48 protein-coding genes and 1 pseudogene are annotated in these 41,835 nt (G+C 63.3%); 29 read left to right on the top strand and 20 right to left on the bottom strand.

Features of this window, described 5'->3' with window-relative positions; translation table 11 throughout:
- Positions 1-161: 161 nt before the first annotated feature.
- The 5 genes from NKJ06_RS20770 (at position 162) to NKJ06_RS20750 (ending at position 3,818) form a co-directional block, all read left to right on the top strand.
- On the top strand, positions 162-872 hold the full coding sequence (locus tag NKJ06_RS20770) for a hypothetical protein (protein ID WP_352633121.1): 711 nt from the start codon (positions 162-164) through the stop codon (positions 870-872).
- A 137-nt stretch (positions 873-1,009) separates the two neighbouring features.
- The gene (locus NKJ06_RS20765) at positions 1,010-1,333 is read left to right on the top strand and encodes a hypothetical protein (protein WP_352633122.1); all 324 of its coding nucleotides are present in this window, start codon (positions 1,010-1,012) and stop codon (positions 1,331-1,333) included.
- A 37-nt stretch (positions 1,334-1,370) separates the two neighbouring features.
- On the top strand, positions 1,371-2,036 hold the full coding sequence (gene msrA / locus NKJ06_RS20760; protein WP_352810477.1) for a peptide-methionine (S)-S-oxide reductase MsrA: 666 nt from the start codon (positions 1,371-1,373) through the stop codon (positions 2,034-2,036).
- 211 nt (positions 2,037-2,247) lie between these two features.
- Positions 2,248-3,237, top strand: a complete 990-nt coding sequence (locus tag NKJ06_RS20755) for a BMP family lipoprotein (RefSeq protein WP_352633124.1) — start codon at positions 2,248-2,250, stop codon at positions 3,235-3,237.
- Positions 3,238-3,377: 140 nt separating this feature from the next.
- Positions 3,378-3,818, top strand: coding sequence for a GNAT family N-acetyltransferase (locus NKJ06_RS20750; protein ID WP_352633125.1), 441 nt, complete (start codon positions 3,378-3,380; stop codon positions 3,816-3,818).
- On the opposite strand, the gene NKJ06_RS20745 is transcribed toward NKJ06_RS20750, so the two are convergent.
- Both NKJ06_RS20745 and NKJ06_RS20740 read right to left on the bottom strand, forming a co-directional pair.
- Positions 3,813-4,205: a hypothetical protein gene (locus NKJ06_RS20745; RefSeq protein ID WP_352633126.1), complete on the bottom strand. Its 393-nt coding sequence runs from the start codon at positions 4,203-4,205 to the stop codon at positions 3,813-3,815. The genes NKJ06_RS20750 and NKJ06_RS20745 overlap by 6 nt on opposite strands.
- Positions 4,206-4,226: 21 nt before the next feature.
- Positions 4,227-4,436, bottom strand: coding sequence for a SlyX family protein (locus NKJ06_RS20740; RefSeq protein WP_056595051.1), 210 nt, complete (start codon positions 4,434-4,436; stop codon positions 4,227-4,229).
- A 224-nt stretch (positions 4,437-4,660) separates the two neighbouring features.
- Between NKJ06_RS20740 and NKJ06_RS20735 the strand changes: the two genes are divergently transcribed.
- The 6 genes from NKJ06_RS20735 to deoA are packed head-to-tail and all read left to right on the top strand — an operon-like array spanning position 4,661 to position 10,924.
- Positions 4,661-6,193: an ABC transporter ATP-binding protein gene (locus NKJ06_RS20735; RefSeq protein WP_352810476.1), complete on the top strand. Its 1,533-nt coding sequence runs from the start codon at positions 4,661-4,663 to the stop codon at positions 6,191-6,193.
- Positions 6,190-7,329: an ABC transporter permease gene (locus NKJ06_RS20730; protein ID WP_352633128.1), complete on the top strand. Its 1,140-nt coding sequence runs from the start codon at positions 6,190-6,192 to the stop codon at positions 7,327-7,329. The genes NKJ06_RS20735 and NKJ06_RS20730 overlap by 4 nt, the downstream gene beginning before the upstream one ends.
- Position 7,330: 1 nt before the next feature.
- A complete protein-coding gene (locus NKJ06_RS20725) occupies positions 7,331-8,302 on the top strand; it encodes an ABC transporter permease (protein ID WP_352633129.1) in 972 nt (323 codons plus the stop codon).
- Positions 8,303-8,355: 53 nt separating this feature from the next.
- Positions 8,356-8,748 carry a cytidine deaminase gene (gene cdd, locus NKJ06_RS20720; RefSeq protein ID WP_013529630.1) on the top strand — a complete coding sequence of 131 codons (393 nt, stop codon included), beginning with the start codon at positions 8,356-8,358 and terminating at the stop codon, positions 8,746-8,748.
- A gap of 47 nt (positions 8,749-8,795) precedes the next feature.
- Positions 8,796-9,605, top strand: coding sequence for a purine-nucleoside phosphorylase (locus NKJ06_RS20715; protein ID WP_352810475.1), 810 nt, complete (start codon positions 8,796-8,798; stop codon positions 9,603-9,605).
- Positions 9,605-10,924, top strand: coding sequence for a thymidine phosphorylase (gene deoA / locus NKJ06_RS20710; protein WP_352633131.1), 1,320 nt, complete (start codon positions 9,605-9,607; stop codon positions 10,922-10,924). Before NKJ06_RS20715 ends, deoA begins: the two co-directional genes overlap by 1 nt.
- Before the next feature lie 85 nt (positions 10,925-11,009).
- Here the strand turns inward: deoA and NKJ06_RS20705 are convergent, their stop codons facing one another.
- The 3 genes from NKJ06_RS20705 to NKJ06_RS20695 all read right to left on the bottom strand — a co-directional run bounded on the left by NKJ06_RS20705 (position 11,010) and on the right by NKJ06_RS20695 (position 13,539).
- A complete protein-coding gene (locus NKJ06_RS20705) occupies positions 11,010-11,573 on the bottom strand; it encodes a TIGR02281 family clan AA aspartic protease (protein ID WP_352633132.1) in 564 nt (187 codons plus the stop codon).
- Positions 11,574-11,794: 221 nt separating this feature from the next.
- Positions 11,795-12,424 carry a uracil phosphoribosyltransferase gene (gene upp, locus NKJ06_RS20700; RefSeq protein ID WP_352633133.1) on the bottom strand — a complete coding sequence of 210 codons (630 nt, stop codon included), beginning with the start codon at positions 12,422-12,424 and terminating at the stop codon, positions 11,795-11,797.
- A gap of 143 nt (positions 12,425-12,567) precedes the next feature.
- Positions 12,568-13,539: an adenosine deaminase gene (locus NKJ06_RS20695; RefSeq protein ID WP_352633134.1), complete on the bottom strand. Its 972-nt coding sequence runs from the start codon at positions 13,537-13,539 to the stop codon at positions 12,568-12,570.
- A gap of 134 nt (positions 13,540-13,673) precedes the next feature.
- Between NKJ06_RS20695 and ubiE the strand changes: the two genes are divergently transcribed.
- The 3 genes from ubiE (at position 13,674) to coaBC (ending at position 17,658) form a co-directional block, all read left to right on the top strand.
- The gene (gene ubiE, locus NKJ06_RS20690) at positions 13,674-14,450 is read left to right on the top strand and encodes a bifunctional demethylmenaquinone methyltransferase/2-methoxy-6-polyprenyl-1,4-benzoquinol methylase UbiE (RefSeq protein ID WP_352633135.1); all 777 of its coding nucleotides are present in this window, start codon (positions 13,674-13,676) and stop codon (positions 14,448-14,450) included.
- A 70-nt stretch (positions 14,451-14,520) separates the two neighbouring features.
- Positions 14,521-16,095, top strand: a complete 1,575-nt coding sequence (ubiB, locus tag NKJ06_RS20685; protein WP_352633136.1) for a 2-polyprenylphenol 6-hydroxylase — start codon at positions 14,521-14,523, stop codon at positions 16,093-16,095.
- 93 nt (positions 16,096-16,188) lie between these two features.
- Positions 16,189-17,658 carry a bifunctional phosphopantothenoylcysteine decarboxylase/phosphopantothenate--cysteine ligase CoaBC gene (coaBC, locus tag NKJ06_RS20680; protein WP_352633137.1) on the top strand — a complete coding sequence of 490 codons (1,470 nt, stop codon included), beginning with the start codon at positions 16,189-16,191 and terminating at the stop codon, positions 17,656-17,658.
- A 113-nt stretch (positions 17,659-17,771) separates the two neighbouring features.
- Here the strand turns inward: coaBC and NKJ06_RS20675 are convergent, their stop codons facing one another.
- Positions 17,772-18,347, bottom strand: coding sequence for an invasion associated locus B family protein (locus NKJ06_RS20675; RefSeq protein WP_352633138.1), 576 nt, complete (start codon positions 18,345-18,347; stop codon positions 17,772-17,774).
- 330 nt (positions 18,348-18,677) lie between these two features.
- Between NKJ06_RS20675 and NKJ06_RS20670 the strand changes: the two genes are divergently transcribed.
- Together NKJ06_RS20670 and NKJ06_RS20665 are read left to right on the top strand one after the other, a co-directional pair.
- The gene (locus NKJ06_RS20670) at positions 18,678-18,989 is read left to right on the top strand and encodes a hypothetical protein (protein ID WP_352633139.1); all 312 of its coding nucleotides are present in this window, start codon (positions 18,678-18,680) and stop codon (positions 18,987-18,989) included.
- Positions 18,990-19,116: 127 nt separating this feature from the next.
- Entirely contained in the window at positions 19,117-19,587 is a 471-nt protein-coding gene (locus NKJ06_RS20665; RefSeq protein ID WP_352633140.1) for an NUDIX hydrolase, read from the top strand.
- A gap of 4 nt (positions 19,588-19,591) precedes the next feature.
- Here NKJ06_RS20665 and NKJ06_RS20660 read toward each other — a convergent pair whose 3' ends face one another.
- The 5 genes from NKJ06_RS20660 to NKJ06_RS20640 all read right to left on the bottom strand — a co-directional run bounded on the left by NKJ06_RS20660 (position 19,592) and on the right by NKJ06_RS20640 (position 24,821).
- Positions 19,592-20,443: a citryl-CoA lyase gene (locus tag NKJ06_RS20660; protein WP_352633141.1), complete on the bottom strand. Its 852-nt coding sequence runs from the start codon at positions 20,441-20,443 to the stop codon at positions 19,592-19,594.
- Complete coding sequence (locus NKJ06_RS20655) at positions 20,440-21,624, bottom strand: CaiB/BaiF CoA transferase family protein (protein ID WP_352633142.1); 1,185 nt, start codon at positions 21,622-21,624, stop codon at positions 20,440-20,442. Before NKJ06_RS20655 ends, NKJ06_RS20660 begins: the two co-directional genes overlap by 4 nt.
- A 15-nt stretch (positions 21,625-21,639) precedes the next feature.
- Complete coding sequence (locus NKJ06_RS20650) at positions 21,640-23,163, bottom strand: tripartite tricarboxylate transporter permease (protein ID WP_352633143.1); 1,524 nt, start codon at positions 23,161-23,163, stop codon at positions 21,640-21,642.
- Between the two features lie 4 nt (positions 23,164-23,167).
- Positions 23,168-23,704: a tripartite tricarboxylate transporter TctB family protein gene (locus tag NKJ06_RS20645; protein WP_352633144.1), complete on the bottom strand. Its 537-nt coding sequence runs from the start codon at positions 23,702-23,704 to the stop codon at positions 23,168-23,170.
- 139 nt (positions 23,705-23,843) lie between these two features.
- Complete coding sequence (locus NKJ06_RS20640) at positions 23,844-24,821, bottom strand: Bug family tripartite tricarboxylate transporter substrate binding protein (RefSeq protein WP_352633145.1); 978 nt, start codon at positions 24,819-24,821, stop codon at positions 23,844-23,846.
- A 183-nt stretch (positions 24,822-25,004) separates the two neighbouring features.
- On the opposite strand from NKJ06_RS20640, the gene NKJ06_RS20635 reads away from it, so the two are divergent.
- The gene (locus NKJ06_RS20635; protein ID WP_352633146.1) at positions 25,005-25,775 is read left to right on the top strand and encodes an IclR family transcriptional regulator; all 771 of its coding nucleotides are present in this window, start codon (positions 25,005-25,007) and stop codon (positions 25,773-25,775) included.
- Positions 25,776-25,801: 26 nt separating this feature from the next.
- On the opposite strand, the gene NKJ06_RS20630 is transcribed toward NKJ06_RS20635, so the two are convergent.
- The 3 genes from NKJ06_RS20630 to NKJ06_RS20620 all read right to left on the bottom strand — a co-directional run bounded on the left by NKJ06_RS20630 (position 25,802) and on the right by NKJ06_RS20620 (position 28,124).
- Positions 25,802-26,902 carry an OmpA family protein gene (locus NKJ06_RS20630; RefSeq protein WP_352633147.1) on the bottom strand — a complete coding sequence of 367 codons (1,101 nt, stop codon included), beginning with the start codon at positions 26,900-26,902 and terminating at the stop codon, positions 25,802-25,804.
- Positions 26,903-27,008: 106 nt separating this feature from the next.
- Positions 27,009-27,542: a GNAT family N-acetyltransferase gene (locus tag NKJ06_RS20625; RefSeq protein WP_352633148.1), complete on the bottom strand. Its 534-nt coding sequence runs from the start codon at positions 27,540-27,542 to the stop codon at positions 27,009-27,011.
- A 399-nt stretch (positions 27,543-27,941) separates the two neighbouring features.
- Positions 27,942-28,124 carry a hypothetical protein gene (locus tag NKJ06_RS20620; RefSeq protein ID WP_352810479.1) on the bottom strand — a complete coding sequence of 61 codons (183 nt, stop codon included), beginning with the start codon at positions 28,122-28,124 and terminating at the stop codon, positions 27,942-27,944.
- On the opposite strand from NKJ06_RS20620, the pseudogene NKJ06_RS20615 reads away from it, so the two are divergent.
- Positions 28,044-28,435: pseudogene (locus NKJ06_RS20615) on the top strand (DUF2214 family protein). The gene NKJ06_RS20620 and the pseudogene NKJ06_RS20615 sit on opposite strands and share 81 nt — an antisense overlap.
- A gap of 18 nt (positions 28,436-28,453) precedes the next feature.
- Here NKJ06_RS20615 and nth read toward each other — a convergent pair.
- A complete protein-coding gene (gene nth, locus NKJ06_RS20610; RefSeq protein WP_352633150.1) occupies positions 28,454-29,248 on the bottom strand; it encodes an endonuclease III in 795 nt (264 codons plus the stop codon).
- 22 nt (positions 29,249-29,270) lie between these two features.
- Between nth and NKJ06_RS20605 the strand changes: the two genes are divergently transcribed.
- Entirely contained in the window at positions 29,271-29,765 is a 495-nt protein-coding gene (locus NKJ06_RS20605) for a DUF2244 domain-containing protein (RefSeq protein WP_352633151.1), read from the top strand.
- 89 nt (positions 29,766-29,854) lie between these two features.
- Here the strand turns inward: NKJ06_RS20605 and NKJ06_RS20600 are convergent, their stop codons facing one another.
- Complete coding sequence (locus NKJ06_RS20600; RefSeq protein WP_352810474.1) at positions 29,855-30,670, bottom strand: class I SAM-dependent methyltransferase; 816 nt, start codon at positions 30,668-30,670, stop codon at positions 29,855-29,857.
- A gap of 115 nt (positions 30,671-30,785) precedes the next feature.
- Between NKJ06_RS20600 and NKJ06_RS20595 the strand changes: the two genes are divergently transcribed.
- From NKJ06_RS20595 to NKJ06_RS20560, 8 genes are all read left to right on the top strand, one after another.
- Positions 30,786-31,661, top strand: coding sequence for a methylated-DNA--[protein]-cysteine S-methyltransferase (locus tag NKJ06_RS20595; RefSeq protein ID WP_352633153.1), 876 nt, complete (start codon positions 30,786-30,788; stop codon positions 31,659-31,661).
- 219 nt (positions 31,662-31,880) lie between these two features.
- Positions 31,881-32,351, top strand: a complete 471-nt coding sequence (locus NKJ06_RS20590; protein ID WP_352633154.1) for a hypothetical protein — start codon at positions 31,881-31,883, stop codon at positions 32,349-32,351.
- A gap of 22 nt (positions 32,352-32,373) precedes the next feature.
- On the top strand, positions 32,374-32,766 hold the full coding sequence (locus NKJ06_RS20585) for a hypothetical protein (RefSeq protein ID WP_352633155.1): 393 nt from the start codon (positions 32,374-32,376) through the stop codon (positions 32,764-32,766).
- On the top strand, positions 32,733-33,245 hold the full coding sequence (locus NKJ06_RS20580) for a hypothetical protein (protein ID WP_352633156.1): 513 nt from the start codon (positions 32,733-32,735) through the stop codon (positions 33,243-33,245). The genes NKJ06_RS20585 and NKJ06_RS20580 overlap by 34 nt, the downstream gene beginning before the upstream one ends.
- Positions 33,220-33,702, top strand: coding sequence for a hypothetical protein (locus tag NKJ06_RS20575; RefSeq protein WP_352633157.1), 483 nt, complete (start codon positions 33,220-33,222; stop codon positions 33,700-33,702). The genes NKJ06_RS20580 and NKJ06_RS20575 overlap by 26 nt, the downstream gene beginning before the upstream one ends.
- 154 nt (positions 33,703-33,856) lie before the next feature.
- Positions 33,857-34,762 (top strand): ribokinase, encoded by a 906-nt coding sequence (locus NKJ06_RS20570; RefSeq protein WP_352633158.1) that lies wholly within the window; start codon positions 33,857-33,859, stop codon positions 34,760-34,762.
- A 1-nt stretch (position 34,763) separates the two neighbouring features.
- A complete protein-coding gene (locus NKJ06_RS20565) occupies positions 34,764-36,212 on the top strand; it encodes an amidase (protein WP_352633159.1) in 1,449 nt (482 codons plus the stop codon).
- A 169-nt stretch (positions 36,213-36,381) separates the two neighbouring features.
- Positions 36,382-36,996 (top strand): LysE family translocator, encoded by a 615-nt coding sequence (locus tag NKJ06_RS20560; RefSeq protein ID WP_352633160.1) that lies wholly within the window; start codon positions 36,382-36,384, stop codon positions 36,994-36,996.
- Positions 36,997-37,153: 157 nt separating this feature from the next.
- On the opposite strand, the gene NKJ06_RS20555 is transcribed toward NKJ06_RS20560, so the two are convergent.
- Positions 37,154-38,095 carry a nucleoside hydrolase gene (locus tag NKJ06_RS20555; RefSeq protein WP_023760738.1) on the bottom strand — a complete coding sequence of 314 codons (942 nt, stop codon included), beginning with the start codon at positions 38,093-38,095 and terminating at the stop codon, positions 37,154-37,156.
- Between the two features lie 314 nt (positions 38,096-38,409).
- On the opposite strand from NKJ06_RS20555, the gene NKJ06_RS20550 reads away from it, so the two are divergent.
- Both NKJ06_RS20550 and NKJ06_RS20545 read left to right on the top strand, forming a co-directional pair.
- Positions 38,410-38,835, top strand: coding sequence for an Hsp20 family protein (locus NKJ06_RS20550; protein ID WP_006339191.1), 426 nt, complete (start codon positions 38,410-38,412; stop codon positions 38,833-38,835).
- A 65-nt stretch (positions 38,836-38,900) separates the two neighbouring features.
- Positions 38,901-39,155: a BQ00720 family protein gene (locus NKJ06_RS20545; protein ID WP_023760740.1), complete on the top strand. Its 255-nt coding sequence runs from the start codon at positions 38,901-38,903 to the stop codon at positions 39,153-39,155.
- A 148-nt stretch (positions 39,156-39,303) separates the two neighbouring features.
- On the opposite strand, the gene ptsN is transcribed toward NKJ06_RS20545, so the two are convergent.
- From ptsN to rpoN, 3 genes are all read right to left on the bottom strand, one after another.
- Positions 39,304-39,768: a PTS IIA-like nitrogen regulatory protein PtsN gene (gene ptsN / locus NKJ06_RS20540; protein ID WP_013529589.1), complete on the bottom strand. Its 465-nt coding sequence runs from the start codon at positions 39,766-39,768 to the stop codon at positions 39,304-39,306.
- A 105-nt stretch (positions 39,769-39,873) separates the two neighbouring features.
- Positions 39,874-40,458 (bottom strand): ribosome hibernation-promoting factor, HPF/YfiA family, encoded by a 585-nt coding sequence (hpf, locus tag NKJ06_RS20535; RefSeq protein WP_352633161.1) that lies wholly within the window; start codon positions 40,456-40,458, stop codon positions 39,874-39,876.
- Positions 40,459-40,723: 265 nt separating this feature from the next.
- A partial coding sequence (gene rpoN, locus NKJ06_RS20530) for an RNA polymerase factor sigma-54 (protein WP_352810473.1) occupies positions 40,724-41,835 on the bottom strand: 1,112 nt, incomplete at its 5' end.

Raw genomic sequence — 41,835 nt, 5'->3', positions numbered from 1 at the left:
TCGAGGGCTCCGCAAATCACGAAGCCCCTCATGAATCACATTCGCATCCCATACGCACCTCCCGTTAACCCGAAGCGATTGCCCTAGCCACGAGGCTGGCCGTGCTTGACTTCGCCTCTGGCCATCTGTCGAGTGATCCAAAGGCTGTGCGGGGGCCGGACATGACGTCAAGCAGCGGGGAATCGGGATCGCCGGCCGGGCGGCCGGACAGCGGCCTGTCCTTCGTGCCGCCGGGTTGGCTCGCCTTGATCATGGCATGGTCAGCCTACGGCCTGATATCCGCCTGGCGGCTAGTGTGGGTTTACAGCCTGCCGGACGAAATCTTCTCCCTGATCTATGGCGGGCTCGCGGTCGACATCATCACCATTCTGTGGGGGCTTTATCTGCTCGGCCTCGCCTTCGGCCGCTCGGTGCGCTTCCCCCGCCAGTTCACCATCTGGCAGATCGCCACCATAGTCTGGCTGCTGGCGAGACAGGCCTATATGCTGTTGATGCCCGGTTTCGACCTCTCCGGCAGGGCGCTCGCCATCACCGCCGCCGAGATCGCCATCGGAATTCTCTGCATTTATCTTCTGCGCCGCGGTTCCGAAGCCGAGACCGTCTATACCAAGCCGGCAACCGAAGCACCGCCAGTCTTCGTTTCGATCGTCGCCGCCTTGCTCGGCATCATTCTCGGTGCGGTCATCGGCGCGGTGGGCGGCTTCGTCGCCGGCTCGATCATTGCCGATGCCACCGACATGGGCTGCTTCGAAGGCGCCTGCGGATACTTCACCGTGTTCATCGGCCTCGCCGGGCTGGTGGTCGGCGCCATCGCCGGCGGAATTTTAGCCGTCTGGCGTGTCCACCGGCGCAAACGCAAGCCGGTGGCTTAGGGCCGACCGGAGAAGGCGTGGCTTCAAATTCGCGTATGGCGATTGCGAACCAGGCATGCGCATTCTATCTCTCGTTTCGAAACGTGCCGGAAGGCCCTCGGGAGGAGCTTGAGGACTGATCCGGAGGAAGGTCTCTGATGTTTCGCTTCGTCTTCCGTCTTGCCGCAATGGTCGCGCTATCGATTTCCGTCATCATGGCGGTGCTCGACGTGACGCGCACCGTGGCGGCCTCGGCGCAGGTGCTGACCCCGCTCAACGCCAGTTGGCTGGCGGTATCGCCGGACACGCGGGCAGCCTTCGAAACCTTCATCCGAACCAACGCCAGTCCGTTGCTGTGGGACGGCGCCGTCGCCTGGGTGCTCAACCAGCCGGGCTTCGCCGTGTTCGCGGTGCTGGCCTTCCTGCTTTATGCGATCGGCTACAGGCGGCAACGGCGCACGGGACGGTTCGCCGCGAACTGATCCCTTTCCGCGTTCTACCCAGAGAGGAAAGCCGCGCATGTTCTTTCTCAGCGACATGCTGAACAAGAAGCTCAATCTGCCGAAGCCGTCCGAGGCGTTGCCGGGCCGCGCCAGGGCGATCCCGACCGCGCCAAGGCACAAGGTCTTGAAAAGGCCGCTCAAGGGTCCCTATCCCGAGGGGCTGGAGATGGCGATGTTCGGGCTGGGCTGTTTCTGGGGCGCGGAGCGGTTGTTCTGGCAGATCGAAGGCGTCTGGGTCACGGCGGTCGGCTATGCCGGCGGCTTCACGCCCAATCCGACCTACCAGGAAACCTGCACCGGGCTTACCGGCCATGCCGAAGTGGTGCTGGTCGTCCACGATCCCAGGATCGTCTCCTATGCCGCGCTTTTGAAGCTGTTCTGGGAAAGCCACGACCCGACGCAAGGCATGCGTCAGGGCAGTGATGTCGGCACCCCCTACCGCTCCGCGGTCTACACGAACGGTGATGCGCAATTGCGGGCGGCGAGCGCCTCACGCGATACCTATGAGGCTTCGCTGCGCAGCGCCGGCTACGGCAGGATCACCACCGAGATCGCGCCGGCGCCCGAGTTCTACTTCGCCGAGGGCGACCACCAGCAATATCTGGCCAAGAACCCTTACGGCACTTGTAGCCTCCAGGGCACCGGCGTCGCTTGCACCATTGCGGCCGCCGCCTGCGCCTGAAGCCTTTGGCGCAACGATCAAGCTGCGGCGCAGCCTCACCGCGCCATGCTTTTCCAAAAGGTCAAAATTCCGCGTGAATTTTGTTTCGGGCCATGCCAGATTGCCCCGAGCGGGAGGGGAGTACACTCCTGGCTGACGTCGCATGCCTGCCGGAGAACCGGGCCGGTATGCGGTGCATAACGGAAAAAATAACCGACAGGGTGTGGATCACATGAAACGTATCGTTCTCGGCCTCCTGGCCGCAACCGCAATGGTTCTTCCGGCTTTCGCCGCGGATGTCCAGCCGGCCATCCTCTATGATCTCGGCGGCAAGTTCGACAAATCCTTCAACGAGGCCGCCTATCATGGCGCCGAGAAGTTCAAGACAGAGACCGGCACGGCCTACGTCGAATTCGAGGTGTCCAACGCCTCGCAGCGCGAGCAGGCTCTGCGCCGCTTTGCCGAGGACGGCCGCAACCCGATCGTCATGGCCGGCTTCGCCTGGGAGGATGCGCTGAAGAAGGTCGCGGCCGAGTATCCTGACCTCAACTTCGCCATCATCGACGACGCCGTCGATTTGCCCAATGTCCGCTCGCTGGTATTCAAGGAGAATGAAGGCTCCTATCTGGTCGGCATCCTGGCGGCGATGGCATCGAAGTCGAAGAAGGTCTCCTTCATCGGCGGCATGGACATTCCGCTGATCCGCAAGTTCGAATGCGGCTATGTCGGCGGCGCCAAGTCGGCCGGCGCGACGGACGTCATCCAGAACATGACCGGCGACACGCCGGCTGCCTGGAACGACCCGGCCAAGGGCGGCGAGATCGCCAAGACGCAGATCGACCAGGGCTCCGACGTGGTCTATGCCGCGGCTGGCGGCACCGGCGTCGGCGTGCTGCAGGCCGCGGCTGATGCCGGCAAGCTTGGCATCGGCGTCGATTCCAATCAGAACGGCCTGCAGCCCGGCAAGGTGCTGACCTCGATGATGAAGCGCGTCGACGTTGCCGTCTACAACGCCTTCATGGACGGCAAGAATGGCACCTTCAAGGGCGGCCTGCAAAATCTCGGCCTCAAGGAGGGCGGCGTCGACTACGCCATGGACGACAACAACAAGGCGCTGGTCACCGATGAGATGAAGGCCGCCGTCGAAAAGGCCAAGGCCGATATCATCTCCGGCAAGATCGAGGTGCACGACTACACCGCCGACAACGCCTGCCCCTATTGAGCGGCACAAATATACAGCCATGATCTGCAAACCGCCGGGGGCAAGCCTGGCGGTTTTTGCCTTTTGCCAGACCGGAAAAACGTTCGTCGCTCCGTAGGAAACATCATTCCGGGACGCAGATGCAGCCGACAATCGAACCCATGAACGAGCGCGATGTGGCAGCCCTCGCGCAACTGCGCCTGGCCACCTTTTTCGAGGGAACCGGAAGGACCCTCGAGGAAGACGCTGCGGGGCTTCGCGGCTTGCTCGCCGGTGACGGCTTCGAGGCCGCATTCGTGGCCCGGATCGACGGCGTGCCGGTTGGGACATGCCTGCTGGTCCGCCACGAACTGGAGCCAGCGCATGATCTGACGCCATGGCTGGCCGGCTTGGTGGTCGATGCCGGGCATCGACGCCGAGGCATCGCTACCGCGCTGGTCAAGGCAACGGAAGCGCATGCGGCGTCACAGGGCGTCGAGACGCTTTATCTCTACACGTGGAATGCGCGTGGTTTCTACGCCGCTCTCGGTTGGGACACGGTTGAGATCTTTGGCCAGGACGGCGAGAGAATGGCGCTGATGGCGCGCCAGCCTCGCCTATAGCAGCTTCGCGAAGAGATAGCCGAACGCGAAGGCCACGATCAGCCCGGAGGCGACGACAAATCCGCGCCGCCCGCCAAGCGTGTGTAGGCCGATGCCGTACGGCCGCTGCGACAGGCTTCGGATCACTGTTGGCGGCCTGGCATCGCTCAGGCCAGAGGTGCGCATCTGCGGCAGGTCTCCAATGCGCTGCGTGATCTGCTTCCAGCGCTCTTCGCCCGCAGGTTCGGCACGGTCGAAGACATGCATGCGCTCGGCAAACTGCACGACCGCGTCGCGGAAGGCGGGATCGATCTCCAGGTCGCGCTCGGCCCGTTCGCGGTCGGCGTCGTTCATCAGGCCGAGCACATAGTCGCCTGCCCGCGCGATGCGATCGCTTTCACTGGCCATGGCGTGCACCCTCCCCTTTCCTCACCAGTGCGGCGGCTTGGTTACAGGCACGTCGTCTCCTGCCTGCTCCTCCAGCGCCAGGAAGCGGTCGGTCAGCGCATCGAGCTTGCGCTGCATGCGCTCGATCACCTTCCACTGCTCGGCGATCTGGCCGGACAGTTCCTCGATGGTCTTCTCTTGTTCGGCGGCGCGGATCTCCAGCGTCGTCAGCCGGTCGGCGGGCATGATCATTCAAATCCCCAGTCTTTCACCGCGATGTCTCGCACTACGTTGCGCAGCGATGCGAATGTCGGCTTTCCCATATTAGCGAATGTGAAGGCCCCGGCCACGTTGGAAATTGACAAGCGCACCGGGATTTGTCGAGAGTGACCCTGCTCCGGCCAATTGGCATGGACGGAGCGTCATGCTAGGCGTTTTGACCAAGCGATAAAAAAATTAAGAGTGGGACAGGCTGCATGGCGCAAGCCGCAATCGAGCTGATTGGCATCGACAAGAGTTTTGGCGCCGTGCGCGCCAACCGCGACATCAATCTGGAGATCGCGCGCGGCACCATCCACGGCATCGTCGGCGAGAATGGCGCGGGCAAGTCGACGCTGATGTCGATCCTCTATGGCTTCTACCAGGCCGACAGCGGCGAAATCCGCGTCGGCGGCCAGCCGGCCTCGATCAAGACCCCCAATGACGCGATCGCGCTCGGCATCGGTATGGTGCATCAGCATTTCATGCTGGTCGACAATTTCTCGGTGCTTGAAAACATCATTCTTGGCGCCGAAAGCGATGCGTTGCTGAAGCGCAGCATCGCCAAGGCGCGCTCCGAACTGGAGCGGCTGGAGCGCGAATACGGGCTGGAAGTCGATCCCGATGCGATCGTCGAGGAACTGCCGGTCGGCCTGCAGCAGCGTGTCGAGATCCTCAAGGCGCTCTATCGCGGCGCCGAGATTCTGATCCTCGACGAACCGACGGGCGTGTTGACGCCGGCAGAGGCCGACCATCTGTTCCGCATCCTCAGGCAGTTGAAGGACCAGGGCAAGACGGTGGTGCTGATCACCCACAAACTGCGCGAGATCATGGCCATCACCGACACGGTGTCGGTCATGCGCCAGGGCACGATGGTGGCGACGCGCGAGACCGCCAAGACCACCGTCGAGGAGCTGGCCGAGCTGATGGTCGGACGGCGCGTGCTCTTGAGGGTCGAAAAGGGCGAGGCGGAAGCCGGCGCTGTCAAGCTCGCGGTCAAGAACCTGACGGTCAAGGACACACGCGGTGTCACCATGGTCGACGACATCTCGTTCGATATCAGGGCCGGCGAGATCGTCGGCATCGCCGGCGTCGCCGGCAACGGACAATCCGAACTGCTCGAGGCGATTTCCGGCATCAGGCGTGCCGTCTCCGGCTCGGTCATGCTCGACGGCAAGCCGATCGCCCTGACCGGTGCCGCCGACCCCGGCGAGCTTCGCGACCGCGGCCTGGCACACGTGCCGGAGGACCGCCATCATGTCGGGCTGGTGCTGGCCTTCGAGGAGAACGAGAATTCGATCCTCGGCTATCACGACGATCCCCGCTATTTGAAGGGGCCGTTCCTCAACATCGATGCCATCCGTAACGATGCCAAGGACAAGATCGCCAAATACGATATCCGGCCGGCCGATTGCCGGTTGAAAACCGCCAATTTCTCCGGCGGCAACCAGCAGAAGATCGTGCTGGCGCGCGAAATGGAACAGGACCCCGGCGTGCTGATCGTCGGCCAGCCGACGCGCGGCGTCGATGTCGGCGCCATCGAATTCATCCACAAGCGCCTGATCGCCATGCGCGACCAGGGCAAGGCGGTGCTGGTGGTGTCGGTCGAACTGGACGAGATCCGCTCACTCTCCGACCGCATCCTGGTGATGTTTGCCGGCCGCATCGTCGGCGAGCGCGGCCCGGAGGCAACCGAGGGCGAACTCGGCCTGCTGATGGCCGGCGTCGAGCATCAGGAGGCAGCGGAATGAGCACGCCCTACGCCAAGCTGCCGGCCTGGGCCGACTACGGCCTGATCCCGGTGATCAATCTGTTCGTTGCCTTCGTCGTCGCCGGCTTCGTCGTGGTTCTGGTCGGCGAAAACCCGTTCCGCGCCGCCGTCATCCTGGTCGAGGGCGCCTTCGGCAAGGGGACTGGCATTGCCTTCACCCTATTCTACGCCACGACTTTCATCTTCACCGGCCTGTCCGTGGCGGTTGCCGCGCATTGCGGCCTGTTCAACATCGGCACCGAGGGCCAGGCCTACATCGCTGGACTCGGCATCGCCATTGTCTGTCTGTCCTTTGACAGCGTGCTGCCATGGTGGCTGACATTTCCGCTGGCCATCGTCGCTTCGGCGGTCGTGGGCGCGTTGTGGGGACTCATCCCCGCCTATCTGCAGGCCAAGCGCGGCTCGCACATCGTCATCACCACCATCATGTTCAACTTCATCGCCGCCTCGATCATGGTTTACTTGCTGGTCGGCCCCTTGAAGCCGGCAGCGTCGCAAGCGCCGCAGACGCGCAACTTCCTCGCCGGCGCGGAATTGCCTAAGCTCAACTGGATCATCGAACTGTTCGGCGCCAAGATCCGTTCGGCACCGCTGAACATTTCCTTCCTGCTGGCGCTGGTCATGGCCTTCCTCGTCTGGCTGCTGATCTGGCGCACCAAGCTCGGCTACGAGATGCGCACCTACGGTCACAGCCCGAAGGCGGCACGCTATGCCGGCATTTCGGAAACCCGCATCATCATCACCGCCATGATGATCTCGGGCGCGCTCGCCGGCATGATGGCACTCAACCCGGTAATGGGCGACCAGCACAACGTCGCGATCGATTTCGTTTCCGGCGCCGGTTTCGTCGGCATCGCCGTGGCGCTGATGGGCCGCCTGCACCCTATCGGCATCGTGCTGGCGGCGATCCTGTTCGGCATGCTTTACCAGGGCGGCGCCGAGCTTGCCTTCGAGATGCCGGCGATCAGCCGCGACATGATCGTCATCATTCAAGGGTTGGTCATCCTGTTTGCCGGCGCACTCGAGCACATGTTCAGGCCTTACATCCAGGCGCTGTTCGCCTCGTTCAATCCGAGGTCGGTCGGCATGGAAGCGGTCAAGAGTAAGGGTGCCTGAGATGGATGTGTTCAACGCAATCGTCCAGACACTGGACTCGACCATCCGCCTCTCGGTGCCGCTGCTGCTGGCATGCCTCGCCGGCCTCTATTCGGAACGCGCCGGCATCTTCGACATCGGTCTCGAAGGCAAGATGCTGGTCGGTGCCTTCGCCGGCGCGGCGGCGGCTTCCGTGTTCCATTCGGCCTTTCTCGGCCTCGGCATGGCCATCCTGATCTCGGTCGCCTTTGCCATGATCCACGGCTTTGCCTCGATCACCCATCGCGGCAACCAGATCGTCTCCGGCGTGGCGATCAATTTCATCGCTGCCGGCTCGACCATCATCCTCGGCCAGGCCTGGTTCCAGCAAGGCGGGCGCACGCCGGCGCTGCAACCGGGCGAACGCTTCGAGGCCATCATTTGGGCCGGCGCCGATGCCATCCACAATGTGCCGATCATTGGACCGATCTATGCCGAGCTGCTGTCGGGCCACTCGATCCTGGTCTATCTCGCTTTCCTGATGGTGCCGTTCACCTGGTGGGTGCTGTTTCGCACCCGCTTCGGCCTGCGCCTGCGCGCCGTCGGCGAGAACCCGGCCGCCGTCGATACCGCCGGCATCTCCGTCGCCTGGCTTCGCTACCGAGCGTTGATCTGCACCGGCATCCTCACCGGCATCGCCGGCGCCTATCTGTCGATGGTGCAAAATGGCGGCTTCGTGAAGGACATGACCGCCGGCAAGGGCTACATCGCGCTGGCAGCCCTGATCTTCGCCAAGTGGAAGCCGGTCAACGCCATGTTTGCCTGCCTGCTGTTCGGCTTCCTCGACGCGCTGTCGATCCGCCTGCAAGGCTCGCCGCTGCCCATCATCGGCAAGGTGCCGGTGCAGTTCATGCAGGCGCTGCCCTACATCCTCACCGTCATCCTGCTCGCCGGCTTCATCGGCAAGGCCATTCCACCGCGCGCCGGCGGCGTGCCCTACGTCAAGGAACGCTGAGCCGGGCGGCTTTGTGCCGGGTTTTGGACACGATCATCGGAGAGAACACCTGAATGTCGCATGACCTGTTCGAGGCCGCCAAGGCTGCCATGGCCAAGGCCTATGCGCCCTATTCGAAGTTTCCGGTGGGCGCCGCCTTGCGCACCGAGGATGGGCGCGTCTTTACCGGTGCCAACATCGAGGTCGCCTCCTACCCGGAAGGCTGGTGCGCCGAGACCACAGCGCTCGGCCACTACATCATGGGCGGTGGCGGTAAGATCGTGGAAATCGCCGTTCTTGCCGAGCGCATGGCGAAATGCTCGCCTTGCGGCGGCTGCCGGCAGCGGCTGGCGGAATTCTGCCGGCCGGAAACCAAGCTTTATCTCTGTGACAATGCCGGCGTGGCCGAGACCGTTACCATGGGCGACATGCTGCCCTATGGCTTCCGCGGCGACATCTTGAAATGAAGACGTGGCTCAAATGAAGAATTGGCTGAAATGAAGAGCTGGCTCAAATGACGGAAAAGGCGCTGGATCATCTCATCGAAAGGCTGGACGGCCTGGCGCCGTTGACGGCGCTGGTGCTGGGTTCGGGCCTGGGCGGGCTGGTCGACCAGATCGAGGATTCGATCCGCATCTCCTATGCCGAGCTGCCGGGCTTTCCCAGAAGCGGCGTCACCGGCCATGCCGGCGAAGTGGTGGCGGGGCTGTTTGCCGGCGTGCCGGTGCTGATGCTGTCCGGCCGCGCCCACTACTATGAGCACGGCGTTGCTGCGGCGATGCGCCCGGTGCTGGAAGTGCTTGCCGGCATCGGCATCACGAAACTGATCCTCACCAATGCCGCCGGCTCGGTCGATCCGGACATGCCGCCGGGTTCGGTGATGCTGATATCGGACCACATCAATTTCTCGGGCAGCAATCCGCTGATCGGCGAACCCAGAGACCGCCGCTTCGTCGGTCTCACCGAAGCCTATGATGCCGGCATCCGCAAGGCCATCGAACGGGCGGCGAAAGCGACCGGCACCACACTGCACAAGGGCGTCTACATGTGGTTCTCGGGGCCATGCTTCGAGACGCCGGCCGAAATCCGCATGGCGCGCATCATGGGCGCCAACGCGGTCGGCATGTCGACCGTACCCGAGGTCATTCTCGCCCGTTTCCTTGGATTGCGCGTCGCCGCCTGTTCGGTCATCACCAATTTGGCTGCCGGCATGACTGGGGCCGAGCTCTCGCACCAGGAGACCAAGGACATGGCACCGGTTGGCGGCGCGCGGCTGGCAACGATCCTGCAACGCGTGTTCCGCGACGGACTGCTGGAGAGCTGATGCTTCCGCAGGAAATCATCCGCCGCAAGCGCGATGGCCTGAGGCTGTCGGAGCAGGAGATCGCCGGCTTCGTCGAGGGCGTGACGTCAGGGGCCGTTTCGGACGGTCAGGTCGGTGCCCTCGCCATGGCGGTGTTCTTCAACGGCATGAGCCGCGACGAGGCGGTGGCGCTGACGCTCGCCATGCGCGATTCCGGCGACGTGCTCGACTGGTCGGACCTGCCCGGCCCGGTCACCGACAAGCATTCGACCGGCGGCGTCGGCGACAATGTCTCGCTCATGCTGGCGCCGATCGTCGCCGCCTGCGGCGCTTATGTGCCGATGATATCAGGCCGTGGCCTTGGCCACACCGGCGGCACGCTGGACAAGATGGATGCCATCCCCGGCTATGTCAGCCAGCCCGATATCGCGCTGTTTCGCAAGGCGGTGCTTGAAACCGGCTGCGCCATCATCGGCCAGACCGCCGACCTCGCGCCCGCCGATCGACGGCTCTATGCGATCCGCGATGTCACCGGCACGGTCGAATCGGTGCCGCTGATCACCGCTTCGATCCTGTCGAAGAAGCTGGCGGCCGGGCTGCAATCGCTGGTGCTCGACGTCAAGGTCGGCAACGGCGCCTTCATGGAGAAGTCGCGCGACGCGACCGCACTGGCCAACAGCCTGGTCGAAATCGCCAATGGTGCCGGGCTGAACGCCTCGGCGTTGATCACCGGCATGAACGAGCCGCTGGCGTCGGCCGCCGGCAACGCCGTCGAGGTGCGCAATGCTGTCGATTTCCTCACTGGTCGGTTTCGCGACCATCGGCTGGAGGACGTGACGCTGGCGCTGGCCGCCGAAATGCTGCAGTCGGCGGGGCTGGTGTCGTCCAACCAGGATGGCATGCGGCGCGCCACCGAGACGCTCGCCAGCGGCCGCGCCGCCGCCACCTTCGCACGCATGGTGGCCGCGCTTGGCGGTCCCGCCGATTTCATCGAGAAGCCGGAAAAATATCTGCCAGCGGCTGCGACCGAATTTGCCGTCAAGGCGACCGCAAACGGCTTCGTCACCGGCATAGCCACCCGCGACATCGGGCTCGCCGTGGTCAGCCTGGGAGGTGGACGCACGCGGCCGGACGACAAGATCGACCCTGCGGTCGGCATCACCAGGCTGTTGCCTATCGGTGCGGAGGTCAGGCTCGGCGAGCCGCTGGCATTGGTCCATGCCCGCTCGTTGGCCGATGCCGAGGCCGCCGCCGCCGCCGTGCTTTCGGCCTATACGGTCGGCGCTTCGAAGCCGGCGGCCGACAAGTCGGTCATCCGGCGGATTCTGCCGCGCGGCTGAGCAATTCCAGGAAAAGTGTGTAACGGTTTTCCCGGGAAAAGCGCATAGCGCTTTCCCTTGGGAATTGCGGAAAACAAATAGGACTTTACTGGACGAGCAGCAGCGCGCCATTCTCGGCCTGGTATTTGCTGAGCCGGTTGAGGAAGCTCATGCCGATCAGATTGGTGCGCAGCGCCCTGTCGTCGAGCACGATGGTCTGGACATCGTTGACCGTGATGTTTCCGATCTGCAGGCGGTCGATCATTGCCACGGCCGCCTTGATGGTGCCGTTGGCGGTGCTGACTTCGTGGTTGAAATCGGAAGCGTTCAACGACAGGCCGATCCTGCGTGCTGTCGAGGTGTTGATGGCGACCAACGTGGCGCCGGTGTCGATCAGGCCGTCGATCTGACGTCCGTTCAGCTTGAAGGCCGACGAGAAGTGTCCACGCTCGTCTGCCGCAACGACCACCTTGCGGCCCATCGGCAACGGCGCCACCGGCTTGTCGGGGACCGATGCCAGGTTGACGTTCGGTTGGGCTCCGGCCGCCTGTTTGCCCGGCACCGTCGATTTCAGCAGGTTTTCGACGAATTGCGGATTTGCCTGATACACGATCGGTATCGATGCCGACGTGCCGGCGAAAACGCCGAGGATAAGAAGTTTGCGCAGCATGGACCGGCTTCGCCGCATGACCCCGAAAATCGGGATCGATTTTCGGAAAGGGTCATGCGCAAAATCAAAGTGCTACAGCGTCATTTGCGCGTCCGAATGGTCGCGCGGCGCTGTAGTGAGCCGATCCTTAAGCCCGGATGGTGTTTGCCGCTTTAACACGCGCCAAAACCCCGCCTTTGCGTAAATATTTGGTAAATCGTACCAGGCAACTTTGGCTGGTATTATTTGGTCCCGTACATGCGATCACCGGCATCGCCGAGGCCGGGCATGATGTAGCCCTTCTCGTTGAGCTGGCGGTCGATTGAAGCGGTGAAGACGGGAACGTCCGGATGCGCCTTTGTGAAGCGCTCGATGCCTTCGGGCGCCGCCAGTAGGCAAAGGAAGCGGATGTTGGTGGCACCGCGCTCTTTCAGCTTGTCGATCGCCGCGATCGCCGAATTGGCGGTCGCCAGCATCGGGTCGACGACGATGACCAGCCGGTCGCCGAGATCGCTCGGTGCCTTGAAGAAATACTCGACCGCTTCCAGCGTTTCGTGGTCGCGATAGAGACCGACATGGGCGACGCGGGCCGCCGGCACCAGGTCGAGCAGGCCTTCCAGCAAGCCGTTGCCGGCGCGCAGCACCGAGGCGAAGACCAGCTTCTTTCCCTCCAGCGTCGGCGCTTCCATGGTTTCCATCGGCGTCTCGATCGTCGTGGTCGTCAGTTCGAGGTTGCGAGTGACCTCATAGCCAAGCAGCAGCGATATTTCGCGCAGCAGCCGGCGGAAGCCCGCCGTCGAGGTTTCCTTCTTGCGCATGATGGTCAGCTTGTGCTGGACAAGCGGATGGTCGATGACGGTGACGCCCTGCATAATGTGCTCCGAGCCGCGATGGAAAGTGGTGAATGGTGAATAGTGAATAGTGAATGGGTTTGCGAGTCTTTTGCGAGATGCGGAAAGGTGACGCTTGACAGGCAGACAGGGCCTCCCACCATTCACCATTCACCATTCACCATTCACCTCTTCGCATCGAGCCGGGCAAGAAGTGCTGTCTTGGTCTTTTTGTCGACGAAAGCGGCTTCGATGGCTGTACGGGTAACGGCGGCCAGCGCCTTTTCGTTCATCGAGAAATGCTCGGCGGCAATGTCGTATTCGCGCTTCAGCGAGGTCCAGAAATACGGCGGATCATCGGAATTGAGCGTCACCTTGCAGCCGGCCGCCTGCAGGGACGGAAACGGATGGTCGGCAAAACTGTCGAACACCTTGAGCGCGATGTTGGAGCCGGGGCAGCATTCCAGCACGACGCCCTCGTCGGCGATGCGCCGGACAAGGTCCGGATTTTCGATGGCACGCACGCCATGGCCGATGCGCGACGGGCGGATATGGTCGAGCGCCGCCTGGACGGTCTCCCAGCCTGTCAGTTCGCCGGCATGGATAGTGATGCCGAGCCCGGCCTCGCGGGCGATCTCGAAAGCCCTGACATAATCCTCCATCTCGCCGATGCGCTCATCGCCGGCGACGCCGAAACCGGTGACCAGCGGGTGCCCGCAACGCGCCGCGAAACGCGCCGCCTGCTCGATCGACTCGACGCCGACATTGCGCACGCCGGTAACGATCATGCGGCCCTCGATGCCGGTCTTGGCCTTGGCGCGGGCCATGCCTTCGCCAAGCGCGTCGGTATAGGCCTTAGGCGACAGCCCGGCCTTCCTGGCATGGTCCGGCGAGGTGAACACCTCGGAATAAATCGCCCCGTCGCGGGCAAGGCTGGTCAGATAATGATCGGCCAGCCGCGCATAGTCCTCCTCGGTCCGAAACAGATCGGAGGAAAAGTCGTAAGCGGCGAGGAAGGACGTGAAATCGTGCCAGACGAATGAACCGTTCTGGATATAGGGCGAGGTGTCCTTGCCGTATTTCTGCGCCTGGCGGATGACGAGTTCTGGCGACGCTGCCCCTTCGATGTGGCAGTGCAGTTCCGCTTTCAAAGGCATTCAAACATCCCGTCGGTCAGTCCAGGTCTCGAAAACCCGCCACCTGGAAGCGCGGCTGAACACCGCGCCTTAAACAATAGCGCCCGCACCATCGATCGGCTATGGTCCCGCCGGTTTTATGACGGATCAAAAAAATGTCAGTTGAGAGAACCACGGCCGCGGGCGGCATGGAAACCTCCTATGGTTTCAAGCGTGTAGGGGCTGGCGACAAGCAGTCCCTGGTCAACGATGTTTTCCACAAGGTCGCCAACCGCTACGACCTGATGAACGATCTGATGTCGGCCGGCCTGCACCGGCTGTGGAAGGACGCCATGGTCACCTGGCTCAATCCTCCAAAAAGGATCGGCTGGCGCGTCCTCGACGTTGCCGGAGGCACCGGCGACATCGCCTTCCGCATCGTCGATGCCAGTCATGGCAATGCCCATGCCACCGTGCTCGACATCAATGGCTCGATGCTCTCCGTCGGCCGCGACCGGGCCGAAAAGAAAGGCCTGTCCGGCAACACCGATTTCGTCGAGGCCAATGCCGAGGAACTGCCCTTCCCTGACGCCGCATTCGACGCCTACACCATCGCTTTCGGCATCCGCAACGTGCCGCGCATCGACGTCGCGCTCAGCGAAGCGTTCCGCGTGCTGAAGCCGGGCGGGCGCTTCCTGTGCCTGGAATTTTCCGAAGTCGAGATGCCGCTGCTCGACAAGGCCTACGAAGCCTGGTCGTTCAATGCCATTCCGAAGATCGGCAAGATGGTCACCGGCGACGGCGAGCCCTATTCCTATCTGGTCGAATCGATCGCCAGGTTCCCCAACCAGCAGAATTTCGCGACGATGATTTCCCGCGCCGGCTTTGATCGCGTTTCCTTCCGCAACTATTCCGGCGGTATTGCCGCGCTTCATTCGGGCTGGAAGCTTTGAGGCCGGGGGGCATTTCTCACATTCGACATGCGCTATGCCGGTTCGAAGAGCCGGCAGGACGGGCGCGGCCATGAGCACCGTCAGCGCTGGATTTCGGCTCATGCGGGCCGGCTGGGTGCTGGTGCGCGAGGGCGTCGTTGCCGCCTTACCCGGCGAGGAACTGTCCGGCCTGCCGAAGTTCGGCTGGCGGCTGGCGCGGCTGTTCACCCGCCGCCGCGCGCTTGCTTATGAGCGCAGCGACCGGCTGGCCAAGGCGGTCGTCCGGCTCGGTCCCTCCTACGTCAAGCTCGGCCAGTTCCTGGCGACACGGCCCGACGTCGTCGGCAACGACATGGCGCTTGATCTCGCCATGTTGCAGGACAAGATGCACACCTTTCCGAAGGCCGAGGCGATAGCGGCTATCGAGACTTCGCTCGGGCGCAAGGTCGGCGATCTCTACGCGCAATTCGGCGACCCGGTCGCAGCCGCCTCCATCGCCCAGGTCCATGCCGCCGACACCCTCCACGACGGCGTTGCCACTAAGGTGGCGGTCAAGGTGATCCGGCCGGGCGTGCGCCGCCGCTTCTTCCATGATCTCGAAAGCTATTTCCTCGCCGCCCGCCTGCAGGAGAAATACATCCCCTCGTCACGCCGGCTGCGGCCGGTCGAGGTGACCGAAACGCTGGCGCAGACCACCAAGATCGAGATGGATCTCCGCCTCGAAGCGGCCGCTCTCTCGGAATTGGGTGAAAACACCAAGGATGATCCCGGCTTTCGCGTGCCATCCGTCGACTGGGAGCGCACCGGCCGCGACGTGCTGACCATGGAATGGGTCGACGGCGTCAAGATGAACGACATTGCCGGCCTTGCCGCTGCCGATCATGATCTGAAAACCATCGCCGCCAACCTGATCCAGTCGTTTCTGCGCCATACGCTACGCGACGGATTCTTCCACGCCGACATGCATCCGGGAAACCTGTTCGTCGAGGCAAACGGCACCATCGTCGCCGTCGATCTCGGCATTGCCGGACGTCTCGGCAAGAAAGAGCGTCGCTTCCTCGCCGAAATCCTCTACGGCTTCATCACGCGCGACTATCTGCGCGTCGCCGAGGTGCATTTCGAGGCCGGCTATGTGCCGCGCCAGCACAATGTCGCGGCCTTCGCCCAAGCGATCCGGGCGATCGGCGAGCCGATTCACGGCCAGCCGGCCGAGACCATCTCGATGGCCAAGCTTTTGACGTTGCTGTTCGAGGTAACCGAACTCTTCGACATGGCGACCCGGCCGGAACTGATCCTGCTGCAGAAGACCATGGTTGTGGTCGAGGGCGTCGCCCGCACGCTCGACCCGGCTTTCAACATGTGGAAGACGGCCGAACCGGTGGTAAGCGGCTGGATCGCCGGCAACCTCGGACCGCGTAGCATGATGCTCGATGCGCGCGATGGCGCCAAGGCGCTACTGACGCTGGCCCGCCAGGCGCCCGAGCTTGCGGCGCGCACCGATCGGCTGTCGCGCGAGATCGACCTGATGGCCGAGCATGGCCTACGCTTCGATGAGACAACCGCTCACGCCATCGGCAAAGCCGAGGCGCGTTACAGCCGCTCCGGCCGCCTGGCGCTGTGGGTGATCGCGCTGACGCTGGTCTATATCGCCTGGAAGATCATCTAACGGCCAGTCGCTGATGGTTCGATTCCGCAAACTTGCGGCGGTTTGATTGCATTGCTATCATTGCCATCAATAGCCCCAACGAAGTGCAATCACATGGCCAGCATCACGATCCGCAACCTGGACGACGAGGTCAAGGAGTTGCTGCGCCGATTGGCGGCGGAAAACGACCGCTCCATGGAAGAGCAGGCGCGGGTCATGATCCGGGCCGCTGTCGAAGGGCAGATCGGCCCCATGGGTCGCATCGACCAGATCGAAAGAACGCTGCGCGAGTTGACCAGCGTGCACGGCGCGGCGACCCCGGCTAACGCGCCGGCAGACAAGAGGCTGCCGCGCGGCCTCTCCGGCAAGCGCATCCTGCTCATCATCGGTGGTGGAATCGCCGCCTATAAGGCGCTCGATCTGATCCGCCGGCTACGCGAGCGCGGTGCTGCGGTTCGGGTGGTGATGACATCGGCCGCACAGGAATTCGTCACCACGCTGTCGGTCGGCGCGCTTTCCGCCGACCATGTCTTCACCGAATTGTTCGACCGCAATGACGAGCACGATGTCGGCCACATCAGGCTGTCGCGCGAGGCCGACCTGCTGGTGGTGGCGCCAGCCACCGCCGACCTGATGGCCAAGCTTGCCAATGGCCACGCCAACGATCTGGCCTCCACCGTGCTCATCGCCACCGACAAGCCGGTGTTGATGGCACCGGCCATGAACCCCAGGATGTGGGCGCATCCGGCCACCCGCCGCAACCGCGTAACGCTGCAGAAGGACGGCGTTGCCTTCGTCGGCCCGGCCAAGGGCGAGATGGCCGAAAGCAATGAAGCGGGCGAAGGCCGCATGGCCGAGCCGCTGGAGATCGTCGCCGCCATCGAGGCCCTGCTCGATGTCAGCCCCAAGCCGCTGTCGGGGCGCAAGATCATCGTCACCTCCGGCCCGACGCACGAGCCGATCGACCCGGTGCGCTACATTGCCAACCGTTCGTCCGGCAAGCAGGGCCACGCCATCGCGGCAGCTCTGGCCAGGCTCGGCGCCGATGTGCGTCTCGTCTCCGGCCCGGTCGGTATTGCCGATCCCACCGGCGTGAAAACCATCCATGTCGAACGGGCGCAAGAGATGCGCGACGCGGTGGAACAGCTTCTGCCCGCCGACGCGGCGGTGTTCGTCGCCGCTGTTGCCGACTGGCGCACGGAGAATTCAGCCGGTGAGAAAATCAAGAAGGTCGCGGGCGAAGGGCCGCCGGTGCTGCGCATGGTCGAGAACCCCGACATTCTCGCCGGGATTGGCCATCACAGCCAGCGACCCGGGCTCGTGATCGGCTTCGCCGCAGAGACACAGGATCTCTTGCGCAACGCCGAGGCCAAGCTCCGGAAAAAGGGCGCCGATTTCATCGTTGCCAACGACGTGTCGCAGACCAGCGGCGTCGGTCCGTCGGGCGTGATGGGCGGCGATCGCAATCGGGTGCGGATCGTGTCGAAGGCCGGCGTCGAGGAATGGCCCGAGATGAGCAAGGACGAGGTGGCGGCGCGGCTCGCCGCCCTGATCGCCGAACGGCTGAAAACAATCGTCGTTTGAGCCGACGCAAAGACGTCATGCTGCTACATCAGCTGCGGTGACGCACCGCCCCTGCCGCGAAACGGCTTCAGGCGACGCGCTTCAGATCCTGCAGCTCTACATGACCTCTGCGGTCAATTGGTCAAAAGCTCAGCGGTTCGGGCAAGCGCGCCGGCGAAGCCGTTGAGCGGAATGGAAAAGCTCACCGCCTGTCCGGTGTCGGCCGCGAAGGCGTCGATCTTCAGAGTGGTGCCTGACTTCAGCAGCGGCGTGACGGTCGCATCGAGCGCCACCGGCACCAGACATCCGACGACCTGGCAGGTGTTGAATGCCAGGTTGCCGTCCAGCTTCTGGTCGTCGATGGACAGACTGACCCCCTTGGCCAACGCCAGCCCGAACGGCAGTGCAAGCGTTCCCGTGGCGTCCTCGCCGGTCTTGCTCGACAGCTCGATCGCCAGCAGGCGCTGGTTGGTTTGCTTGTTGAATTGCTGATGCGACAGACTGCAGGTCTTGGTCGCGCCTGATATCTGGCAATTGACCGTCCAATCGCCATGGGTTTCGGACAGTGCCGACGCGCCACCAGGCAGCTGCGGCGCATCGGCAGCGGGCGGCGCCGCCACCTTGTCGCCCTTGGTCTGCGCTGCCACGGCTGGCACACCGATGGCGCAGGCAACACCCAGCATCGCCACGAGATACGCGTACTTCCTCATCAAGATCCCTCCCGCCCGGCTCCGCCTCGGCCTTGAGAGACGCGCTGATCGCGTTCTGTTTAACCGTTTCGCCGAAGGCGCCATCATATCTGACGGACATGCCGACGCCATTGACGCCATTCAGCTCAAGGCCGGCGCCGATCCGATAGAGCGGCGAAACGACGGCTTCCGTCAAGTGCAATGCGGAGTTGCCAGGCAGATTCTAAGCCGCCGCCAAGGGTCATTCGGCGGTCGACAAGCCGATTTCGTTTCGATCGACGCCTGGACATGGCACAGCCGGACAGACGCCCCTATATTAAGGGCAGGATTTCATCACGCGGGAATGAGCGGATGTCAGCGTTTCGACCATCGACGATTTTCACATCGGCAATGCTGGCCACGGCAATGCTGCTGGTGGGCGTTTGCCTGCCCGCTTCCGCGCAAGCCCTCAATTCCGCCACCGGCAACAACGCGCTGATCCGGCAGAACGACCTGCAAATCCTGCAAAACAGGGTACAGCGACAGCAATATCAGCAGCAACAGCAGCAGTATCGTGCCCAGGACCGTCAGGTCGTTCGGCAACCACCACCGGTCGTGCAGCAACTCAAGCCAAGCTGCCAGACGCAGATAATCGGCACCACCGCCGTGAGCAATTGCCGCTGACATCCAGGCGTTTTTCATTTATTTAGCCGACTTATGTGTTCGTGGTGTCTTTCGGCACACGCGAAAGTTTTGGTTTTGCAACGATGCCCTGTCGCGCTATGCGGCATTGCATCGACTGGAATGACGAATGGCAGCCACCAAGAAAAAGGCCGTACGCAAGGCAAAGAAGGGCGAGAGTATCCGCCAGGTGGCGGCTATTCCCTTTCGGCTGAACGCGCGTGGCGATATCGAGGTGATGCTGGTCACGTCGCGAACCACCAGGCGCTTCATCGTTCCCAAGGGATGGCCGATGAAGGGCAAGAACGGACGCAAGGCGGCCACCATCGAGGCACAGGAAGAAGCCGGCGTGCTCGGCAAGACACTGAAGCAGCCGGCGGGCACCTATTCTTACTGGAAGCGGCTGGCCAACCGCTTTGTCCGCGTCGACGTCATCGTTTATCTGATCGAGGTAACGGAGGAACTGGCCGACTGGCAGGAAGCCAAACGACGCCAGCGGGCCTGGTTGGCGCCGGCCGACGCGGCCATGCTCATCGATGAGCCCGACCTTTCGACGCTGGTAAAAACGCTGAAACTTCCCGATCCGGTCGATCAGGCATAAAGCCTCACTCGTCTGTGTCATCTTCTTCTGGAAACGGCCGCACCGGCGTGCCGGTATAGGCCCACAACCACTCGCGCGGCAGCGGCCCCTTGTTTCGCTCGGTTTGCTGCGACTGCTCCCAGGCATGCGCCAGGATGCCGACCGAACGCGACAGCACGAAAAGCCCGCGCGTCAGCGGCGGTGGAAAGCCGAGTTCGCCATAGATGACGGCGGTGGCGCCATCGATGTTGAGCGGTATCTTTTTCCCCTTGCGCCGCGCGACTTCTGCCTCGATCGCCTCGGCGATGTCGGCGAAACGTCCGTTGACGACACCGCGTGCGGCAAATTCGCGGGTCACTTCCAGCAGCCGCGGCGCGCGCGGATCGACGGGATGGAAGCGGTGTCCGAGCCCCGGCACATAGCCTTTCTCCTCGGCGAAGAACCGGTCGAGCGGTGCCGAGACCGCTTCATTCAGCGTCATCCCGGCATCGATCGCCACGGCAATGTCACCGTAGAAGGAAAGCGCCTGTTCGCCGGCACCGCCGTGCACATCGCCGAGAACGTTGATGGCCGAGGCCATGGCGCTGTTGATGCCGACGCCGCAGGTTGCCGCCATGCGCGCGATGGCGATCGACGGCGCCTGCGGTCCGTGGTCGACGGCGGCACCGAGCGCAATGCCGAGCAGCGCGGCCTGATCCTCGCTGGGCAGTTCGCCGCGTAGCATCAGCCAGATCATTGCCGGAAAGCTGACGCGGCCGATCAGATCCTGGATCTCGTAGCCGCGCAGCCGGATGACACCCGGCCGCATCTCGACAATATCGGTCTGCCACCATTCCTCGCCGCGCTCACGGCCAGTCTTCTTCTCCGTGCCGCTCATGCCCGTGCCTTTGCCTTGGCGCGGGGTGGCAGGTCCGCGAACACCTCTCCCATATGCTCGCCGAGCGCCGGCGGCGGCTTCGTCGGCAGGGGTGCAACGCCATCGATCATGAAGCCGCCGCGCAGAACCGTCAGCGGCTCGTCCATGCCAGCCACATCATCAAAATTCGTGGTCACCTGGCGTTCGAGCACTTGCGGCTCGGCCAGCACTTGCGGGATCGTCAGCACCCTGCCGGCGGGCACGCCTGCACGGTTGAGCATCTCTTCCCAGTCTGCCGCCGGGGCACCTGCCAGGGCGTCCTCGATCTCGACTTTAAGCGCCGCACGGTTGCGTTTGCGCGTCTCGCGCTCGGCAAAGCGGGCGTCCCCGACCAGGTCCGGCCGGCCGATCAGCCGGCACAGCGTCACGAACTGTTCCTGCTTGTTGGCGGCGATGTTGAGCAGCCCGTCACCGGTGCGAAACGCGCCGGAGGGTGCCGCGGTCATGTTCTCATTGCCCATCGGTTGTGGATCGACACCCGCCGTCAGATAGTTGGAAACCGGCCAGCCAAGTGCGGAAAGCGTGCATTCGAGCATCGAGACGTCGAGAAAGGCGCCCTCGCCGCTCGTCTTCTGCCGCACCAGCGCCGAGGCAATGGCGAACGCGCCGACCAGTCCGCCGAGCGTGTCGGCGACGGGATAGCCAACCCGCAGCGGCGCCGTTTCCGGCGTGCCGGTGATGCTCATGATCCCCGACAGGCCCTGGATGATCTGGTCATAGGCGGGGCTGTCGCGCATCGGCCCGGTCTGGCCGAAGCCCGATATCGCGCAATAGATCAGGCTGGGACGGACCGCCTTCAGCGCCTCGTAGCCAAGGCCGAGCCGATCCATCACGCCCGGGCGGAAATTCTCCACCAAGGCATCGGCGCCGGCGACCAGATCAAGGAAGCGCTCGCGATCGGCCGGCTGCTTGAGGTCGAGCACCACCGATCGTTTGCCGGCGTTCTGTGCCAGGAACGAGGCGCCCATGCCGGCGCTGTTGAGCCTTGGCGAGCCGCCGAGCTGGCGCGCCAGGTCGCCGCCTTGCGGCGCTTCGACCTTGATTACGTCGGCCCCGAGCAGCGCCAGTTGATAGGCGCAATAGGGGCCGGCCAGGACGTTGGTCAGATCGAGGACGCGGATACCGGAAAGCAATTCGCTCATGACAGCTCAAATCGATCAGGCATCGCCGGGCACATGCTCCGGTCCGCGCCGACGCCGGTGCTCGATGAAGGCCCAAATATGCGGCCCGGCGAGGCCGATGAAGGCCAGCGTCAGCAGCGTCAGCGACAGCTTGTGGGTGTAAAACACCGACCAGTCGCCATTCGAGATGGTTATCGCCCGGCGAAACTGGGTTTCGGCGAGCGGTCCCAGGATCATGCCGATGATGACGGGCGCTGTCGGGAAATCGAAACGCCGCATCAGGAAGCCGGCCGCCCCTAGCAAATAGAGGATGACGAGATCGATGGGCGATTGCGAAATGCCATAGGTGCCGACCGTCGCGAACACCAGGATGCCGGCATAGAGCTGCGGCGCCGGTATTTTCAGCAGCCTCACCCACAGCCCGATCAGCGGCAGGTTGAGGATGACGAGGATGACGTTGGCGATGAACAGGCTGGCGATCAGCCCCCAGACGAGGTCGCCCTGCGTCGTCAAAAGCAGCGGCCCAGGATTGATGCCGTAGCTCTGGAACGCCGACAGCATGATCGCCGCCGTCGCCGAGGTCGGCAGGCCGAGCGTCAGCATCGGCACCAGCACGCCGGCGGCGGACGCATTGTTGGCGGCCTCGGGGCCGGCGACGCCCTCGATCGCGCCGACCGTACCGAACTCGCCCTTGTGCTTCGACAGCTTCTTCTCGACGGCGTAGGACAGGAAGGTCGGGATTTCGGCGCCGCCGGCCGGCATGGCGCCGATCGGAAAACCAATCGCGGCCCCGCGTAGCCAGGGTTTCCACGAACGTCCCCATTCCGCCGCCGTCATGTAGAGCGAACCCTTCAGCGGCACGATCTCATCCCTGCCGGCATAACGGCGCGAAGCCATGTAGAGCGTCTCGCCGACGGCGAACAGGCCAACGGCGACAATGATGACGTCGACGCCGTCAAGCAGTTCGGTCATGCCGAATATGAAGCGCGGCTGGCCGGTCTGCAGGTCGACGCCGATCATGCCGATAGCGAAGCCGGCGAACAGGCTGGTCAGGCCGCGCACGGAAGACGAGCCGAGCACCGCCGAAACGGTGATGAAGGCCAGCACCATCAGCGAGAAATATTCGGCCGGGCCGAAGGCCAGCGCGAATTTGACCACCACCGGCGCCAGGAAGGCGACGCCCATCGTGCCGATGGTGCCGGCGACAAACGAGCCGATCGCCGAGGTGGCGAGTGCCGCGCCGCCACGGCCGGACCGAGCCATCCTGTTGCCTTCCAGCGCGGTGACGATGGTGGCGCTCTCGCCGGGCGTGTTGAGCAGGATCGACGTCGTCGAGCCGCCATACATGGCGCCGTAGTAGATGCCCGCGAACAGGATGAAGGATGCTTCCGGCGCCACCTGATAGGTGATCGGCAACAGCAGGGCAATGGTCAGTGCCGGCCCGAGACCGGGCAGCACGCCAATGGCGGTGCCGAGCGTGGTGCCGAGCAGGCACCACAGAAGATTGACCGGGGTGAAGGCGACCGAGAAGCCGTGCGCGAGATGTCCGAGCGTTTCCATGGCGTCAGCCCCTCAACATGGTGATGAACGCGTCGATGACCGTATTCAGCTGGTTCTCGATGACGCCGGCACCGATGTTGACGCCGAGCGCCCTGGCGAAGCCGAAATAGGCGGCCAGCGCCAGGATCAGACCGAGCACCGCATCGCGCAGCGTGCGCTTGCTGCCGAAGCCATAGCAGACGAGAACGAACATGATGACGGAGGCCGCCGTGAAGCCGAGAGGCTGGATGAGCAGCAGATTGGCGATCAGGCCGATGACGACGAAACCCATCGCCTTCCAGTCGGTCGGCGTTTCCTTTTCCTCTTCAGGCTGCCAGCCACCTCGAAGCGCCGCCAGGATGAGCAACAGCGAAAGCACCACCAGTCCGACCATGGTGAGGTAAGGAAAAACTGTCGGCCCGACCTTGGAATAGAGCGGCGACACCGGGATCGCCAGCGTCTGCCAGGCCACTGCACCGGCACAGGCCAGAAGCCCGATACCGATCAACAATTCCGGCACTGCAAGGCGCGGCGGCGCCGCCTGCTGGTCGCTGCTGCTCATGATTGTCCTCCCCAGGATAGCTGGCCCAAGATAGCTGGCCAAGATGCCCGACACCGCACGGCCAGTCCTCGCCGTAGTTTCATGCCGGTTCTGCATTCCATGCGAGAAGGGGCGGCGTGCGCCGCCCCTTTAGGGAAGATCAGGCAAGCCCGAGATCCTTGAGGATCGCCGCGATGCGGGCCGTATCCTCGGTGACGAATTTCGCATAGTCGTCGCCGGTGAGCAGGATCGGCGTCCAGTTGCGGTTCGTGCACTCAGTCGCCCAGGTATCGCTCTTGGCCATGGCCTCGACCAGCGTGATCATCGCCGTCTTGTCGGCATCGGAAACGCCGGGCGGTGCGAAGACGCCGCGCCAGTTGAACATCTCGACATCGATGCCGGCTTCCTTCAGCGTCGGCGCGTCGATGCCGTCCTGATGCTTGTCGGCCGAGATGGCAAGCAGCCGCAGCGCCCCGGCCTTGACCTGTTCGGAGAACTCGCCGAAGCCGGAGATGCCGGCAGCGACCTGGTTGCCGAGCAGCGCCGACAAAGCCTCGCCGCCGCCAGCGAACGGGACGTAGGACAGGTTTGTCGCCGGCACGCCGACGGTCTTGGCGATCAGCCCGAACAGGATGTGGTCTGAACCGCCTGCCGATCCGCCGGCGACAGGAACCTTTGTCGAATCGGCCTTGAGCGCGGCGACGAAATCGGCGGCCGTCTTGAACGGCGAGTCCGCCGGCACAACCAGCGCCTCGAACTCGCCGGTGAGGCGGGCGATCGGCGTCACTTGCGTCAAATTGTTGGCAGCCTTGTTGGCGATGATGGCGCCAACCATGACCATGCCGGCAACCATCAGCGAATTGCCCTTGCCGTTCCACTGGCTGATGAACTGCGGCAGCCCCACGGTGCCACCAGCGCCGCCGACATTGGTGATCTGCGACCCGGAGATGAGCTTTTCACTGCGCAGCACCTGATCCATGGTGCGAGCCGTCTGATCCCAGCCGCCGCCGGGTGCGGCCGGCACGAAGAGCTGGATCTGGGGTGCGCCTTCGGCGAAAGCCGAAGAGAGATGCGACGCCACCAGGCCGGCGGCGCCTGCGGCGGCGGTGCTCATCAAAAATCTGCGTCTGTTCAGCATGGGATTCCTCCAGATCACGACACCTCCTCCGGTGCCTGCCAAAACGCGCCTGAATCCAGACCCGTTATCAAGTTCAAGCAGATGTTACCGAGTTCTGTCAACGGGAACGATATTCTGCTAGACAGAACGCAACAGCAGCGCGACACAGTGGCCGCACTCGGCCTCTCCGAACTGGGAACCGCAATGGACTCACCAAGCAATTCAGCTGATGCAGAAATTCGGCGCGCGTCGGCCGAAGGTGTTGCAGCACTTGATCGGGCGATTGCCATCCTCGACGCCTTCACCACGGCCGACCGGTCGCTTAGCCTGGCCGAAATCGCCGCGCGCACCGGCCTCTACAAGAGCACGATCCTGCGGCTTGCGCATTCCCTTTTGCGCGGACGATTGCTCGAGCGCCTCGACGATGGGCGTTACCGCGTCGGACCCGCCACCTTCCGGCTCGGTGCGCTCTATCAGCGTTCGGTCGTGGCGGTCGATATCCTGTTGCCGATCATGCGCGACCTTTCCGAGCGAAGCTGGGAGAGCGTTGCCTTCTATGTCCGCTCGGGCGACGTGCGCACCTGTCTCTACCGCGTCGAATCCAAGCACCCGATCCGCTACACGATACGCGAAGGCGACGTGTTGCCTTTGCTGGTCGGCTCGGGCGGGCGCGTGCTTGCGGCGTTTTCCGGCCAGCCGGGCGAGCCCTACGAGACCATCCGCAAGACCTGCAACTGTCTCGCCGTCGGCGACCGCGACCCCGAGACGGCGGGCGTGTCGGCGCCGGTGTTCGGGCCGGGGCGCGTCTTGCTCGGCGCCCTGACGTTGGCCGGCCCCAGCACGCGCGTCGACGCGGCATTTCTCCAGCGGATGAAACGTCCGCTGCTCGAGGCGGCCGCCCGCGCCACCCGCGCCTTCGGCGAAGACGCTTCCATGCTGGAGCAGGCAAGCGTGGCGGCGGATGCCATGCCGTAGAATGCGTCCTCGTTGGGAAGGCTCGCTCAGTTCAACTTGACCAGAACCACGCGGCGGTTCTTGGCGCGGCCCGCGTCGTCATCATTGCTGGCGACAGGCGCCATCATGCCGGCGCCGGCAGCGGTCAACCGCGCCCCGTCGATGCCGTACTGCGACACAAGTGCCGCCTTGACCGCTTGCGCCCTTCGCGACGACAGGTCGAGATTGTATTCGAAGGCGCCCTGATTGTCGGTGTGGCCGACGACGATCACGGCCATCTTCGGGTCGTTTGCCAGCAGCGTCGAAATCTCCTTCAGCGTTGGTCCCGACTCCGGCTTGATGTCGGCCTTGTCGGTGTCGAAGAAGATGCCGTAGAGCGAAATGCTGCCGGTGGCGGAGAGTGAATCCGCCATCTTGGCCGCCTCGACGACCACCATTTTCTTGTCGCGTGCCTTGGGTTCCAGCACCTGGACGACGGCAATGGTGCGGCCGTTAAGTCCCTTGCAGTAGAGATCGTCGGTCATCGAATAGGTCTGCACGGTCACATAGGCGTCGCCGCCGTCCTGCGGCACCTTGGCCGAGAAATAGCGCTGGTCGTTGATGCCGGACGTCAGCGCGCAGGCGCCATTGGAGAATGCCGCGTCCTTCACATCGCTCTCATGGAAGGAATACATCGTCAGGCTCATGTCGCCGCCGCCACCACTCGACGAACGGTCGGCAGCGCCGCCGCATTCCTCCTTCTTGCATTCGAACAGGATTTCGCCGCCGGCCGCCCCGATCACATCCTGATAGTTGCGCAGCACCTCAAGAGGCGAGCGCTCGGCCGGCAGCACATAGGCAATGCGGGTCAAGGCGCCCTCGACCTCGACCTTCTTGTCGGGTGCGAAGACACGATTGTTCATCGCATCACGCGCGTCCGGGTCGGCGCTCGGCTTCAGCGGCGACAGCGGCACGCTGAAATCGGTGAAGGCAAACTTTTCATAGGAGACGATGAACGAACCTTCGTAGCGCTTGGCGAGATTGTTGTCGGCTGCGCCCTCGATATCGGCGGTCGGCACCGTCGCGTCGGCCGCGGCCAGCCGCAGTGTCAGCGCGAGAACAAGCCCCGCCCAGAAGAACTTCATGGCTGTCGTCTTGAATGCACGCATCGATCATCCCCCTTCGCACCATGATCGATGCTAGCAGAGCGGATATGTCCAGTCGATGACGCCGCCTAAGGTCGATTCGACCTGAAATCTGAATCTGGCGCTGGGGTCACCGCGCCAGCAGGATGGTGGCGGCATCGTGATAGGTGGTCTGCACCACTTCCCGGTAACCGCACTTCGCCGCTACCCTCAGCGAAGCGGCGTTTTCCGGATCGATGATGCAGACGGTCTTCTCCCGCCCGAACGTCTCTTCGCCCCATGCGAGCACGCGGCCAACCACCTCGGTGGCGAAGCCCGCCCCGTGCACGGCCGGAACCAGCGCCCAACCGGCCTCTGGAATGCCTTCGATCGACGGCTCCATATCGCGCTTCAGATCGTGAAAACCGGCCTCGCCGATAAAACGGCCGGTCGCCTTCTCCTCGATCGCCCAGAAACCATAACCGAGCAGCGACCACAGGCCGGCGTGACGCAGGAAGCGCATCCAGCTCTCTTCGCGCGTGCGCGGCTTGCCGCCGATGAAACGGGTGACGACGGGATCGGTCCACATCGCGGCATAGGCGTCGAAATCTCCCCGCCGGTGTGCCCGCAGGATGGTTCGCTTCGTCTCGATGACTGGGGCAGTGGTCGCTAGCGGATTGTTCATGGGATCTGCCTCGCACGGATCGTCAGCACTTAGCAAATCACCGGTGCGATGCAAGGCCAGGGCGACACGGCCAGGGCAACAAACTCGGGTTTGCGGGTTCCTTCGGAGCCTTCGCCTGCGCATCGGCTGATGGAGCATCAAACGAAAAACCCGCCTGTGTGGCGGGTCACTGGCGCAAATCAGCACCATGGACAAATATGTACCATAGCTGAGGTCACGGAATCAAGAAAAAAATCCTATTACCGACACAAAAGCCGACACCGCCGAACTGTCGTCAGGTCTTTTGTTAGCTTGAGTGCGGAGCCCTGGCGACACGGCCCATCATCCAGGCTCCGCTATGGGAATTTTGCGCGACGGTGTTATTTTCACGATGGGCTGATTCAGCATGCAGCCCCTTTTTCAGGAGCGGGCCGGTGCCGTCAAACCCAGGGAACGAGCATGGATACCACCGACCTTGTGCTTGCCATTGTCCATCATGTGCTGGTGTTTTCGCTGGCGGGAATCATCGGCGCCGAATTCATCCTGATCCGCGGCGATCTGGCCGCAGCGACGCTGAAGCGGCTCGCCGGCATCGACCGCCATTATGGCATCATCGCCGCGCGGATCATCATCGTCGGCATCGGCCGCGTCTTCTACGGCCTCAAGGGTTGGGAATTCTACGTCTACAACTGGGTGTTCTGGCCAAGATGGCGTCGTTTGGCATCGTCGGCCTGCTGTCGATCATCCCGACGGTGCGCTTCATTTCCTGGAACAGGCAGGCGAGCGCCAATCCCTCGTTCCTGGTGCCGGCGACCGAGCTCGCCTCCGTAAAGACCTACATCCGCGCCGAGGCCTTCATCTTCCTGCTGATCCCGGTCTTCGCGGCGGCGATGGCGCGCGGCTACGGCTACTAGGATAGGCCGTTTGGAGAGTTATGCCGTTGAGGCGAGCGGCGCGAGCTCGACCAGCGGTGCTGGAATGCTGGTCGTCTTCTCCTCGGCCTTGCAGATGTCGGCGATGACGCAGGCCGGACAATCCGGCTTGCGCGCCTTGCAGACATAGCGGCCGTGCAGGATCAGCCAGTGATGGGCGTGGCGCATATATTCGTCCGGAATGATCTCGAGCAGCCCCTGCTCGACCTGTTCCGGCGTCTTGCCGGGCGCCAGCCCGAGCCGGTTGCCGATGCGCAGAATATGGGTGTCGACAGCCATCGTGTGCTGGCCGAAGGCCATGTTGAGCACGACATTGGCGGTTTTGCGCCCGACGCCCGGCAGCTTGACCAATTCATCGCGGTCGTCGGGCACCTCGCCGCCATGGTCGCGGATCAGCGCCGCCGACAGGGCGATGACGTTCTTGGCCTTGTTGCGCCAGAGCCCGATGGTTCTGATGGTATCGCCGACCTTGGCTTCGCCCAGCGCCAGCATCTTCTGCGGCGTGTCGGCGGCCTTGAACAGCGCCCGCGTCGCCTTGTTGACGCCGGCATCGGTTGCTTGCGCCGATAGCACCACCGCGACCAGCAGCGTGAAGGCGTTGAGATGCTCGAGTTCGCCCTTCGGTTCCGGCCGCTGGATCGAAAAGCGCCGGAATATCTCGTGCACTTCCGCCGGGCTGTAGCGCGACGAGCTTCGCACCGGCCGCGGGCGCGGTTTGGCATTCGACCCATCGCGCCGGCCGGGCAACAGCTCTTTTTTGGATGTGGAAGAATCTTTGGACTTGGGGCTCGCCATTTCCCTCCTATAATATCCCCTCATGAGCGACACAAACGCCTCGTTTCAGGCCGACGAGCCATTCTTTCAGGCGCTATTGACCCCGCACCGGTCGCTGGGCCGGACAGGCTTCTTCATCCTGATGGGCGCGCTGCTGTTCGGCTGGTTGGCGACAGGCGCGTTTTTCCTGTCGCGCGGCGCCTGGCCGGTGTTCGGCTTCTTCGGCCTCGACGTGGTCGCCGTCTACATCGCCTTCCGCGTCAACTATCGGGCCGCCCGCGCCCGCGAGGAGGTGTCGGTTTCGCGCACCAGTCTCGACATCCGCAAGACGGCGCCATCCGGTAAATCGGTAGCGCATCGCTTCAACCCGTTCTGGGCGCGGTTTTCGGTCGCCCGTCACGCCGAGATCGGCATCACAAGGATGACAGTTGAAGGGCAAGGCCAGAACGTGCCGATCGGATCTTTCCTGGACCCAGACTCCCGAGAAAGCTTCGCCACGGCTTTTTCACGCGCGCTGGCGACCGCCAAGACGCGCTAGCAGCAATTCCAGGAAAAGTGTGAAGCGGTTTTCCCGGGAAAAGCGCGCAGCGCTTTCCCTGGGGAATTGCGCCAAACAGAGCGGATATCTCAGAACCGATAACGCAACAGCCTGCCGATTTTTCGCAATGCAGGAATATACCTCCACAGGCGGATGAACAGTTTCGCGGACCAGCCCATGCGGGCGGCGTGTTCGGGCTTGTAGGCCGAGATGTCCTCGACGAATCGCAGCTTCGGAACGGCTCGCTCCAATTCGTGCGGATCATCGATCGCCCAGTGGACCTCGGCGCCCGTCGCCTTGATGGTCGGATTGAGACGAAGCAGCTTCAGGCCGAAACGGCTGTAGGCGTCGAACACCAGCTCGCCGCTGGCAAGATGCGCGACAAGCCGCGCAAGCAAGCGTGGCCCTTCGTCGGCGGCGAGATAGGGCGTCAGTCCTTCCGCCACCACGATGGCCGGGCGGTTGCGGGGCACTTCAGCCAGCCAATCGGGCTCGGTCACCGACGAGGCGACCAGATGGTAATGCTCCCGGGAGGGGTAAAGCTTGCGCCTGAGTTCGATGACCTCGGGATAGTCGACGTCGAACCAGTCCGCGCCTGATGGTGGATCGACACGGAAGATGCGCGTATCGAGCCCGCAACCCAGGTGCAGCACGATGGCATCAGGATTTCTGGCGAGAAAGTCCTCGACGCGGACGTCCAGCGTCTTTGCCCTGATCGCCAGGCCGACGCCGAGATTGTTGTCGACCTTGAGCCTGGAGAAATCATAGTCGATCTTGCACATCGCCTCGTCGGCGAAATGATCTCCGAGCAGCGAATCCGGCAGCCGGCTCTCCAGCGCCTTGCCGTAGAGCGTCATCAGCAAGGTCTCCTTTGCCCCGGTGAGATCTACTTTTTCGCCAGTCATGAGCGACTCCTGGGCGCGAAATCGGAGTCTATCTGGGTATGCGCCGCAGGAAGGCAAGTTTCGGGTGGCGATCGACGCCCCAAGGGGCGATATTCCGGCTCAAGGAGACAGTTCCATGAGCACACACACAGCAGTCCTCAAAAAGGACATCACGCCGCAAGGCAGTGACTATGAAATCGTGCGCCGCGCCATCGAGAAGATCAGCCTCGATTACCGCGATCAGCCTTCTCTCGAAGAACTGGCCGAGGAGGTCGGCGAGACGCCGACCGGCCTGCAGAAACTTTTCACCCGCTGGGCCGGCTTGTCGCCCAAGGCCTTCCTGCAGGCGGTGACACTGGATCATGCGCGCAGACTGCTCGATTCCGGCATGCCGCTGCTCGAAACCTCGTTCGAATTGGGCATGTCCGGCCCCGGCCGGCTGCATGACCTGTTCGTCACGCATGAGGCGATGTCGCCGGGCGACTACAAGACGCGCGGCGCCGGGCTCACCATCCGCTACGGCTACCATTCCTCGCCGTTCGGCACGGCCCTGATCATGGCCACCGACCGCGGGCTTGCCGGCCTCGCCTTCAGCGACCCCGGCGAGGAACGTGCCGCCTTCGCAGACATGTCCAGCCGCTGGCCGAACGCCATCTATGTCGAGGACATGGCAGCCACCGGCCCCTATGCCGCGCGCATCTTCGACCCGACGCTGTGGCGTCCCGACCAGCCGCTGCATGTCGTCATGATCGGCACCGACTTCCAGGTTCGCGTCTGGGAGGCGCTGCTCAAGATTCCGATGGGCAAGGCGCGCACCTATTCCTCGATCGCCGCCAGCATCGGCGCGCCGAGCGCCAGCCGTGCCGTCGGTGCCGCCAACGGCGCCAACCCGCTCTCCTTCGTGGTGCCTTGCCACCGCGCCATCGGCAAGTCGGGCGACCTCACCGGCTATCACTGGGGTCTGACCCGCAAGCGCGCCATCCTCGGCTGGGAAGCGGGGCAGGTGTCGTGAATATCGATTTTCCGAGTTTTGCCGCAGAGATATATAGATATGGATAATTTCCAAGTATAAGTGCGATTTACGCGTCAATTTTATTTCTTGCAACCGAGAGCAACCTCCGGTTACCCAGTTGTTGTTTTTAGAATTTATTTTAGTTAACTCTAAATTAACTACGATAAAGTGATGATGACCCTTATTAATTCGGGCGATCCGGCTTGATGGGAGGTCTCGATGACATTGTTTCGCGCCGCCTTCGGCGCAGTTCTGCTGGTTGCCTGTTTTGACCAGACCGCATCGGCCACGCAGCAAAATGTCATTTTCAATGGCACGATTGCGCCCACCTGCACGCTTGTCGTTGCCACCAACGGCACGATGACGGTCAGTCCCGATCTCCAGTCCCTGAGCTCCCACAACAGCGGCGGCTCGGCTGGAACCGTGACGCTGACGACGACCGGAGGTGTGTCGCTCAGCGTCGATCCGGTCACCACCACGACGGCGCCATCGGCTGACAGCACATCGACGACCTGGACACCGACCTACTCCGCCGCTGGTGCGCACTCTATCGTTGAGACCGGCTCGGCCACCAGCATCGGCACCCCCGGCGCCGATCTCGTCTCGGTCCACCTCGCCGGCACCAAGGGTGGCGCCAATCGCTTCGCCAACGGCAACTATCAGGCAACGGTAACGCTGCGCTGCGAATGACGCCGCAGCGAAGGAGGGGGCTTTGAAACATGCTCGAATCCTGGCGACGGCACTGGCCGTCGGATTGGCGCCCATTGCCGCCAAGGCCCAGTCGATGTCGCCCATGCGTGGCGAGGTCAACAGCTTCACCGACGTCTTCGCGGTCCGCGTTTTCCCCGCCAACCCCTACGACCGGAAGATCCGGGTCGAAATCCATGTCTACGATCAGAATTTTCAGCCGGTAGACGCCAGGATCTCTCCGAATGTCTTTCAACTGGCTTCCCAGGCTTCCCGTTCTGTCCTTGTGGTCGTGTCCTTTGACGGCGCCGCCGAGCGTAAAGTGCGTATCTGTACCGAAAGCATCCCCTTTCCCAATCAACAGACGCAGATAAGGGCACAGATATGCGGAAAGTTTTTTGGGCACCGCAAGTCCTGACACTCGCGCTCGCGGCTGCGTCGGCGGGCATCTCGCCGGCATTGGCAGAGGATGTCTACAACCTCAACCAGAATGAGAGCGGCTTCAACCTGCCCGGCGTCACCTTGCCCCAGGGCCAGGACGAGGTCCATGCCGCGGACGGCACCACTTGCCGTTCCGCAGTCTCCGGCACCGGCGCCTATGTCGATCTCGGCGTCATCAGAGGCAACAGCCAGTCGGACAACAGCGTTGCCACCTATGGCCGGATGGTGATCCCGATCGGGCGCACGCCGAAGCGCGTCGATTGCAGTCGCCTCTACGAGCTTGAGGTCGAGCGTCTGCAGCTGGAGCTGAAACTCCTCAAAATGGGCCTCGGCGCCGACGGCCAGACGGCGAGCGTGGCCGCCAGCGCTCCTGCGGCCGCATCACCCGGATGGGCCAACGAAGGCTGGAGCATCAGGACCGGAACCAGCGATGGCAAGAAAAAGAAGAAGAAATAGCCGCGCGCTGCTTGCGATGGCAGCACTTGCCGGCTTCTGCCTTCCGGTGCAAGCGGCGATCATCGGCACCTGCACCATCGTGGTCGGGTCATCGGGAACGATGACCGCAAATCCGGCCATCGGCATACTGGGCTCCAAGCAGGCAGGCGGATCGAGCGCGAGCGCCACGATCGTGGCAAGCTCGCTGCTGTGCTCCTTGCTCAACTTGCTGGACTGCTATTCGGTTTCGGCACCGGCGCCAGCGGCATTCTCGTCCGCGCCGAGCGGCGGCGGCACCAATGTGACCTTCGCCTCGGTCTTCCGCCTCGATGGCTCGGGGACTGACAACACCGGAAGCGTGCCGCAGCGGGTTGTCAACGGCACCCACCCTATGCAGATCGACCTCACCGCCACCAAATCGAGCGGTATCTTTCCCGCCGGCAATTATCAGGGCACGGTTACCGTGCGCTGTGAATAAGCCACGACACATCAAATCGAGCTGGACCATTGGCGTGGTCTGGCAAGCCACGGCCTTACAGGGTAGCTTCCCGCGCAATTGGAACGACCTGCGTTCGCCCAGACGGACAAAGGGCGCTCCGACATCTTGGATTTGCGCTGGCAGGAGGCCTTGCTTGATTATCGTCATCGGCTCGATCAACCTCGATCTTATCGCCAATGTCGACCGCCTGCCGAGCCCCGGCGAGACGGTGTCCGGCTCGGCCTTCACCACGGCGCCCGGCGGCAAGGGCGCCAACCAGGCGCTGGCCGCCGCGCGCGCCGGTGCCTCGGTGCGCATGGTGGGCGCCGTCGGCAAGGACAGCTTCGCCGCCGAAGCGCTGGCGATGCTGCGCGACGGCAAGGTCGACCTGTCCGGCGTCGCCGAGACCCACGCCTCGACTGGCACGGCGCTGATCATGGTCGGCGACGACGGCGAGAACATCATCGCCGTGATACCGGGCGCCAACGCGTCTGTGGTGCCCGGCGATCTCTCCAAGGCCTTTTTCAAAAAGGGCGATGTCGTGCTGCTGCAACATGAGATCCCGCTTGCGACGGTCGATGGCGCACTCGACCAGGCAAGAGCGGCCGGCGCCATCACCGTGCTCAACACAGCACCCTTCCAGGGCGAAGCAGCAGGCTTTCTCGGCAAGGCAGACTATGCCGTCGCCAACGAAACCGAGTTCGACCTTTATGGCGAAGCTTTGGCATTGAACGGCCGCGACCGGGCGGCACGCATGCGCGACTTTGCCCGGAAAACCGGCCGCACCATCGTCGTCACGCTCGGCGGCGACGGCGTGATGGCGGCGACGCCGACCGATTTCCTCAACGTTCCGGCCCTGAAAATCACGCCTGTCGACACGGTCGGCGCCGGCGACACGTTCTGCGGCTATTTCGCCGCCGGTCTGTCGTCCGGCCTCACGTTGGAACAGGCGCTGGCGCGCGCTGGCGCGGCCGGCTCGATGGCTTGCCTCAAGCCTGGCGCCCAGCCGGCGATACCGCTGGCCAGGGATGTCGATCAGGCTTTGCAGGAAACCCGTTGAGATGCTGCGCCCTCGGTCGAAACATGCCGTGCCGCCGGCCGGTGACATCTGCCGCCTGTCCGCCATCGAGCTCGCCGACGCGATCCGCCGGAAGACACTTTCCGTGCGCGAGGTGGTGACGGCATTCCTCGACCGCATCGAAGCGGTCAACCCGCTGGTCAACGCCATCGTCTCCTTGCGCGACCGCAGCGACATCCTGCGCGAAGCCGACGCGGCCGATATCAGACGGACAAGTGTCGAAGCCGGCCCGCTCTTCGGCCTGCCGATCTCCATCAAGGATCTCGCGTCGACTACGGGCCTCAGGACGTCTTTCGGCTCGCCGATCTTCGCCGATTTCGTGCCCCAGGAAGACGATTTCTTCGTCGAGCGCATCCGCGACGCCGGCGCCATAATCATCGGCAAGACCAACGTCCCCGAATTCGGGCTTGGCTCCAACACCTATAACACCGTGTTCGGGCCGACACTCAACGCCTTCGATCCGGCCCTGACAGCCGGGGGCTCGAGCGGCGGCGCGGCGGTGGCGCTGGCGCTCGACATGGTGCCGGTCGCCGATGGCAGCGACTTCGGCGGCTCGCTGCGCAACCCGGCTGCCTGGAACAATGTTTTTGGCTTCCGCCCGTCACAGGGGCTTGTTCCCGGCGGACCGGATTTCGAGGTCTTTCATGCGCAGATGGGCGTCGACGGACCGATGGGCCGCAATGTCGCCGACATGGCGCTGCTGCTCGATGTGCAGGCGGGCTACCATCCGCATGCGCCATTGTCCTATGAAAAACCGGGCTCGTTCCTCGAAGGGCTTGCAACAAAAGTGACTGGCGGCCGTATCGCATGGTTCGGCGACCTCGGCGGTCATCTGCCGGTCGAACCCGGCATCCTCGATTTGTGCGAGGCAGCACTTGGCCGGTTTGCGGATGCGTCCTTCCCCAGCGAACCCTTGCTGCCGGATTTCGATTTCGAAGCGCTGTGGCAGGCCTTCGTGACGCTACGCCAGGCCAGCAGCGGCTGCGCGCTCAAGACACACTATGACGACCCCGCGAAACGCCGCCTGCTCAAACCGGAAGCCATCTGGGAAGTGGAGAACGCGATACGGCTGACGGGGCCGCAGATCCGCGCCGCCTCTGTCATCCGCACCTCCTGGCATCGCACGCTGCTGTCGCTCTTCGACCGCTATGATCTCGTTGCGCTACCGACCGCGCAGGTCTTCCCCTTCGATGTAAGTACGCATTGGCCCCGTGAGGTCGCCGGACGAGCGATGGACAGCTACCACCGCTGGATGCAGGTATCAGCGTTCGCCACGCTGGGCGGCTGCCCGGCGGTCAACGTGCCGGTCGGCTTCGACGGCCGGGGCCGGCCGATGGGCATGCAGCTGATCGGCCGGCCGCGCGGCGACCTTGCCGTGCTGAAGGCGGCAGCGGCCTATGAGGCGACGCTGCCCTGGCAGCCCGGCGCCTGAGCCGGCTGGACTGCGTATCGGAGCGCTTCGCGCACCGGCTTGCACCGGCAGCGCTGCCATGCATTGATTATCCTCAGCTGCGCCGCATCGGCGGCATTCCTATAGCATGATCCCGAAAAGCGGGAGCCGGTTTCGGAAAAGATCATGCTCCAACAAAGAGGGAAAAATCATGTCGCTCGAACTCTACGCCGCCTATGTCCTCGCTTGCATCGTCATCATCCTGGTGCCCGGTCCGACGGTCACGCTGATCATCGCCAACAGCATCCGCCATGGCACCCGCGCCGGTCTCGCCAATGTCGCCGGCACGCAGGCCGGGCTTGCCGTGATGATCGCCATCGTCGGCATCGGCCTCAACACGCTGATTTCAGGCATGGGCCATTGGTTCGAATGGGTGCGGCTGATCGGCGCCGCCTATCTGATCTGGATGGGCGTCCAGATGTTCCGCTCAAAGGGCAAGTTGAACGCTGACGGGACCGCCAGGAAGCCGCACGGGGGCTTCTTCCTGCAGGGCCTGCTCGTGGCGCTCAGCAACCCCAAGACTCTGATTTTCTTCGGCGCTTTCTTTCCGCAGTTCATTTCGTCACAAGGCAACTACTCGCTGCAAATCGCCGTCATGGGCCTCACCGCCATGATCTTCGCGGCCATGTCGGATTCGACCTACGCGCTGGCCGCCGGGCGCGCCGGGCGCCTGCTATCGGCCAACCGCATCAAGCTTTTGTCGAGGATCAGCGGCAGCTTCATGGTCGGCGGCGGTCTGTGGCTGGCGTTTTCACGGTCGAAGTGAGCACGCCTCTTCCCTCGCCCCGTTTACGGGGAGAGCGTGGTCGCGAAACGACCGGTTGAGGGGCAGCTCCAGGGTCGCAAACAGCAAGTCAGCGTTTGTGCCGCCCCTCATCCTCACTGCCGGGACCTTCTCCCCGTAAACGAAGAGAAGGAAGCTCTCACAGCCGCCCCAACCTCTCCACCAGCAACGCAAAAAACCCGTCATGGTCGATGTCGCGCATCACCATGGCGTTCTTCGGCCGCTTGGTGACGCCCCACCAGTCGATCACGGTCATGCCCATGGTCAGTTCCGAGGCGGTTTCCACGCTGACGTTGCAGTTGCGACCCTTGAAGAGTTCAGGCTTCAGAAGATAGGCGATGACGCAGGGGTCGTGCAGCGGCCCGCCGTCGGTACCGTATTTCTCTTCGTCGAAACGCTCGAAGAATTCCAGCATCTCCGCGGTGGCGGTACCGACCTTGGTGCCGAGTGCGCGGAAAGTCTGCGTGCGCTTGGCGGTGGTCAGCGCCTTGTGGGTGACGTCGAGTGGCATCATCACGATCGGAATGCCGGATTTGAGCACGACATCGGCGGCATGCGGATCGACATAGATGTTGAATTCGGCGGCCGGCGTGACGTTGCCGCCTTCGAAGAAGCCGCCGCCCATCAGCACGATTTCCTTGATGCGCGGTGCGATGCGCGGTTCGCGGATCAGCGCCAGCGCAATGTTGGTGAGCGGCCCGAGCGGGCAAAGCGTGATCGTGCCGCTTTCTTCCGTCATCAGCGTCTCGACGATGAAATCGACCGCGTACTGGTCTTGCAGCTTCATCGTCGGCTCGGGCAATTGCGGCCCGTTGAGACCTGTCTTGCCATGTACTTCCTCGGCGGTGACCAGTTCACGCATCAAGGGCCGGATGGCGCCGGCATAGACCTTGATGTCCGGGCGGCCAGCCAGCTCGCAGATCTTGCGGGCGTTCTTTTCGGTAAGCTTCAGCGGCACGTTGCCGGCAACGGCGGTGATGCCGACGATCTCCAGCTCGGAGCTGCCGAGCGCCAGTAAAATGGCGACGGCGTCATCCTGGCCGGGATCCGTGTCGATGATGATCTTGCGTGATTGGGGCATTTCAATTCCTTGTTTGGCGAAGCCATGGACCTGGATGAATCTGACCGAAACATCCAAATGACGCCGAAGCGGCCGCGAGCTGCCATGTCGAACCGCTCGACCTGGGAAGACGCTCCCGGCCTGCGCGCTTCTCCTTGCATCTGCTCGCCGTTTCAAGCGCCATGCCGATCATTCCTGTGAGTCCACGACCTGGTCTTTTGGGCGGGTCTATTGACGGCTTGAACTTGGTCGCGGGGCGGACCATATCAAGACCACCGGGAAAAATGCCATCTGGGTTTTTCCACTTTATGTCGCTCTTGAGAGGACAGTGTAACATGAGCCGAATGACGCCTTTTTCCAGCCCGCTTCTCCTTGGTTTCGACGCCATGGAAAAGACTCTGGAACGCCTGGCGAAATCCGGTGACAGCTACCCTCCCTACAACATCGAACGCCTCAGCGGCGCTGACGGCAAGACCGAGAGGTTGCGCATCACATTGGCCGTCGCCGGTTTCGCCGAAAGCGATCTCGATGTCACCACGGAGGAAAACCAGTTGGTCGTGCGCGGCCGTCAAAACGACGACACCGAGCGCGAATTTCTTCATCGCGGCATCGCCGCGCGCCAGTTCCAGCGCTGTTTCGTGCTGGCCGACGGCATGCGGGTGATTGCGGCGGAACTGAAGAACGGCCTTTTGTCGATCGATCTCGATCGGCCGGAGTCCGAACGGCTGGTACGGAAAATAAACATATCGGTGAAAGACTGATCTTTACCGATGGCTCTCATGCGGGATGGCCTTGAGCGGCGTCCTCGCGCCAAGGAGGCTTTGAAATGACCAGAACTGAAAATATCACCATGACCAATGGCGAATTCGCTCATCTCGGCGAGGGCTCGGTCGCTTATCTCAGAAAGGTCTCGAGCGACGAATTGCTCGGCCGGTTCCCCAACCTCGGCGAAATCGCGCCCGGCATGGAACTGTGGGCGCTGTTTGCCGCCAATGGCCAGCCGATCCTGCTTTCGGATGCGCGTGACCGTGCACTGGCCGGCGCCATGGAAAACGACCTGACCACGGTCGCCATTCACTAAGAGCAATTCCAGGAAAAGTGTGAAACGGTTTTCCCGGGAAAAGCGCATAGCGCTTTCCCTAGGGAATTGCGTGGCTCTAAGAATAATACCCTATTGAAACGAACAGGGCCGCCCGTGGCGGCCCTTGCGACGGTCTCGTCCTGAAAATTCAGGCCGCGTGCGAGGCCTGGGTGTCCGACAACAGCGCGTGAATTGCCGCGGCGTCGCGCGTGCCCCTGATCTTGGCCACCGTGTCGGCGTCGCGCAGCACCCGCGCGATGCGCGACAAGGCCTTGAGATGATCGGCGCCCGCACCTTCCGGCGCCAGCAGCAGAAACACCAGATCGACCGGCTGATCGTCCAGGGATTCGAAATCGACCGGCGTCTCCAGCCGAGCGAAAACCCCGGCGATACGCTTCACGCCGGCCAGCTTGCCATGCGGAATGGCGATGCCGTTGCCGACGCCGGTCGAGCCCAGCCGCTCACGCTGCAGGATGGTATCGAACACCTCCCGTTCCGGAATGCCGGAAATCGCCGCTGCCCGTTCGGACAGCAGTTGCAGCAGCTGCTTCTTGGAGTTCGCCTTCAACGCCGGCAGTATCGCCGGAACGTTGATAAGATCGCTCAGATCCATTCTTGAAAATCCCTTGTTCGCCTGCCGTCACCAGTCCCCACCCCTCGTGCGGCCGGCTTTTATCCCCGTGCGACCCTTATCGTCACGTCCGTGCGACCCTTGTCGTCACGCTTGTGCGACCTTGGTCGTGGACGGGTCGATCCAGCCGATATTTCCATCGGGCCGGCGATAGACGATGTTGAGCTGGTCGTTTCCGGCGTTGCGGAAGACGAAGACCGGGCTGTCCTTGGTGTCGAGCTCGATGACCGCCGACGCCACCGACATGGTCTTCAGCGTCATGGTCGATTCGGCAACGATGGCAGGTGCGAAATTCTCCGGAATGTCCTCGTCGTCGTCCGCAAGGGGCGCCATCACCGTGTAGGCAATGTCGGTCGGTTCGCCATTTGCGGCACCTGAACTGTGTGACTTCAGCCGCCGCTTGTAGCGCCTCAGGCGGGTCTCCAGACGATCCGCCGCGGCCTCGAAGGCCAATGTCGGATCCTGGGCGTCGCCGGTGGCCTGCAGGGAAGCGCCCGAATCCAGCCGGATCATGCAATCCGCCGAATAGCGCGAGCCCGATTTGATGACCGTGACGTGTCCGGCAAAGCCGCGATCGAAATATTTGCCGATCGCTTCGCCGACACGATCGTTGATGCGTGTGCGGAACGCATCGCCGATATCCATGTGTTTTCCCGATATGCGCAGATTCATCTGAAAACTGACCTTCCTTGCTCAGGCTTCAAATTGGCCTGAGTTTATACTCGTGATCCGTGCGCACAAGCTTTGCGGCGTCACTCGCGCCGATTTTAAATCCAAACTTTCCGGTTGATCACAAGCCGCCTTTTGACCGTCCCGAGGCCAACGTCGTGACGGACCATCCGCATGCAGGCATCTAGCCCGTCTCATGCGGGCGGGCTTCTAGCCACTTCACCGCGGCTTGTCAATGAAGTGCTGGCCTGTGGAAAATCGAACCATGTCAGCGCCCGGCGCTGGCCATCGCCCGTTTCTCGCGCCGGCGCTGCACCGAGGAGGGAATATTCATGCCTTCCCGGTACTTGGCGACCGTACGCCTGGCAATATCGACGCCACTCTCCCGCAACATGTCGACGATCGCATCGTCGGAAAGCACGTCGACGGGTTTTTCCTCATCGATCAATTGCTTGATGCGGTCGCGCACGGCTTCCGAGGAATGCGCATCACCGCCGCCCGACGCCGCGATCGAGGCAGTGAAGAAGTACCGAAGCTCGAACACGCCGCGCGGCGTCAGCATATATTTGTTGGCGGTGACCCGGCTGACCGTCGATTCGTGCATGCCGATGGCATCGGCCACCGTGCGGAGGTTGAGCGGCTTCAGCTGACGCACGCCATGGACGAGGAAGGCATCCTGCTGGCGAACGATTTCCGAGGCCACTTTAAGGATCGTCTTTGCCCGCTGGTCGAGGCTGCGCGTCAGCCAGTTGGCGTTTTGCAGGCATTCGGCCAGGAAATCCTTTTCCGCCTGGTTCTTCGCCTGCGGCGAGACCTGGGCGAAATAGATATGGTCGACCAGCACGCGCGGCAGCGTTTCGGCATTGAGTTCAACCGTCCAGCTGCCGTCATTGGCGGCACGCACCTCGACATCGGCGACGATCGCGTCGCTGGCGCCGCCCGAAAATGCCATGCCCGGCCGGGGATCGAGTGCCCGGATCTCGGCCAGCATGTCGAGCAGATCCTCCTCGTCCACGCCGCAGATCCGTTTCAGCGCGTGGAAATCACGCCGCGCCAAGAGTTCGAGATTGGCGATCAGCGCCTTCATCGCCGGATCGAGCCGGTCCCGCATGGCAAGCTGCAGCGACAGGCATTCGGCAAGGTCGCGGGCAAACAAGCCGGCCGGCTCGAAGGCCTGGCACACCGCCAGCACCTTCCCCACTGCGACGGCGTCGGTACCGAGACGGGCGGCGATCTCGGCCAGGTCGGCGCGCAAATAGCCGGTCTCGTCGAGGCCGTCGGAGAGATCGGCGGCCTTCACCCCCGCCGCCCCGGCCGCCCACGCCCGCCCGGCCCTTTTGCCCCCGGGCTGTCGCCGCCGGCACTCCCCGGCCCCCCAGG

The sequence above is a fragment of the Mesorhizobium sp. M0293 genome (assembly GCF_040321735.1).
In the GTDB taxonomy this organism is placed as follows: domain Bacteria; phylum Pseudomonadota; class Alphaproteobacteria; order Rhizobiales; family Rhizobiaceae; genus Mesorhizobium.
The sequence above is the reverse complement of the archived record's forward strand: the minus strand, read 5'-3'. Positions and strand labels throughout refer to the sequence as shown.

Bases quoted from the DNA above. Each gene is read 5' to 3' on its own strand.
- NKJ06_RS20575 (WP_352633157.1), top strand. From the start codon at position 33,220: ATGGCAAGAAAAAGAAGAAGAAATAGCCGCGCGCTGCTTGCGATGGCA.
- NKJ06_RS20695 (WP_352633134.1), bottom strand. From the start codon at position 13,539: ATGCCTTTGAAAGCGGAACTGCACTGCCACATCGAAGGGGCAGCGTCG.
- ubiB (WP_352633136.1), top strand. From the start codon at position 14,521: ATGAGCACCGTCAGCGCTGGATTTCGGCTCATGCGGGCCGGCTGGGTG.
- NKJ06_RS20670 (WP_352633139.1), top strand. From the start codon at position 18,678: ATGTCAGCGTTTCGACCATCGACGATTTTCACATCGGCAATGCTGGCC.
- NKJ06_RS20650 (WP_352633143.1), bottom strand. From the start codon at position 23,163: ATGGAAACGCTCGGACATCTCGCGCACGGCTTCTCGGTCGCCTTCACC.
- NKJ06_RS20560 (WP_352633160.1), top strand. From the start codon at position 36,382: ATGTCGCTCGAACTCTACGCCGCCTATGTCCTCGCTTGCATCGTCATC.
- NKJ06_RS20635 (WP_352633146.1), top strand. From the start codon at position 25,005: ATGGACTCACCAAGCAATTCAGCTGATGCAGAAATTCGGCGCGCGTCG.
- deoA (WP_352633131.1), top strand. From the start codon at position 9,605: ATGCTTCCGCAGGAAATCATCCGCCGCAAGCGCGATGGCCTGAGGCTG.
- NKJ06_RS20715 (WP_352810475.1), top strand. From the start codon at position 8,796: ATGACGGAAAAGGCGCTGGATCATCTCATCGAAAGGCTGGACGGCCTG.
- NKJ06_RS20600 (WP_352810474.1), bottom strand. From the start codon at position 30,670: ATGACTGGCGAAAAAGTAGATCTCACCGGGGCAAAGGAGACCTTGCTG.
- NKJ06_RS20665 (WP_352633140.1), top strand. From the start codon at position 19,117: ATGGCAGCCACCAAGAAAAAGGCCGTACGCAAGGCAAAGAAGGGCGAG.
- NKJ06_RS20555 (WP_023760738.1), bottom strand. From the start codon at position 38,095: ATGCCCCAATCACGCAAGATCATCATCGACACGGATCCCGGCCAGGAT.
- NKJ06_RS20630 (WP_352633147.1), bottom strand. From the start codon at position 26,902: ATGCGTGCATTCAAGACGACAGCCATGAAGTTCTTCTGGGCGGGGCTT.
- ubiE (WP_352633135.1), top strand. From the start codon at position 13,674: ATGTCAGTTGAGAGAACCACGGCCGCGGGCGGCATGGAAACCTCCTAT.
- cdd (WP_013529630.1), top strand. From the start codon at position 8,356: ATGTCGCATGACCTGTTCGAGGCCGCCAAGGCTGCCATGGCCAAGGCC.
- NKJ06_RS20565 (WP_352633159.1), top strand. From the start codon at position 34,764: ATGCTGCGCCCTCGGTCGAAACATGCCGTGCCGCCGGCCGGTGACATC.
- NKJ06_RS20655 (WP_352633142.1), bottom strand. From the start codon at position 21,624: ATGAGCGAATTGCTTTCCGGTATCCGCGTCCTCGATCTGACCAACGTC.
- hpf (WP_352633161.1), bottom strand. From the start codon at position 40,458: ATGAATCTGCGCATATCGGGAAAACACATGGATATCGGCGATGCGTTC.
- NKJ06_RS20605 (WP_352633151.1), top strand. From the start codon at position 29,271: ATGAGCGACACAAACGCCTCGTTTCAGGCCGACGAGCCATTCTTTCAG.
- NKJ06_RS20675 (WP_352633138.1), bottom strand. From the start codon at position 18,347: ATGAGGAAGTACGCGTATCTCGTGGCGATGCTGGGTGTTGCCTGCGCC.
- NKJ06_RS20645 (WP_352633144.1), bottom strand. From the start codon at position 23,704: ATGAGCAGCAGCGACCAGCAGGCGGCGCCGCCGCGCCTTGCAGTGCCG.
- NKJ06_RS20745 (WP_352633126.1), bottom strand. From the start codon at position 4,205: ATGGCCAGTGAAAGCGATCGCATCGCGCGGGCAGGCGACTATGTGCTC.
- NKJ06_RS20770 (WP_352633121.1), top strand. From the start codon at position 162: ATGACGTCAAGCAGCGGGGAATCGGGATCGCCGGCCGGGCGGCCGGAC.
- NKJ06_RS20730 (WP_352633128.1), top strand. From the start codon at position 6,190: ATGAGCACGCCCTACGCCAAGCTGCCGGCCTGGGCCGACTACGGCCTG.
- NKJ06_RS20590 (WP_352633154.1), top strand. From the start codon at position 31,881: ATGACATTGTTTCGCGCCGCCTTCGGCGCAGTTCTGCTGGTTGCCTGT.
- NKJ06_RS20580 (WP_352633156.1), top strand. From the start codon at position 32,733: ATGCGGAAAGTTTTTTGGGCACCGCAAGTCCTGACACTCGCGCTCGCG.
- nth (WP_352633150.1), bottom strand. From the start codon at position 29,248: ATGGCGAGCCCCAAGTCCAAAGATTCTTCCACATCCAAAAAAGAGCTG.
- NKJ06_RS20545 (WP_023760740.1), top strand. From the start codon at position 38,901: ATGACCAGAACTGAAAATATCACCATGACCAATGGCGAATTCGCTCAT.
- msrA (WP_352810477.1), top strand. From the start codon at position 1,371: ATGTTCTTTCTCAGCGACATGCTGAACAAGAAGCTCAATCTGCCGAAG.
- NKJ06_RS20735 (WP_352810476.1), top strand. From the start codon at position 4,661: ATGGCGCAAGCCGCAATCGAGCTGATTGGCATCGACAAGAGTTTTGGC.
- coaBC (WP_352633137.1), top strand. From the start codon at position 16,189: ATGGCCAGCATCACGATCCGCAACCTGGACGACGAGGTCAAGGAGTTG.
- NKJ06_RS20705 (WP_352633132.1), bottom strand. From the start codon at position 11,573: ATGCTGCGCAAACTTCTTATCCTCGGCGTTTTCGCCGGCACGTCGGCA.
- NKJ06_RS20755 (WP_352633124.1), top strand. From the start codon at position 2,248: ATGAAACGTATCGTTCTCGGCCTCCTGGCCGCAACCGCAATGGTTCTT.
- NKJ06_RS20750 (WP_352633125.1), top strand. From the start codon at position 3,378: ATGAACGAGCGCGATGTGGCAGCCCTCGCGCAACTGCGCCTGGCCACC.
- NKJ06_RS20620 (WP_352810479.1), bottom strand. From the start codon at position 28,124: ATGGCGGTCGATGCCGGCGAGCCGCTTCAGCGTCGCTGCGGCCAGATC.
- NKJ06_RS20550 (WP_006339191.1), top strand. From the start codon at position 38,410: ATGAGCCGAATGACGCCTTTTTCCAGCCCGCTTCTCCTTGGTTTCGAC.
- ptsN (WP_013529589.1), bottom strand. From the start codon at position 39,768: ATGGATCTGAGCGATCTTATCAACGTTCCGGCGATACTGCCGGCGTTG.
- NKJ06_RS20765 (WP_352633122.1), top strand. From the start codon at position 1,010: ATGTTTCGCTTCGTCTTCCGTCTTGCCGCAATGGTCGCGCTATCGATT.
- NKJ06_RS20725 (WP_352633129.1), top strand. From the start codon at position 7,331: ATGGATGTGTTCAACGCAATCGTCCAGACACTGGACTCGACCATCCGC.
- NKJ06_RS20640 (WP_352633145.1), bottom strand. From the start codon at position 24,821: ATGCTGAACAGACGCAGATTTTTGATGAGCACCGCCGCCGCAGGCGCC.
- NKJ06_RS20740 (WP_056595051.1), bottom strand. From the start codon at position 4,436: ATGATCATGCCCGCCGACCGGCTGACGACGCTGGAGATCCGCGCCGCC.
- NKJ06_RS20625 (WP_352633148.1), bottom strand. From the start codon at position 27,542: ATGAACAATCCGCTAGCGACCACTGCCCCAGTCATCGAGACGAAGCGA.
- upp (WP_352633133.1), bottom strand. From the start codon at position 12,424: ATGCAGGGCGTCACCGTCATCGACCATCCGCTTGTCCAGCACAAGCTG.
- NKJ06_RS20660 (WP_352633141.1), bottom strand. From the start codon at position 20,443: ATGAGCGGCACGGAGAAGAAGACTGGCCGTGAGCGCGGCGAGGAATGG.
- NKJ06_RS20595 (WP_352633153.1), top strand. From the start codon at position 30,786: ATGAGCACACACACAGCAGTCCTCAAAAAGGACATCACGCCGCAAGGC.